The organism is Flavobacterium endoglycinae (assembly GCF_017352115.1).
GTDB classification, from domain to species: domain Bacteria; phylum Bacteroidota; class Bacteroidia; order Flavobacteriales; family Flavobacteriaceae; genus Flavobacterium; species Flavobacterium endoglycinae.
Genome location: NZ_CP071448.1, coordinates 1095757 through 1153427 on the forward strand (window position 1 = coordinate 1095757; position 57671 = coordinate 1153427).

General features: G+C 36.7%; 41 protein-coding genes (2 of these 41 only partly in view). 10 read left to right on the forward strand and 31 right to left on the reverse strand.

Annotated features, from left to right (window positions below; translation table 11 throughout):
* Window positions 1-43 carry the final stretch of a hypothetical protein gene (locus tag J0383_RS04820; RefSeq protein WP_207297309.1) on the forward strand. The gene continues 248 nt to the left of window position 1, outside the view, so only the last 43 of its 291 coding nucleotides appear in the window; its start codon lies beyond the left edge, outside the window; the stop codon is at window positions 41-43.
* Between the two features lie 202 nt (window positions 44-245).
* Here the strand turns inward: J0383_RS04820 and J0383_RS04825 are convergent, their stop codons facing one another.
* The 4 genes from J0383_RS04825 to J0383_RS04840 form a co-directional block, all read right to left on the reverse strand.
* Window positions 246-2036: an OmpA family protein gene (locus J0383_RS04825; RefSeq protein WP_317196725.1), complete on the reverse strand. Its 1791-nt coding sequence runs from the start codon at window positions 2034-2036 to the stop codon at window positions 246-248.
* Between the two features lie 173 nt (window positions 2037-2209).
* Complete coding sequence (locus tag J0383_RS04830) at window positions 2210-3121, reverse strand: PorP/SprF family type IX secretion system membrane protein (RefSeq protein ID WP_207297311.1); 912 nt, start codon at window positions 3119-3121, stop codon at window positions 2210-2212.
* A 62-nt stretch (window positions 3122-3183) separates the two neighbouring features.
* Complete coding sequence (locus tag J0383_RS04835; RefSeq protein WP_207297312.1) at window positions 3184-11934, reverse strand: Ig-like domain-containing protein; 8751 nt, start codon at window positions 11932-11934, stop codon at window positions 3184-3186.
* Between the two features lie 13 nt (window positions 11935-11947).
* Window positions 11948-12640 (reverse strand): hypothetical protein, encoded by a 693-nt coding sequence (locus J0383_RS04840; protein ID WP_207297313.1) that lies wholly within the window; start codon window positions 12638-12640, stop codon window positions 11948-11950.
* A 488-nt stretch (window positions 12641-13128) separates the two neighbouring features.
* Here J0383_RS04840 and J0383_RS04845 point away from each other — a divergent pair, with 488 nt between their 5' ends.
* Entirely contained in the window at window positions 13129-14661 is a 1533-nt protein-coding gene (locus J0383_RS04845; RefSeq protein ID WP_207297314.1) for a helix-turn-helix domain-containing protein, read from the forward strand.
* Window positions 14662-14776: 115 nt separating this feature from the next.
* On the opposite strand, the gene J0383_RS04850 is transcribed toward J0383_RS04845, so the two are convergent.
* The 3 genes from J0383_RS04850 to J0383_RS04860 all read right to left on the reverse strand — a co-directional run bounded on the left by J0383_RS04850 (window position 14777) and on the right by J0383_RS04860 (window position 18680).
* Window positions 14777-16570 carry a S41 family peptidase gene (locus J0383_RS04850; protein WP_207297315.1) on the reverse strand — a complete coding sequence of 598 codons (1794 nt, stop codon included), beginning with the start codon at window positions 16568-16570 and terminating at the stop codon, window positions 14777-14779.
* A gap of 78 nt (window positions 16571-16648) precedes the next feature.
* Complete coding sequence (locus J0383_RS04855; protein WP_239023240.1) at window positions 16649-17419, reverse strand: helix-turn-helix domain-containing protein; 771 nt, start codon at window positions 17417-17419, stop codon at window positions 16649-16651.
* Between the two features lie 340 nt (window positions 17420-17759).
* Window positions 17760-18680, reverse strand: coding sequence for a hypothetical protein (locus J0383_RS04860; RefSeq protein WP_207297317.1), 921 nt, complete (start codon window positions 18678-18680; stop codon window positions 17760-17762).
* 213 nt (window positions 18681-18893) lie between these two features.
* Between J0383_RS04860 and J0383_RS04865 the strand changes: the two genes are divergently transcribed.
* Genes J0383_RS04865 through J0383_RS04885 form a run of 5 tightly spaced genes read left to right on the forward strand, consistent with a single transcriptional unit; the run spans window position 18894 to window position 21604 of the window.
* A complete protein-coding gene (locus J0383_RS04865; RefSeq protein WP_207297318.1) occupies window positions 18894-19685 on the forward strand; it encodes an SDR family oxidoreductase in 792 nt (263 codons plus the stop codon).
* Between the two features lies 1 nt (window position 19686).
* Window positions 19687-20115 carry a DUF2147 domain-containing protein gene (locus tag J0383_RS04870; protein ID WP_207297319.1) on the forward strand — a complete coding sequence of 143 codons (429 nt, stop codon included), beginning with the start codon at window positions 19687-19689 and terminating at the stop codon, window positions 20113-20115.
* Window positions 20116-20120: 5 nt separating this feature from the next.
* Window positions 20121-20321, forward strand: a complete 201-nt coding sequence (locus J0383_RS04875; protein ID WP_207297320.1) for a hypothetical protein — start codon at window positions 20121-20123, stop codon at window positions 20319-20321.
* 7 nt (window positions 20322-20328) lie between these two features.
* Window positions 20329-20682 carry a hypothetical protein gene (locus tag J0383_RS04880; protein WP_207297321.1) on the forward strand — a complete coding sequence of 118 codons (354 nt, stop codon included), beginning with the start codon at window positions 20329-20331 and terminating at the stop codon, window positions 20680-20682.
* 13 nt (window positions 20683-20695) lie between these two features.
* Window positions 20696-21604, forward strand: a complete 909-nt coding sequence (locus J0383_RS04885; protein WP_207297322.1) for a helix-turn-helix domain-containing protein — start codon at window positions 20696-20698, stop codon at window positions 21602-21604.
* A gap of 40 nt (window positions 21605-21644) precedes the next feature.
* On the opposite strand, the gene J0383_RS04890 is transcribed toward J0383_RS04885, so the two are convergent.
* On the reverse strand, window positions 21645-22010 hold the full coding sequence (locus J0383_RS04890; RefSeq protein WP_207297323.1) for a winged helix-turn-helix transcriptional regulator: 366 nt from the start codon (window positions 22008-22010) through the stop codon (window positions 21645-21647).
* 134 nt (window positions 22011-22144) lie between these two features.
* Between J0383_RS04890 and J0383_RS04895 the strand changes: the two genes are divergently transcribed.
* Both J0383_RS04895 and J0383_RS04900 read left to right on the forward strand, forming a co-directional pair.
* Complete coding sequence (locus J0383_RS04895) at window positions 22145-22927, forward strand: SDR family oxidoreductase (RefSeq protein ID WP_207297324.1); 783 nt, start codon at window positions 22145-22147, stop codon at window positions 22925-22927.
* Window positions 22928-22947: 20 nt separating this feature from the next.
* Complete coding sequence (locus tag J0383_RS04900; protein WP_207297325.1) at window positions 22948-23271, forward strand: nuclear transport factor 2 family protein; 324 nt, start codon at window positions 22948-22950, stop codon at window positions 23269-23271.
* 268 nt (window positions 23272-23539) lie between these two features.
* Here J0383_RS04900 and J0383_RS04905 read toward each other — a convergent pair whose 3' ends face one another.
* The 8 genes from J0383_RS04905 to J0383_RS04940 all read right to left on the reverse strand — a co-directional run bounded on the left by J0383_RS04905 (window position 23540) and on the right by J0383_RS04940 (window position 39388).
* Complete coding sequence (locus J0383_RS04905; RefSeq protein WP_449536197.1) at window positions 23540-25033, reverse strand: aminotransferase class V-fold PLP-dependent enzyme; 1494 nt, start codon at window positions 25031-25033, stop codon at window positions 23540-23542.
* 23 nt (window positions 25034-25056) lie between these two features.
* Window positions 25057-27060, reverse strand: coding sequence for a protein-disulfide reductase DsbD family protein (locus J0383_RS04910; protein WP_207297327.1), 2004 nt, complete (start codon window positions 27058-27060; stop codon window positions 25057-25059).
* 391 nt (window positions 27061-27451) lie between these two features.
* The gene (locus tag J0383_RS04915; RefSeq protein WP_207297328.1) at window positions 27452-30223 is read right to left on the reverse strand and encodes a M16 family metallopeptidase; all 2772 of its coding nucleotides are present in this window, start codon (window positions 30221-30223) and stop codon (window positions 27452-27454) included.
* A gap of 83 nt (window positions 30224-30306) precedes the next feature.
* Window positions 30307-31440: a TlpA disulfide reductase family protein gene (locus J0383_RS04920; RefSeq protein ID WP_207297329.1), complete on the reverse strand. Its 1134-nt coding sequence runs from the start codon at window positions 31438-31440 to the stop codon at window positions 30307-30309.
* 257 nt (window positions 31441-31697) lie between these two features.
* Window positions 31698-32900, reverse strand: coding sequence for a TlpA disulfide reductase family protein (locus J0383_RS04925; protein WP_207297330.1), 1203 nt, complete (start codon window positions 32898-32900; stop codon window positions 31698-31700).
* A 65-nt stretch (window positions 32901-32965) separates the two neighbouring features.
* Window positions 32966-34372 (reverse strand): RagB/SusD family nutrient uptake outer membrane protein, encoded by a 1407-nt coding sequence (locus tag J0383_RS04930; RefSeq protein ID WP_207297331.1) that lies wholly within the window; start codon window positions 34370-34372, stop codon window positions 32966-32968.
* A gap of 17 nt (window positions 34373-34389) precedes the next feature.
* Window positions 34390-37959, reverse strand: a complete 3570-nt coding sequence (locus tag J0383_RS04935) for a SusC/RagA family TonB-linked outer membrane protein (RefSeq protein ID WP_207297332.1) — start codon at window positions 37957-37959, stop codon at window positions 34390-34392.
* Window positions 37960-38236: 277 nt separating this feature from the next.
* The gene (locus J0383_RS04940) at window positions 38237-39388 is read right to left on the reverse strand and encodes a FecR family protein (RefSeq protein ID WP_207297333.1); all 1152 of its coding nucleotides are present in this window, start codon (window positions 39386-39388) and stop codon (window positions 38237-38239) included.
* Window positions 39389-39667: 279 nt separating this feature from the next.
* Between J0383_RS04940 and J0383_RS04945 the strand changes: the two genes are divergently transcribed.
* Window positions 39668-40321 (forward strand): RNA polymerase sigma factor, encoded by a 654-nt coding sequence (locus J0383_RS04945; protein WP_239023242.1) that lies wholly within the window; start codon window positions 39668-39670, stop codon window positions 40319-40321.
* A gap of 64 nt (window positions 40322-40385) precedes the next feature.
* Here J0383_RS04945 and J0383_RS04950 read toward each other — a convergent pair whose 3' ends face one another.
* The 15 genes from J0383_RS04950 to J0383_RS05020 all read right to left on the reverse strand — a co-directional run.
* Complete coding sequence (locus tag J0383_RS04950; protein WP_207297334.1) at window positions 40386-41024, reverse strand: hypothetical protein; 639 nt, start codon at window positions 41022-41024, stop codon at window positions 40386-40388.
* A 1-nt stretch (window position 41025) separates the two neighbouring features.
* Window positions 41026-42060 carry an ATP-grasp domain-containing protein gene (locus J0383_RS04955; protein WP_207297335.1) on the reverse strand — a complete coding sequence of 345 codons (1035 nt, stop codon included), beginning with the start codon at window positions 42058-42060 and terminating at the stop codon, window positions 41026-41028.
* Window positions 42061-42070: 10 nt separating this feature from the next.
* On the reverse strand, window positions 42071-42781 hold the full coding sequence (locus J0383_RS04960) for an NRDE family protein (RefSeq protein WP_207297336.1): 711 nt from the start codon (window positions 42779-42781) through the stop codon (window positions 42071-42073).
* A complete protein-coding gene (locus J0383_RS04965; RefSeq protein WP_207297337.1) occupies window positions 42769-43257 on the reverse strand; it encodes a DinB family protein in 489 nt (162 codons plus the stop codon). Before J0383_RS04965 ends, J0383_RS04960 begins: the two co-directional genes overlap by 13 nt.
* 5 nt (window positions 43258-43262) lie before the next feature.
* Window positions 43263-43643, reverse strand: a complete 381-nt coding sequence (locus tag J0383_RS04970) for a DoxX family protein (protein WP_207297338.1) — start codon at window positions 43641-43643, stop codon at window positions 43263-43265.
* Window positions 43640-44110 (reverse strand): YHS domain-containing (seleno)protein, encoded by a 471-nt coding sequence (locus tag J0383_RS04975; RefSeq protein WP_207297339.1) that lies wholly within the window; start codon window positions 44108-44110, stop codon window positions 43640-43642. The genes J0383_RS04970 and J0383_RS04975 overlap by 4 nt, the downstream gene beginning before the upstream one ends.
* Window positions 44111-44117: 7 nt before the next feature.
* Window positions 44118-44714 carry a peroxiredoxin-like family protein gene (locus J0383_RS04980; protein ID WP_207297340.1) on the reverse strand — a complete coding sequence of 199 codons (597 nt, stop codon included), beginning with the start codon at window positions 44712-44714 and terminating at the stop codon, window positions 44118-44120.
* Window positions 44715-44806: 92 nt separating this feature from the next.
* Window positions 44807-45484 (reverse strand): Crp/Fnr family transcriptional regulator, encoded by a 678-nt coding sequence (locus J0383_RS04985; RefSeq protein ID WP_207297341.1) that lies wholly within the window; start codon window positions 45482-45484, stop codon window positions 44807-44809.
* Window positions 45485-45600: 116 nt separating this feature from the next.
* Entirely contained in the window at window positions 45601-46770 is a 1170-nt protein-coding gene (locus tag J0383_RS04990; protein WP_207297342.1) for an alpha/beta hydrolase-fold protein, read from the reverse strand.
* Between the two features lie 39 nt (window positions 46771-46809).
* Window positions 46810-47922, reverse strand: a complete 1113-nt coding sequence (locus J0383_RS04995; protein WP_207297343.1) for an alpha/beta hydrolase-fold protein — start codon at window positions 47920-47922, stop codon at window positions 46810-46812.
* A gap of 17 nt (window positions 47923-47939) precedes the next feature.
* Window positions 47940-49238: a glycosyl hydrolase family 8 gene (locus J0383_RS05000; protein ID WP_207297344.1), complete on the reverse strand. Its 1299-nt coding sequence runs from the start codon at window positions 49236-49238 to the stop codon at window positions 47940-47942.
* Between the two features lie 178 nt (window positions 49239-49416).
* Complete coding sequence (locus tag J0383_RS05005) at window positions 49417-50910, reverse strand: RagB/SusD family nutrient uptake outer membrane protein (protein ID WP_207297345.1); 1494 nt, start codon at window positions 50908-50910, stop codon at window positions 49417-49419.
* Between the two features lie 12 nt (window positions 50911-50922).
* Window positions 50923-53931, reverse strand: a complete 3009-nt coding sequence (locus J0383_RS05010; RefSeq protein ID WP_207297346.1) for a SusC/RagA family TonB-linked outer membrane protein — start codon at window positions 53929-53931, stop codon at window positions 50923-50925.
* A 688-nt stretch (window positions 53932-54619) separates the two neighbouring features.
* On the reverse strand, window positions 54620-56563 hold the full coding sequence (locus J0383_RS05015) for a glycoside hydrolase family 97 protein (protein ID WP_207297347.1): 1944 nt from the start codon (window positions 56561-56563) through the stop codon (window positions 54620-54622).
* 61 nt (window positions 56564-56624) lie between these two features.
* A protein-coding gene (locus tag J0383_RS05020) for a glycoside hydrolase family 43 protein (protein WP_207297348.1) crosses the window boundary here: on the reverse strand, window positions 56625-57671 show its 3' portion. 312 nt of this gene lie beyond the right edge of the window; only the last 1047 of its 1359 coding nucleotides appear in the window; its start codon lies off the right edge, out of view; its stop codon occupies window positions 56625-56627.

Consider the following 57671-nt stretch of genomic DNA (forward strand, 5'->3'; position numbering starts at 1 on the left):
TCCCGAAATCTATGATCCGTATCTAGAGTCCACTTATTATTAATTTGACTCACCAATACAATTAAGATAATACAAAACAGCTTTGCAATTTGTACAGCTCATTATACGCTACTTTATGGTATCTTATAGAAAATAAAAAGCAGAAACTATGTTCCTGCTTTTAAATTTTTGCTTGTTTTCAAGATTTAGATATGAATGTTGTTTAACTCAACTTATTGAAAGAGTTTTACAAAACATCAAGCCTTTTACATTGAAGAAATTACAAACTCACTTCGTCTGTTTTTTAAATGTTCTTCTTCTGAACATTTTACACCGTCTTTGCATCGGTTAAGAAGCTTGCTTTCTCCATAGCCTTTTCCTTTCAAACGGTCCGCATCAATACCTTTGGAAGTAAGCCAGGAAACGATGGATTTTGCTCTTTTATCCGATAGAATCATATTAGACTGTGCAGAAGAACGGCTGTCAGTATGGGAACGGATATCAATTTTCATGCTTGGATATTCCTCCATTACCGCTAAGATTTTATTTAGTTCTGCTGCGGCCTTATCTGTAATATTCCATTTGCCAAGATCAAAATAAATCATGGAAATGTTCAGGGTTTTAGCCAAATCAGTTCCTACCTTAACGCCTTTGATTTCTGGATTTTCTAGTAATGCAATAACTGGTTTCTCCAACTTTAGATCCAGCTTATTTTCTGCCGCTATAGCAATAACAACTGTATTTTCTTTTGGTGGATACTGCTTTTTCTCTGCACGCACGGTATATTTTTTATTACAGCTACATGTAAAACTATAAGATCCATCATCGGCTGTCTGTACTTTTGCGACTTCTCGATTATCTTCGTCTACAAGTGTAAGCACTGCTCCCGCAATCACAGCACCTGTCTTATTATCCGTAACTGTGCCCGTTAAAGTTCTCTCGCATACCAGTTGTCTGGTTTCTGTAAACCCATAAATATCATCGCTGCCCGCTCCTCCTTTACGGTTAGAAGAGAAATAGCCTTTTCGGGTCACGCTGTTTATAATAAAGGCAAAATCATCCGATCTGGTGTTTACAGGTTCGCCTACATTTTGTACTTGACCATAAGTGCCGTCCTGCATCATTTCAGCAACTACAATATCAAGGCCTCCAAGTCCTGGGCGTCCGTCAGTTGCAAAATAAAGTTGATTATCCGCAGAGATAAATGGAAAAGTCTCTCTTCCTTCGGTATTGATCTGAGCACCGAGGTTCTCCGGCCTGCCATATGATCCATCAGGGTTGATCAGTACGCTGAATAGATCTGACTGGCCGAATGTTCCCGGCATATCTGACGCGAAATACAGTTTCTTTTCATCCACACTTAGAGCTGGATGGGCTGTACTGTATTCATCGCTGTTAAAAGGAAGCTCTGTTATATTAGTCCAATTCCCGTCAATAAAACTTGCTTTATATAATTTCAGTAATGTGATATTTTGCCCGTCCTTACCGCGTTTTCCATCCAAATAATTATTTCTGGTGAAATACATTGTTTTCCCGTCTTTGGTAAATACAGGAGTCGACTCGTTAAACTTGGAATTAATTTCCTTGTTTAACAGAAGCGGACTTCCTGTACTACCGTCAGCATTGATTGGGGCAATGTATAGATTGGTAAAACTTTTGTTGGTCCATTTAAAGGTTTTGCCTTCCTTGTTTTCTATCTGTCTTGCAGAGCTGAATACGAGACTGTTTCCTAAAAATGCGCTTCCAAAATCCGAGCTCTCTGAATTCACACCTGCAGGATAAATAGCAAATCGCCCTGAATTACCTTTAATCTGCTCAAGATAATTCCTGTTGCCAGCAAAGAGAATCCCACGGGTGTCCGCACTGCTCTTTTTGTTGAATTCTTCAAGCATTTTATCTGCCTTCACATAATCACCTGCAGCTTTCAACGACTGAGCGTAACGGTATAAGTATTCGGGCTCCTGCTGTGCAGAAATAGCAAAAAGTCGATCGTACCAAATTGAAGCCTTTGCCAGATCTGCATTAAAATAATATGCATTTCCGAGCCTCTGGAACATCTTCTGATCCTCAAATCCTTTGGCAACCAGCTTTTCGTAAATAGCAATAGCATCTGCGTAAGCATAGTTATTATATTCCTTCTCTGCTTGATCCAGTAGAGCCTGCTGCGCCGATGCGTTGAAAAACAGCAGGGACAGCCCGATAGTATATAGTATTTTCTTAAAGTCCATAATTAGAAAAATCTAGGTGATGTAATTCGGTTATAGCCTTTCATAAACTCAAATCGCAGGAAAATCTCATGCGAACCCGAGTTGTAATTATTCAGCTTGGTGGTTTCACGGTCATAAGCATACCCGATGTACATGCTCTTACTGATCTGAAATCCTGCCATCGCACTCAGCGCAGCACTCCATCGGTACGATACTCCTGCAGCAAACTTATCATTGAAAAGGAAATTGGCTGAAACATCTACTTGAAGCGGCGAACCCTCCACCATCTTGGCAAGGGCCGCAGGTTTGAACTTAATCATCTCATATCTGTCTAGATTAAACACATAACCTGCAATAAGATAATAATTGATTTTTTCCTTATAAATCGCATAATCATTATCATCGTAACGGTTAGTTTGGATAAAATTTGGAACAGAGAGCCCGACATATCCTTTATCAGAATGATAATACACTCCGGCACCTACATTGGGCGTAAACTTATTTTTAAAATTCGAAAACTTTGGATCTCCCTGATGCTCCATCGTCAGCTTATTAGGGTCTAGATTAAATATATTGGCCGATCCCTTAATACCAAAAGAAAGTTTGGCCTCAGCTGAAGTCTGGATGGAATACGAAATATCCGCTGAGAAATTATTCTCTGAAGTGGGCCCGATTTTATCATTTACAAGAGAGAATCCAAGTCCCAAGCTGCTGCCGCTGATAGGCGTGTTAAGGGATAAAGTGCTTGCTTCAGGCGCGCCATCCAGACCTACCCACTGAGTACGGTACAGTCCAAAAATACTCATCACTCCTCTTGAACCCGCATAAGCCGGGTTTATATTGATGGTGTTATGCATATATTGCGTATACTGCGCATCCTGCTGCGCAAAACCTGCTGCGGAACAAAACAATAATAGTAAAGCTAATTTTTTCATTTATCTATTTTTAATAATGGCTTAACCGATATGGCTAAGCCATTTTTATTTTTATGGAAATATTATTTGGTCAGATATAAATAGCCTGCTTCCTGTTTAGTCTTGGCAGTATCACTCTTATATCTCAGGATATAATAGTAAGTTCCTTCAGGCAGTCCTTCTGATCCTTTCACTGTTGTTCTTCCTTCTGAGTATCCTTTAAAAACAATATCATTGTTGTTGTAATGTTCTCTTTCAAATACCAGAACTCCCCAGCGGTTGAAAATCTGAACTGTATTGTCAGGATAACACTCAATACCTCTGATATAAAATCTCTCATTCATACCGTCTCCGTTTAACGAAACCGCATTATAAATTTTAATACTGCATCCATCCAGTTCTATCACAGTTGGATTATTTCCGTTTAGTTCTTTCGAATCCGATGTATCTGATGTAGTGACACCAAGTGGGCTGAGTCCTGAAACGGAAGCTTGATTGGTTACTGAACCAGCATTAATATCTGCTTGTGTAAGTGTATAGGTTCCTGTAAAAGTTGACGTATCGCTCTGTCCTACAGCTAGTGTTATCGGTCCGCCTGTAATTATAACTCCAGGCAGCAGATCTGAAATCTGGATATTGCTCAACGGCACATTTCCAGTATTTTTAACGACAAAGGTGTAAGTTAGCGTTTCACCTGCCTCCACATTGCCGTTTCCGTTCTCGTCATTTACTTTTACTTCCATAATAAGCGCCACAGCTGGTACTTCAACAAACAAGTGAACCGTTGCACTGCTGCAGTTATTAGGATTCGCTTTTTCACAAATTTGGTAGGTTAGATTGTGATCCCCTCCGGCAGTTCCTGGAGCTACGTCAATTGTTCCGTCAGGATTAAGTGTTATACCCTGCGGGAAATTCTGAGCTGTTAGAATCACATCTTGGGCATTTACTGGAAAACCGTTTAAGGTATCGTTGTCTAAAACATTGATTACCTCCAAAGAGCCATTGATTCCGTCAGCAGCAACCGTATCGTCTTCATTAACCGCCTCTATTCCAAAGACAGGTGAAGCATTACAACCTGCTGAAGCCAAAGGATAATTTACAGTAACTGACTGAGTCGGATTAAGAGTAAACTGCATGGTAACAGATGGTCTGGTCAATTCAAATCCGTCATTGCCCTGCTGCCATTGTCCATTCTGGAATATCCATCCAGGCCAGTCTGTTGGTTTATTCCCTGCATCCACTACAGCACCAGGCCATAAAACCGTTCCGTTTAAAGGCATGTCATTCTGTGTGGCTACAACACGATTCGCGCTGTCAATCCATCTGATGGTCAACAGTCCTGAAGGGGCAAAATTCTCCGCTTTCACGCTGTATCTCACATATGGAGTATTATCTGAACAATAACTCTCTGCTTCTATACTCATTACCGGAGCAACAACTGTAACGGTAACTGTAGCTGTAGCACAGTTTGCAGCATTCGTTTTTTCGCAGATCTCATAAGTCAATGTATACGTTCCCGCTGGAGCATTCGGAATTAATACCGCTGTTCCGTCAGGCTGTAATGTCAGCACATTGGATGGATCAGGAGTAATTATAGTAAGATTCACCTCATTCGGAGTTAATGGATTGTTGTCCACAGTATCATTGTCAAAAACATTGATCAGTTCCAACTGTTCATTAATACCTACGACTGTTCCAATCTCGTCCCTTACAGCTGTAAGGTTTCTCTTTTCAATTGGAATTATGACTACTGCCGGTGTTGTGTCTACAGCACCGTTGTTATCTGTTGCCGTAAATGTAAAGGAATCATTTCCTGAAAAAGTGCCACTAGGATCATACGTAAGCTGTCCTGCCTCCAAAGGCGACAATACCTGCCCTGCAATAACTGCTATTCCGTTTAATGCCAAAGTTCCATGTACAGGCAAAGTAACAATTGTAAAGGAAACAATAGTTCCATCTGTATCGGTAGCTGTTAAAGCGTTAACAGCCGTCGGACCTGCGCTTGCCAGAACTGGCAAGTTTGTATCATTATTAGCCACAGGCGCATTGTTCTCCACAGGGATTGTTATAACTGCCGTATTGGATACCGCATTTAAATTATCAAGAGCCGTAAAGGTAAAAGTATCATCTCCCGTAAAATCACCCGCAGGGTCATACGTAAGCTGCGATGCCTCTAAAGGCGAAAGCACCTGACCTGCAGAAACGGGTGTTCCGTTTAAAGCTAATGTTCCATGTAACGGCAAAGCAGTAATTGTAAACGAAGCAATTGTCCCGTCCGTATCAGAAGCCGTAAGGGCATTTACTGATGAAGCTCCAGCTGATGAAGCGATAGGGGCATTTACTGCCGAATCCGCTGAAGGCGCATTGTTCCCCACAGGGATTGTTATAACTGCCGTATTGGATACCGCATTTAAATTATCAAGAGCCGTAAAGGTAAAGGTATCATCTCCCGTAAAATCACCCGCAGGATCATACGTAAGCTGCGATGCCTCCAAAGGCGACAATACCTGCCCTGCAGAAACCGGTGTTCCGTTTAAAGCTAATGTTCCATGTAACGGCAAAGCAGTAATTGTAAACGAAGCAATTGTCCCGTCCGTATCAGAAGCCGTAAGAGCATTTACTGATGAAGCTCCAGCTGATGAAGCGATAGGGGCATTTACTGCCGAATCCGCTGAAGGCGCATTGTTCCCCACAGGGATTGTTATAACTGCCGTATTGGATACCGCGTTTAAATTATCAAGTGCCGTAAAGGTGAAAGTATCATCTCCTGTAAAATCACCGGCAGGATCATACGTAAGCTGCGACGCCTCCAAAGGCGAAAGCACCTGACCCGCAGAAACCGGTGTTCCGTTCAGTGCCAGAATTCCATGTACCGGCAACGCAGTAATTGTAAAGGAAACAATCGTACCGTCTGTATCAGAAGCCGTAAGGGCATTTACTGCTGAAGCTCCTGCTGATGAAGCGATGGGAGCATTCACTGCCGAATCCGCTGAAGGCGCATTGTTCCCCACAGGGATTGTTATAACCGCCGTATTGGATACCGCATTTAAATTGTCAAGTGCCGTGAAGGTGAAACTGTCATCTCCTGTAAAATTCCCCGCAGGATCATACGTAAGCTGCGATGCCTCTAAAGTTGACAGCACCTGCCCCGCAGAAACGGGTGTTCCGTTTAAAGCTAATGTTCCATGCAACGGTAAAGAAACAATTGTAAAGGAAACAATCGTGCCATCCGTATCAGAAGCCGTAAGGGCATTTACTGCTGAAGCCCCTGCTGATGAAGCGATAGGGGCATTCACTGCCGAATCCGCTGAAGGAGCATTGTTCCCCACAGGGATTGTTACAACTGCCGTATTGGATACTGCATTTAAATTGTCAAGTGCCGTGAAGGTGAAAGTATCATCTCCCGTAAAATTCCCCGCAGGATCATACGTAAGCTGCGACGCCTCCAAAGGTGACAATACCTGCCCTGCAGAAACCGGTGTTCCGTTCAGTGCCAGAATTCCGTGCAGAGGAAGAGAAACCACCGTATAAGAAACAATTGTACCGTCCGTATCAAAAGCCGTAAGGGCATTTACTGCTGAAGCTCCTGCTGATGAAGCGATGGAAGCATTCACTGCCGAATCCGCTGAAGGCGCATTGTTCCCCACAGGAATTGTTACAACTGCCGTATTGGATACCGCATTTAAATTATCAAGTGCCGTGAAGGTGAAACTGTCATCTCCTGTAAAATTCCCCGCAGGATCATACGTAAGCTGCGATGCCTCTAAAGTTGACAGCACCTGCCCCGCAGAAACGGGTGTTCCGTTTAAAGCTAATGTTCCATGCAACGGTAAAGAAACAATTGTAAACGAAGCAATTGTCCCGTCCGTATCAGAAGCCGTAAGGGCATTTACTGCTGAAGCTCCTGCTGATGAAGCGATGGAAGCATTCACTGCCGAATCCGCTGAAGGCGCATTGTTCCCCACAGGAATTGTTACAACTGCCGTATTGGATACCGCATTTAAATTATCAAGTGCCGTGAAGGTGAAACTGTCATCTCCCGTAAAATCACCCGCAGGATCATACGTAAGCTGCGACGCCTCCAAAGGCGACAATACCTGACCCGCAGAAACCGGTGTTCCGTTTAAAGCTAAAGTTCCATGCAACGGTAAAGAAACAATTGTAAACGAAGCAATAGTTCCGTCTGTATCAGAAGCCGTAAGGGCATTTACTGCTGAAGCTCCTGCTGATGAAGCGATAGGGGCATTCACTGCCGAATCTGCTGAAGGCGCATTGTTCCCCACAGGGATTGTTACAACTGCCGTATTGGATACTGCATTTAAATTATCAAGAGCCGTAAAGGTAAATGTATCATCTCCCGTAAAATTCCCCGCAGGATCATACGTAAGCTGCGACGCCTCCAAAGGCGACAATACCTGACCCGCAGAAACCGGTGTTCCGTTTAAAGCTAAAGTTCCATGCAACGGTAAAGAAACAATTGTAAACGAAGCAATTGTCCCGTCCGTATCAGAAGCCGTAAGGGCATTTACTGCTGAAGCTCCTGCTGATGAAGCGATGGAAGCATTCACTGCCGAATCCGCTGAAGGCGCATTGTTCCCCACAGGAATTGTTACAACTGCCGTATTGGATACCGCATTTAAATTATCAAGTGCCGTGAAGGTGAAACTGTCATCTCCTGTAAAATTCCCCGCAGGATCATACGTAAGCTGCGACGCCTCCAAAGGCGACAATACCTGACCCGCAGAAACCGGTGTTCCGTTTAAAGCTAAAGTTCCATGCAACGGTAAAGAAACAATTGTAAACGAAGCAATAGTTCCGTCTGTATCAGAAGCCGTAAGGGCATTTACTGCTGAAGCTCCTGCTGATGAAGCGATGGAAGCATTCACTGCCGAATCCGCTGAAGGCGCATTGTTCCCCACAGGAATTGTTACAACTGCCGTATTGGATACCGCATTTAAATTATCAAGTGCCGTGAAGGTGAAACTGTCATCTCCTGTAAAATTCCCCGCAGGATCATACGTAAGCTGCGACGCCTCCAAAGGCGACAATACCTGACCCGCAGAAACCGGTGTTCCTTTTAAAGCTAAAGTTCCATGCAACGGTAAAGAAACAATTGTAAACGAAGCAATTGTCCCGTCCGTATCAGAAGCCGTAAGGGCATTTACTGCTGAAGCTCCTGCTGATGAAGCGATGGAAGCATTCACTGCCGAATCCGCTGAAGGCGCATTGTTCCCCACAGGAATTGTTACAACTGCCGTATTGGATACCGCATTTAAATTATCAAGAGCCGTAAAGGTAAATGTATCATCTCCCGTAAAATCACCCGCAGGATCATACGTAAGCTGCGATGCCTCCAAAGGCGACAATACCTGCCCTGCAGAAACCGGTGTTCCGTTTAAAGCTAAAGTTCCATGTAACGGCAGGGCAGTAATTGTAAAGGAAACAATCGTACCGTCTGTATCAGAAGCCGTAAGGGCATTTACTGCTGAAGCTCCTGCTGATGAAGCGATAGGGGCATTCACTGCCGAATCTGCTGAAGGCGCATTGTTCCCCACAGGGATTGTTACAACTGCCGTATTGGATACTGCATTTAAATTATCAAGTGCCGTGAAGGTAAATGTATCATCTCCCGTAAAATTCCCCGCAGGATCATACGTAAGCTGCGACGCCTCCAAAGGCGACAATACCTGACCCGCAGAAACCGGTGTTCCGTTTAAAGCTAAAGTTCCATGCAACGGTAAAGAAACAATTGTAAACGAAGCAATAGTTCCGTCTGTATCAGAAGCCGTAAGGGCATTTACTGCTGAAGCTCCTGCTGATGAAGCGATGGAAGCATTCACTGCCGAATCCGCTGAAGGCGCATTGTTCCCCACAGGAATTGTTACAACTGCCGTATTGGATACCGCGTTTAAATTATCAAGTGCCGTGAAGGTGAAACTGTCATCTCCTGTAAAATTCCCCGCAGGATCATACGTAAGCTGCGATGCTTCCAAAGGCGACAGCACCTGACCTGCAATAACTGCTATTCCGTTTAAAGCCAGAATTCCATGTACCGGCAACGCAGTAATTGTAAAGGAAGCAATCGTCCCGTCCGTGTCAGAAGCCGTAAGGGCATTTAATGCTGAAGCTCCTGCTGATGAAGCAATAGGGGCATTCACTGCCGAATCTGCTGAAGGCGCATTATTCCCCACAGGGATTGTTATAACCGCCGTATTGGATACCGCATTTAAATTGTCAAGTGCCGTGAAAGTAAAAGTATCATCACCCGTAAAATCACCCGCAGGATCATACGTAAGCTGCGATGCCTCCAAAGGCGAAAGCACCTGCCCCGCAGAAACCGGTGTTCCGTTCAGTGCCAGAATTCCGTGCAGAGGAAGAGAAACCACCGTATAAGAAACAATCGTGCCGTCTGTATCAGAAGCTGTAAGAGTATTTACTGAGGAAGCTCCTGCTGATGAAGCGATAGGGGAATTCACTGCCGAATCCGCTGAAGGCGGCTGATTAATAACTGGTGTTACTGTACCTGCGTTATTTCCTTGAGTTGGGTCGTCTTGCTCTCCGGAAATCGATGCCGTATTTACATAAGACCCTGTCGCATTTATTATGGCTTCCATTGTAAGGGTTGTGCTGGCTCCGATAGCCAGATTGCCAATGGTCCATTCTGTTCCAGCCCATGTTCCTGTCGAAGGCGTTGCGCTTACAAAAGTATAACCTGAAGGAAGCACATCGGTTACTTTAACTCCTGTAGCGGCGCTTGGTCCAGCATTTGAAGCTGTAATGGTAAAAGTAACCATACTCCCAACATTTGGAGTAGTATTACTAATATTTTTAGTTACCGAAAGATTAGTCTGAATTAAAGGTGTCGCGGTAGCCGAATCGTTACCTGTTGTATTATCAGGATTATTTCCTGAAATAGTCGCAGTATTAGCATATGAACCTGTAGGATTAACTGTTGCTGTCACTGCCAATGTACTGCTTGCTCCGTTAGCAAGAGAACCAACTGTCCAATCAGGCGCAGACCATGTACCTGATGAAGGTACTGCGCTCACAAGAGTATATCCTGAAGGAAGTACATCCGTTACTGTAATACCAGTCGCCTTGTAAGGACCATTATTTTTAGCTGTCACTGTAAATATAACATCGCTTCCTACACTTGGCGTAGCATTATTTACTGTTTTTGTAACTTCTAGATCCGCGGGACATACGGCACCTTCAAAATTTCTGGTGGTTACAATTGTTCCGCCGCATGAAGTGGTTACTGAATACTGTACTGAAACAATTCCTGCTCCCGTAAAAGTAAGCGTATTGCCTGATAAGGTTCCAGGACCGCTCACAAAGGTTAACGTACCTCCTGCAGGTGTTGGATTTAAAAGGACTGGATCATCTATACAATATTTTGAATCGGGACCTCCTCCTGTTGAAATTGGCTGGATCACCGGATTGGACTCTGCACCGCAGATCTGTACATCGGCAGTAGCGAAAGTATAAGTTGCTTCTTGGGTCGTATCATTTGTTCCATCTCCCATACTTCCTCTGATTCGATGCCCTGCATAACCAAATTTGGTCTCACAGCTTTTCACTATCATAGAGGTATGCCCTCCTGTTTCAACAGCTAAAATACGGTCTGAAGCAGAAATACCACTCGGCATAATAGGGTTCGCAGGATTAGCACTGGTTCCAAGTAAATTATAATCATTTTGTCCAAAAGCATATAAATTGTAATTACTGTTAATCACATTTACAGCGCCATACTCAGTATCATGCTCTTGCACACTGATCCATTTTATATTATTCATCTCTGTGCCATTAGCAGATGTATATTTGGGCTGTACCCAAGACAGTCTGTCCGCTGTTGCCCAATTTCCTAGCTGTCTCCCACTGTTTTCTCCCAAAGCATACAAATTTCCATCAGTTGCCAGAACATAGTAAGATCTCTCGGTTAGGTTACCTGTAGAACCAATCATTTTAGGGGTTATAGATGCAGGCAAGGTCATTTGTACCGCTCTGTTCTGACTAGCTATGATTGCTGTATTATTTCCTAGAAGAACATTATTTCCCCAAACGTAAACGGTACCATCTGACTTTAAAGCCATAAGACCGTTGTAATTACCCCTGCAGGCAACAACACCTGTCAGATCAGGATTTCCTGTATCGGCAGTTGTCACTTTGTACCAGTTCAAAGCATCACCGGCACTACCATTACCTCTAACACTTGCAGTCTGGGAAATTACCCATACATCACCGCTACAGGTAGTAATTGCTAGTGTTCCATAAGTTGCAAACATCATCTTAACATCACCAGGAACAACTCCGCTTGGAAGACCATTGGTATTACCTCCTATGGTTATCTTTTGAAAGGAGGTACTTGAAGTGATGTCCGCATGAAGAACTGCTCCTTCTGTTGACCACGCATATAATCCATCTGTCGCCAGCAGTATTCCCTGAGTATTATTCGCAGAACTGCTCCCCAAGGCCGCTTTCAAAGGCGTAGCACTTGCACTTAAAGCCGGATAATTGGTTCTGTTTATGACACGTGGTGACAATACATTAGAAGTTCCATTATTTGCCATTCTCTCCCCCCATACTTGAAGAGAGCCGTCTGAAGTTCTTACAATGGTACTGTGAAAACTCGATACAAAATTATCGTATTCAATAGATGAGGCATCATTATTTGAATCGGCTCCAAAATTAGATAAATTGGTACCCGAACAGCCTGTTATGGGAATTGCGCACTGCGCATTTAAGAACTGGCTGCATGCAAAAAACACAAAAAACAAAGCAATTGCTTTTTGTAAATTTGATCCGCTGTATAAATTAAAGTAGTTTTTTATCATACTTGTTGCTTGGTTATTTAATTAACTGAGGAAGATTGTAGGTCTGCACTTGATTATTAAAATCATAAAAATCAAACATCAGGTAGGTTTCCTGATTGACAACTCCCGATACTCTGTATTTCAATATCTGAGTTTCACTGCCCATAACTATCTGCTTATCTAGAGGCTCGGCAGTGAGCGAAACTCCTAATCCAGCAATTGTTAGTTCAGGAGACGGTATCAGTTTTATAGAATTGTCTTTCGAGCTTATCTTTACAGGAACTGAAATGATTAGATCAGAATAATTTCTGCCACGCAAAATCTTTTCTGAAAAATTTATTTTTGAGAAATTAAAAGACATTTTAACAGGCGTAACCTTTACTTTAAATCTTTCTTGAAAAGACGGATGATGACAGCTTTCATCATGTTTTTTATTTTCTTGAAAGTTAATATCATAGTCTCCTGTCTGTTCAAAAGTGTAATTATTAATCTCTTTTCCGCGTAATGTTGCATAAATATTATTTTGGGAATTGCTTACTGTCCAGGTTACGGATTCATCAATGTTTCCAAAATCAATTTTTTCTCCAAAAGAAATTGTCTTGTAAAATTGCCGTAGTAAATCAGGACTGTTACTCTGAGCTACCGATCGGTAAGAATGAAGTAAACTGTATAGAAGCAGGTAAAATAACAGTTGTTCTTTTCTAAAAGATGTTGGATATTTAATCATGGTCGTTAAAAAAATTAATTAATTGAGCTGTTTGCTAATCGACAGCGAAAATACCCCATACATAGCGCGTCAGAAACGTTTATACTTTCACTATAGCGCAAAAATGAAAGCTTTTTTTTCTCACAAAAGACATAAGAGAATGAAAAACAACACTTTAAAAAAAGACGTAGAAAAAGCTTACCAGAAATACGACATATTTTAAAACTGCTTTTAAATGAATTTACACCAACCTGCAAAGGCATTCAGGTAAAATCTAATCTGTTTTTTCAATATTACTTCCTAAAAAAGATCCTCAAAACATTCACAATATTCCTACATTATTTATAACGCAGGCACTTAATCTTGTTACTAAATGCAACATCGCAGCACTTTTCAAGAATTTAATTATTTTAGCCCGCCATTTTATTTTGTAATATTGCGCCTGAAAGCTTCAACAAGCTTTATCTCTATTCGCAGTTATCCTAATCCATTACCATTAATTTATCTATATGCACCTAAGATCTATTCTTTTATCTGTCCTCCTATTTATATTCTGCCGGTACAGCTACGCACAAAACTCTAAATATGATAAGCTTTTTGCTGAAACTGCACAGGTTCTGTTAAGCTCTAATCCTAAAAAAGCACTCAGCAATACAGATTATTTATATAAAATCTCACTGAATAACACTGAACGGATGAAAGCCAGTATGCTTAAAGCCACCCTTCTGCGACAATATGGACTGCGCAATGAAGCTGTATTGGTTCTCAAAAAAGCAGATAGTCTTGCAGCAGCCGATCGTAATTATTTCCAACAGGCGAGAATCAATGGTTTTCTGTCAACCCTGCACAGAGAAAATGAAATCTTCAGCATAGGAAAGATTTATCTCAACAAAGCTGTACAGGCCAGCAAGAAAATAAAGGATGCAGGTGAGCGGTATAAATTTCAAGGCAACCTGTCACAGGAGATTGCCTATTATGAAATGGAAAAATTTAATTATTCCAAAGCCATAGCACAGCTTAAAGATGGAAACCTGCTGTTTAAAAAAGCTGGTGCCGCTATTGATGTAAACTTCCAGACAGCGGTAAATGATGAGCTGATCGGAAAAAATTTTCTGGCTCTGAAAAGTGCCGATTCTGCGTTGTTCTATTATGAAAGAGGACGCAAAAGTCTCGCAGCATCCCAATCTGCAGAAAGCCCTCTGAAAGGATTCATCTTAAATGGACTGGGGAATGTTTACTTTAAAAAAGGAGATCGCAATCAAGCGTTGTCGTATTACATACAAGCGGAAAAAATTGCTGACCAGTCGAATTTTTTCACCCTTAAACAGGAAGTGTACAGCGCCCTGATGGACTTTTATAAAGAAACTGACAACAGGAAATACATCACCTATAATGAGATGAATCTCAAACTGCACAAGGACGAGGAAAAGAGCAGGAAAGTAATTGCCGATGACCTTATTAAAACCCTACGAAAAGATCATATCAAAACGCAGTCGCAGTATAAAAAGAGTGCTATTATTATGGCGTCGGTTTTTGTTGCTATAGTGGTGCTGACCATTGCTTTTTTCACATATAGAAGAAGACAAGATCATAAAAACTTCAAAAGCCTTATCATGAGCAAGGCTAATGCAAAAAAAGATGCGGCGTTAAAAAGGGAATACTCAAAAGAGTATATGTCAGAGGCTACAGAGAATAGTATTCTAAACAGCTTGAGAGAATCCGAAAAAGCGCAATTTTACCTAAACAGCGAAGTATCTTTAACGACTCTTGCGGCAGAACTTGGCATCAATCACAGATATCTTTCTTATGTCATCAACAAAAATACCGAGAAAGATTTTGCTGGTTACATTAGTGAACTTAGAATCAATTATATCGTAGAGAGACTGCGCAACGATCCAAGCTTTCTAAAATATAAAATAAGTTACTTGGCTGATCTATGCGGGTTCTCCTCCCACAGTAGATTTACAACAACGTTTAAAAAAATAACAGGGACATCTCCTGTAGATTTCATTAAAGATCTCGAACAGAAACATAATGCCTGAGTATTAGATTACAAACATCTTAAAAAGCCGGCTCATCATTAGTAATAAAACTAATAAAGATTAAAGAAAATTGTGGCAGAATCGCAGCTAATTCAGATGCAATTAGCTGCGAGATTCACTTCCTCGCGGAAATTAATTCTTTTGCAAACTCCATTTGCTTGTCATAACCCGACAGGTATTCGCTGATGGAAGGCTGTATTTCGTAATCTGGCAGTACTCCTCGGCCGAAAGGAATTGTATCTGCTTTAGGTTCTATTACAAATTTGCATAAGGGAATACGGCCTGTTATAGCTGAATTAGGAAGCGTAAAATTTAGAAAACTTCCGCTTGAATTTCCATAATAGCCTCCCCCAGTCTCCTCACCAATAAATTTTGCATTGGTATAATTTTTTGCAAGTGCTGCAAATTCTGATCCTCCAGAAAAAGTGAGACCTGAAATCAAGATATAGATATCTCCTTTAAAATTTTTTATATTCGGTTTTTCACCCACATAATGCCCTTCTTTGTTTAAATATCTGCCATCTGTTGCCAAATAAAAATCTGCTTTTAATTCTTCTTTCAAAATTTCTTTTTGATCTGCGTAATTTGTGTGTTGTAAAAAAGAATAGGTAAATCCCGGAATTTCAACATATTTATATTTTTTATACTCTTCATTGATTAGATAAGATAAAAAATGGTCTTCCATTCCCTGCTCGCCTCCTTCATTTTTTCTGACATCAATAATCAGGTGTTTAATTTTATAAGAAGAAATACTATCAAATGCTTTTTTAAGAAATGTCTGAAACCCTTGTCGTTTAAGACTATAGCTTCCTAAACTAAACGTGTTGACGGTTATAACAGCCGTTGATGTTGTTGGATCAATTGAGAAATCAGATGGCTTATTGAAGGTATAATTGGGAATCTGTTTTTTAATTTCCTCATACAGTTCTGTAAACTCCTTAAAACTGCAGGAAGGTACATTTTCATAAACCACTTTTTCGTTGGTATCTGGATTTACAAGTTCCAGTTTAACAAATTTTGAAGCAGGGAAATATCTTGCATAATATTTAGAAAATGCTCCTTCTACCCAGCGGTATTTACTGGTCATGTTGAATCCGTCAGCCGGTTCTATGTCAAGCATTTTTTTCATGATGCTTTCTATAGTTTCATCATTTATTTTGTAAAGAAGCAGTCCTTTGAATTTGAAATTTTTGTAATCATTAATAACAAATACTTTTTTATCTAAAACTTTAATTCCAAACGGCAGATAGGTTCCATTTTGTTTTAAAAAAGCGGTAGTTTCATCTGAAACTTTGATGTTACAATGACCTTCTTTGGTAAAAGAAACCACCGGTGCCAGAATTCTGTAAAACTCCAAAGCGTCCATAGGTCGTTTTATTTTATTTTTCTGAAGATCACAGATACTGTCAAATTGTGTCCTTGAATTGTACCAAAGTCCGACTCTGGTTTCATAATAGGCATTCTGCAGTAAATTAAAATCGGAAAGAAGGTTTTTAACTGGGATCTTTTCCAGCATATTGGGAACTTCTTTCACCTTAATGCTATATTTTCCAGATTGAGAATTTGATTGTTCATCAAGCGGTCTAATTTTAATTTCAAATTCATCAGTTTTGTCGGGACAAAACAAAATTTTCTCAGGCCCGTTCTTCCCATTTGGCGAATCTACTTCGGCCATTAATTTTCCTTCTTTGTTACTAATCGAAACTACAAGATCTATTCCCTGCTGCTGTACATTTATTGTATAATACCTGTCGGCTTTAAGTTTGATTTTAAAGGACTGTTCTTGGCTTCTTTCAATATCAAGATTATCAATAAGATTGTTTAATTTAATAGTCTCATTTTTCTTCTGGGCAGTAAGAGACGTACACATGCATAGTGCCAAAAATATTGGAAAAAATCTTTTTTTCATTTCAATTCAGAATTAGGATATCCAAAAATACAATGTTGAAGTGAAACTCTATTGTACGATATTGCAGCATTCTAATGCTTATGAAATTTTATAATGAAGCGGGGTTACACCTGTAAATTCCTTGAATTTCCTACAGAAATGAGCTGTGTCGTAAAATCCGCTTTCAATCGCGGTATCTGCTAACTCAAGTCCTTCTGTAAGTAGGATTTTAGATTTTTCAATTCGTTTTAAAATTAAATAATTATTGGGAGTAAGACCAGTTTCGTGTTTGAACAGCCTAAGAAACTTATATTTATCAAGTCCAAAGCTTTTTGCGGTCTCTTCCAGTGAAAATTTCTCCGTTACCCGATCTTCCATGAATCGTGAAAAAAGACTGATTTCTGAATTTTTAAAGTTATGGTTCTTGCCATAAAGCCGGATCAGTTTTTCCAACAGAGCCAGCAAGGCTTTTTCGGCATTAATCCCAATGCTGCTGAAATTTTGGGAAAGGAAGTAAAAATCATGAAAAAGCTCTTGGTCGTACACAATTTTTTCCTCGAAGAAAACCTCATGATTATGGTTTATCATTTTTAGGACGTCCGGCGAAACGTAAAATGTAAAAAATGAGTTGCCGGTTTTTCCGTCGCATGGTGTTGCATGTACCTCAAAAGGATTGGTAATAGACAAGGTTCCAGCCGGTGCGTGAAGGTGTTTATCTGTCAGTTTAGTATCAAAAGTATGCTTTAAGATTAAGGCAATATTAAAAGTATCATGCGTATGGTACGGAAAACTAACGGTATTGTTTTGCGCATTGAGCAGTTCAAGACCATCCAAAATAGGAAGTTTATGATAGGTATTGCTATTTTTCACCACTTGCACAGATTATTTGTCTACAATTGATATGCTGATCTGCTAAAATAATCAAAAATATAAAGCACGGCACATCAATATCCTACAAACCAAATCTTTACTGCATTTTCAAAGACCAAAATCAAAAACAAAATCTAAGCAGCATTAAATAATCTGACTAACCTAAATGAATCAATTGCAGATGTGGTTGTGATTATTAAAGAAAAAAATCAAAAATATCTTTTGTGAATTCTGTGGATGACCATGAACAAAGAATATTAATTGATTAAATCAGAACAAGAATATGATAATAAAACAGAATCACATCTGATTTTTAATTTATAATAACGTACTCATTGAATTAAGCGTAAAAAAGAGCGCATAATTTTATTCTTCTTTTTACCAATCTGCTTTTCATGGGTTCAAACTTAGACTGAATTTCACCATTCTCTTTAATGTAAACCACGAAAGGCTGGTTTAATGTATGGGTAAGGTGATAAATAGTCACTAATTCTGCTATATCCTCATGCCATGATGCCATTCCATACAACGATACAAATGGTGTTTTCTTAAGTGAATCGTAGATATTCTTTGCTGATGTAATTGGCTGAACTTTCCCACCTCTGAAACGTGTTTTTTCCAATTCCGGTTTTGTATATCTCACTTCAGGAACATTATATAGACGCCATATATTTCTAGTATAGGCAGTATGATTAATCACAGAGTCTGTTTCTTCAGCATGCGGAGTCAATTTTAGTACTGCATCTACAACATGAGTAGCTTCATGCAACAATACGTACACAAAAGCATCAAAATTTCCTGCATCGATTTGTAACTCAAGCGATGGTCTGGCTGAAGTATCATATAGAGATTTTTCTTTTACGGTAGCCCATTCTGATATGGTTTCATTCAAAATCCCGGCTCGAAAAGTAATATTGAATTTTTTATTAGCCGCCGCTGCTTCTTGTTCAACTGGGGAAGTAAGAGCAGTATTAGGCATATTGTCCATAAAACTAATGCTTTGTAAATGCTCTTTAAGAATCTTCAGATGCAATGGAGGCAGTAATGAAAAAGCGTTTGCCACTTTTCGCTGTTCTGTTTCTGTCAAAACATGATTGGCAGGTGACATTCCAGTTTCAATAAACTTGGCAAAAATACTTTCTGGTGCTACAGCTATCCGATCGCGATAGAAAGAATAATCTGCATTAGTATTTGTCTGAGCAGAAAGTTTACTAATAAGAATGATATTAAAAAAAATAATGATGAGTTTATTGTACGTCATTAATTTGAATTTAAGTGTTACATCAAGACAACAATTTCGTTTTGTTGCCTGAATATTGCAAAATTAATACATATCCAAATCTGTGCAATAGGAGAATAACTTATCCCTATATAAAATCATTTAACAGGCGAACTACGACTACAATATTATCCGTTTGGGCTACATCTATCTATACGTAACCAGTGAACTTTGTAATATCAAAATATTAGTACTATGGATTTAAAAAACAGCACCATCCTGATTACAGGAGGAACCAGCGGCATAGGTTTGGAATTTGTAAAACAACTTACCGAACAAGGGTCGACAATAATCGTTACAGGCCGCAAACAAGAAGCTTTAAATGACACTAAAAGGCGTTTTCCAAAAATACACGTTTTTCAGAGTGATGTCAGCAGTCCGGAAGCTATAAGACAGTTATACAAATCTGTTACCCAGCAATTTCCTGATCTGAATATTATAATCAATAATGCCGGCGAAATGCGATTGATTGATATGCAGGACACTTCAAAAAGTCTTGAAAACCTTACCCGCGAAATCGACATCAATCTCTCGGGTAGTATCCAGATGACATATCAGTTTTTGCCACATCTTATAAAAAAGCAATCCGCTGCGATTGTTAATGTTTCTTCTGCTATTGCCTTTATGGCTTACTCTTCAGCACCTGTCTACAGCGCATCGAAAGCTGGTCTCCACGCTTTTACAATGGCATTACGCATGCAATTAAAAAAAACGAGTGTAAAAGTGCTCGAATTTATTCCACCGGGAGTAAATACTAATCTGCAAAATGACTGGGTTTTGCAGCCCAATCCACGCCAGATGATGGATGCAGACAAAGTAGTGCAGACCGCAATTAGAGGTCTGCAAAAAAATACTCCTGAAATAATGCCGATGCTGGTAAAGGTCATCAAATTCTTAGGACGTATCATTCCTAAAGCACTGATGAATTTCGGACACAGAGAATTTGAAAGATTCAAACAACTTAATTATCAACAAAAAAAATCATAAAATGAAAAAATATGTTTTAGCAATACTAGTACTGGTGTCGGTAACATCCTCTGCCCAATTGCCTGCCGATAAAATTATAGGTATTTGGCAATGCGAAGATTATAAAATAGAAGTGTTTAAATCAGGAAACACCTATTCGGCAAAGCTTTTATGGTCAAAAGACATGTTTGAAGCCGATGGAAGAACGCCTAAGAGAGACAGTAAAAATCCTGATGCAAAATTGAAAACGCGTTCAGTGCAGGGAATTACCCATATTACCCAATTAGCGTTTGAAGACGGAGAATATGTCAATGGAAAGCTTTATAGCATACAAGATGGTAATACCTACAGCCTGAAAGGCAAGCTTAAATCCGCTGAAGAATTAGAAACCAGAGGCTATAAAGGTGTACCAATGCTTGGAAAAACTTTTAAATGGAAACGTGTAAAATAAATATAATGAATACAAACACTAACGACACCTTATCGAAGTTTTGGTTCATCGTTTCAAACGCTGTTCCTCCAATAGGCTTTTTTCTGTTTTTTAGACACCGAAGCCAATACCCAAACAAAGCACGCAGAGCATTAACAAGCGGCTTAATCGGAGTTCCGATTGCAATACTAATGGGTTACATAATAAACACTTATATTCTAAAATAATACAACTATGGCTAAAAATATAATTTCGTTGCTACTGCTGATCGTATCTGTAGTATTGAATACAAAACATTCTTGGGACACATTCAATTATAAAAACAATTCTGAGTCTCTGAAGGCAATGACCAACCTGGGAATTAGTGAATCCGCTATACCCTTCCTTGGAATCCTAATGCTCCTAATTACAGCGCTGTTATTGATTCCGCGTACATTTTTCATTGGCAACTTATTCAATGCCTTTGCAATTGTTCTCATTATGGCCTTGGCTTTAAAGTCTGGCAATTATAAAATGGCATTGATCGAAATACCGTTTCTGGTAATGCCATTAATTATGATTTGGCTTAATTATCCTTTCAAAAAATAACTTAACTTGCATTATGGCAAATTTCAAACCTTATAGAATAAACTCAATATCTGAGATACACCAGCTGATGGGGCTTCCAAAACCCCATCATCCGCTAATTAGCATCGTAGATCTAAAAGGTCTCCGAAATGATACTGGTATTGATGCCGTTATTTTCGACATGTATGTAATTTCGATGAAAAGAGGCTGCGACGGACTACATTATGGACAGCAGAAATATGACTTTGACGAGGGGCTTATGGCTTTTTTATCTCCGGGACAGGTTTTGCGTGGTGAAGAAAGCGGTGTTCCGCCTAATCTTGAAGGATGGATGCTTTTTGTACATCCCGATTTTTTATGGAATACCTCTCTAGCCAAAAAAATAAAAAAATATGAATACTTTGGTTATTCGACCAGCGAAGCATTGTTTCTTTCTGATAAAGAAGAAACGGTTATAAATGACATTGTAAAAAATATAAAAGAAGAATATCATTCTAACATCGACAAATTCAGTCAGGATATTATTATTTCAAACCTTGAAACTCTGTTGAATTATTCAGAACGTTTTTACGAAAGGCAGTTCATTACAAGAAAAGTCACAAATCATAAATTACTGGAAAGAGTTGAGGATTTACTGGAAAATTACTTTCTTAGCAATCAACAGGTATTAAACGGGATTCCATCTGTTGATTTTCTTGCTCAAAAACTTAATATTTCTCCCAAATATCTCAGCAGTATGCTCAAGCAGCTTACTGGACTTACTGCCCAGCAGCACATACAAATCAAGGTACTTGAGCAAGCTAAAGAAAAGCTTTCTACATCTGGACTTACCGTGAGCGAGATAGCATTTGATCTCGGATTTGAGCATTCGCAGTCGTTTAGCAAGTTTTTTAAAAGTAAAACAAACCTCTCTCCTTTAGAATTTAGAAAATCATTCAATTAAAGCTGTAGTCTTATTACAACCTACAACTCAAATTTAATGATCATGGATTTAAATCTAAACGTTTTAAAATCAGTGATCGTAAACGTTCTTCATGCTCATCACCCCAATTTCCTATGGCTGAAATTACAGGAATTAGTGTTTTGCCGAAATCTGTCAAGCTGTATTCGACTTTAGGAGGCACAACAGGGTAAATAATCTTTGAAACAAGTTCATGTTCCTCTAATTCCTTCAGCTGAATATTTAAAACCCTGCGGGAAGCATCTGGTATTTTACGCTGCAGTTCACTAGGTCTTTTATGTCCCTGATTAATAAACCAAAGCAAACGGATCTTCCATTTACCGTACAATACTTCACCTATTAAATCTAGACCGCAATTTAAGTTTGGAATTGTTTTTCTTTCATACATATTGCAAAATTAATATATATCCCAATTTGTGCAATAGGGGAATAATTTATCCCTATATGAATCGTAACTCCGTACTTGTGAGGAAGTAACGTACTTCCGAGATTTGTACAAAGAAATTTAAAATACGATATAAGATGGACTATCAAAATGAATTATCAGGCAGAATTGCCTTAGTAACAGGAGGTACAAAAGGAACTGGAAAAGCAATTGCAGAAAGACTGCTGCAAGCAGGTGCAACAGTAATTATTACTGCTAGAAATGCATCCGAAAAAGAAAACAGCAAATTACATTTCATTCCTTCCGATTTAAGTACAAAAGAAGGAGCAGAAAAAGTAATCAACGAAGTGCTATCGTCGTATGGAAGGCTCGATATTCTGGTAAACAATCTTGGTTCTTCAGCAACCCCTGCCGGCGGCTTCAGCACATTGACTGATGAAGACTGGGAATCAACTCTACAGGCTAATTTGCTCGCTCCTGTTCGACTAGACAGAGGATTCTTACCACAAATGATCGATAAAAAAAGTGGTGTTATTATCCACATAGCTTCAATTCAGGGAAAACTGCCCCTGTATGATTCTACATTGCCTTATGCTGCTGCAAAAGCAGGACTAATCAATTACAGTAAAAGTTTATCAAATGAAGTTACTCCAAAAGGTGTTCGCGTGCTGACAGTTTCACCGGGATGGATAAATACAACCGCATCCAAAGACTGGCTGGGAGAGATTGCAAGAAATGCAAACAGTACTATAGAAGAAGCCCAACAAAGTGTTATGAATGCATTGGGAGGAATACCTTACGGCAGACCTGCCGAACCTGAAGAAGTAGCTGAATTAGTTGGATTTCTTGTTTCACCAAGAGCCAGTTATTTAACAGGTACTGAATTTGTAATCGATGGCGGAACAGTACCAACCATTTAATAATCTTAAAAAATAATACCATGAACTTACCAAAAGTAATAACAGATTTAGTGAATGCACAGAATCGTTTTGACAGCATTGCCTACTCCAATTGTTTTTCTGAAACCGCTGTAGTTTTTGATGAAGGTAAAACACATAAAGGAAGATCAGATATCCAAAATTGGATTGAAGAATCCAACCAAAAATACAGGTCAGTGATGAAACCTCTTGAATATACTGAAAATGGCACAACGAGCGTATTATCTGCAGAGTGTTCCGGCACCTTTCCCGGAAGCCCAATTATATTAAAATTTCATTTTGATATTGTTGATGACCAAATTCAGCATCTAAAAGTGACTGAATAAAAAAACAAAGAGAGCGACTGAAAATCAGATATTCTCTTTGTTTTTTTTAAGCTTACAGTATAATATTACTGCACAGTCATAGAAATATTTACGTTTGAAGAAACAAAATATTGATAATTAAAATCTAGTAAAAATTAAACTCGCATCGATTTTCAAAACACATAATCTCTGCGCAAGCGATCGCAATCCAAGAAACGCATTCGCTTACGCAGAGAAATTATAAAGACTTTTATTTGCAGTTTTTAAATCCTACAGACTTTATAGTTATTTATATTGAAAACCAACCTTTTACATCATCTTCAATAGTTTCTCTTAATGTAAGATGATTAAATTCATTAGTTACAGGGTTGTATTGATAGTCTTCCTGCCACTCTTCAATGTTTACAATGATTTGTTCAACAGCTTTACAGATAAATAAAAGTTCTTCATTTTTCATTGTTGGATGAAGTGAAACTCTTACCCAGCCGGGTTTATCGGTTAAATTTTTCTCAAGGATTCCACTGGTGATTTCTTTTGATTTTTTTTCATCAATATGGAACAGATAATGAGCATATGTACTTGCACACGACCAACCGCCTCGCACCTGAATTCCGAAACGGTCATTTAATAATCTTACGATCAAATTATAGTGAATATTCTCTACGGTAAACGAAACACAGCCAATTCTTTCGGTTTTTAAATCGCCCAGAATTGTCAATCCTTTTATTTTTTGCAGTTCAGCAAAACAAAGATCCAACAGTTCTTTTTCTCTGTTTTTCATTTTTTGAACATTCATTTTATCTTTTAGTTCCAGACACAATGCAGTACGCATAACCTGCAGAAATCCCGGAGTTCCACCGTCTTCTTTAACCTCAATCGCATCACTGTAATGGTAGCCGCCCCACGGATTGGTACATTTTACATTTCCTCCGCCTGGATTATCCGGAAAATGAGACTTGTATAGTTTTTCATTGAAAACTAAAATCCCGCATGTTCCAGGTCCGCCCAGAAATTTATGAGGCGAAAAGAAAATCGCATCCAATTGTTCTTCGGGATTTTCTGGATGCATATCGATTGAAACATATGGTGCCGAAGCTGCAAAATCGACAAAACAATAACCGCCATTTTGATGCATTATTTTAGCCAATTCATAATACGGTGTAATAATTCCCGTAACATTCGAACAAGCTGTAAAGGAACCTATTTTAAGCGTTCTGTTCTCGTATTTTTTAATTTCCTGTACCAATATTTCTGGATCGACTAGATTGTCTTTTCCGCAGGGTAAAACCACAACATCAGCAATAGTTTCGTACCAAGGAACCTGATTAGAATGATGTTCCATGTGTGTAATAAAAACTACTGGTCTTTCATCATCAAAATTCAATTTTACATTGTAAATGTTGTCTTTGGAACGTAGTCCCATAATACGCTGTAATTTGTTTAAGGCAGCTGTCATTCCAGTTCCAGCTGCAACAAGACAGTCTGCTTCGGATGCATTTACATGTTTCTTAATCAATTCTCTAGCATATTGATATGCATACGTTGAAGCTTTTCCAGTCTGGCTGGAAAATGAATGCGTATTGGCAATCATAGGACCTATTTTTCGAAGCATAATATCCTCGATAGGAACATATAGTCTTCCGCTGGCAATCCAATCTGCATATAGAACTTTTTGTGGTCCGTAAATCGATTCGAAACTATGATTGAATCCAATTGTATTTTCTCTGAATTCAGAAAAGTAATTTTCGAGTTCGCTGGGTTTTGTTTTCAAAATAGTATCCATTTCATTCATTTGCTAAAGCATTTTTACTTTTTAAAATTTTTAATTCCACCCTGCAGCCAATTGTAATATTCTTCTATATCAGGATTATAGGCTGAAGTTTCTGTTAAAGAATTACTTTTATGATCTACAATTACATAAAATGGCTGTGCATTAGCTTTATACGTTTTAATTTGTAAATCGCTCCATTTGTTTCCAATGGTTTTGATTTTTTTGCCAGTCGTTTCAGAAACATATTGTTCGCTTTCAGGCAGTTCTTTTTTATCATCAACATACAATGAAATTAAAACGACATCATTATTCAAAACGCCTAGAACTTTTGGATCTGACCAAACTAATTCTTCCATTTTTCGGCAGTTTACGCAGGCATATCCCGTGAAATCTAATAGGACTGGTTTTCCAACTTTTTTCGCATATTCCATTCCTTTATCATAATCATGGAAAGTGATAATGTTCTGCGGACCGTGTTCTGCACCTTCTGGCAGCGAACCTGTAACTTTTAATTCAGAATTACCCGAAACCCCTAGTCCGTTTGGAGATTCGCTGTAGTGCATGGGCGGAGGAAATCCGCTGATTAATTTAAGAGGTGCACCCCAAAGACCTGGAATTAAATAAATAGTAAAAGTTAAAACGATCAGTCCGAAACTTAATCTTCCTACTGAAATATGGTTTAAAGGCGAATCATGCGGAAGCGTAATTTTCCCGAATAAATAAAAAGCCAGCATTCCGAAGACGGCAATCCAAATAGCAAGGAAAATTTCTCTTTCCAGCCAATGCAATTGCAGAACTAAATCGGCATTTGATAAAAATTTGAAAGCGAGAGCCAATTCTAAAAACCCTAAAACTACTTTTACGGTATTCAGCCATCCGCCTGATTTTGGCAACGCATTTAACCAGCCTGGAAAAGCTGCAAATAATGAAAATGGTAATGCAATAGCAATCGAAAATCCTAACATTCCAACAATTGGAGCGATTCCGCCCTTTGAAGCCGCTTCCACCAATAAAGTTCCTACGATTGGTCCTGTACAAGAAAATGATACAATGGCTAAAGCCAAAGCCATAAAGAAAATTCCAATCAATCCTCCTCTATCCGCTTGCGAATCGACTTTGTTGGCTAACGAACTTGGTAATACAATTTCGAAAGCTCCTAAAAACGAACAGGCAAAAACAACCAATAAAACAAAGAAAATCAAGTTGAACCAAACGTTGGTTGAAAGTGCATTGAGCGAGTCTGCACCAAAAACTGCCGTTACAATTGAGCCCAATAAAACATAAATAATTACGATAGAAATTCCGTAAATCATGGCGTTTCTAATTCCTGCCGCTTTGGTTTTACTCTGTTTTGTAAAATAACTTACCGTCATCGGAATCATTGGAAAAACGCAAGGCGTTAACAATGCTGCAAATCCAGATAAAAATGCTACAATAAAAATCGTCAGTAATCCTCTCGATTCGGTTTTCTTTGGTAAATGAGACGCTGTTTCTGAAGTTTTCTCGTCAGGTTGAACAACCGTTTTTTCTGGTGTTACAGAATCTGTTTTTACAATTGGGGTTTCTTCCGCAGCAGCCGCTTTTTTCTCATTCGGAATTTTAAAAATCAATTCTTCTGTAGATGGCGGCAAACAATTACTGTCGTCGCAAACCATAAAATCTACTGCTGCAGAAATGTTCGCAATCTCGTTTGACGTAAATTTGATTTTTTGGGTAAAAAGTGCTTTATCTTCAAAATATTTGATTTTCATATCGAAGATTTTATCGACTGTTTCGTGTCCTTTGTCTTCGGTTATTTTTCCAATTAATTCGAATTTTTTCGGCTGATTATTGAACGAAAAAGCTGTTGGCGAAGGTCCGCCTTCTTCAATATATTGTCCGTACAAATGCCAGCCCGATTGTATTTTCGCCTTAGCTTTTAAAATATATTCTCTTTCTGAAATTTTCTCTACAGTGGTTGACCATTTTACCGGATTATACATTTGTCCGAACATGGAAACTGAGATCAATAACAGGAATGCAATTATGGTATTTCTCATTGTTTTTTGATTAGATTTTTGGAAAAAAAGAGCTGTCGGCAAAAACAGCTCTTTTGGTCTTTCACAGAAAATGGCTTACTAATTCAGATTCTAAAATGAAATAATGAAAGACGACTATTAAAATTGAGTTTTCAGTTACAGTTTTCAGTCACAGTCACTGTTTGCAGTCTATACCGCTGATTTTTTTAACACATAGAATCATAGTTTTTCTTTATCTATAAAAAGGCATTTCATTTGTTTAAATAAACATAGCTGGCTATGTGTGAGAAATGAATTTCTCTTTTCGATCTTTTTATTATTTTTTGGAAATTAAAATCTATGTTTCTATGTGTTTAATTTTTGAATTTAAAGTTGAATTTTCAAATCTGAAAACTGCGACTGCGACTGCAAACTATTTATCAAGCGAACCTGCTTTAATGATGATCATTTTATCCAATTGAATGTATTTCTTAATCGCATCGTTTACCTGCTGTAAAGTTGCTTTTTCGATATCTTTCGGGTACTGGTCGATATAACTTGGCTCTAAACCTCTTTCGATAAAACTTAAAATCGTTCTTGCCATTCCGTTTGTGGTTGACATTCCTACTTTAAAACTTCCGATTAAGTTGGTTTTCTTGTTTTCTAATTCCTCAGCTGTGATTCCGTTTTTTACCCATTTATCCACCTGAACCATTGTGGCATCCAGACCTTTTTGGAATAAATTTGGGTTGAAAGAAGCATTTACAAACCAATATCCTCCGGTTTCGATATTTCCTCCTAAACCAGAAGAAATACTATAGGTTAAACCATCATTATCGCGGACAGTCTGCATTAAACGTCCAGCGAAACCTGCTCCTAAAGTGTAATTACCAATATAAAACGGAATGTAATCGGCGTCAGCTCTTTTTAAGCCGGTAAACTGCCCAATGTACAATTCTGCGCTTGGTTTTTCTGGAATCGTTATTACTTCTGTTTTTGCTGCTGCTTTTGAGGCTTCTTCAAATTTTAATTTTTCTGTAACACCGCCATTCCAATTTTTGAATGATTTTTTTAGAGAAGCATTTAAATCAGCTCCATCAGTGTCGCCCACAATTACCAAACGCATAGATGCTGTTCCAAAATATTTTTTGTGGAAAGCTTTTACTTCCTCTAAAGCTGCATTTTTGATATTCGCAATATTGTCTTCTACGCTCAAACTGTAATTTGGGTTTCCTTTCGGATAAATCGCCTGAGACAATGCAATGCTTCCTCTTTCGCCCGGATCGTTCAAATCCTGCTGTGTATTTCCAATAAACTGTTGTTTTAAGTTTTCAAATTCTTTGGCATCAAACAACGGATTTCTCAATTCTTCTGCCAATAAAGTAATTACCTGATCTAAGTCTTTTTTCAAACATTTAAATCCGATATTGATTTTAAAGGTTGAGGCATTTACGTTTATGTTTACACCTAATTTTTGCAGTTTTTCTGAAAATTTGAATTTATCATTTAATGTTGTTCCTTTTGACAGCATTGCTGCCGTTAACGCCGGAATAATGTCATTTTTAGTTTCGCTTGCATAATTTCCCAGCGAAATGCTTGCTGCAACGGTTACGAAATCTTTTGCTGAAGTTTTTACCGAAACCACATCAATTCCCACTACTTTTTCTCTTTTAAAAGCCGAAGCCGATTTACCGCTTAAAGTTTCTGGAGAAATTACTTCTGTGGCTGCGTCTTTTACTAAAGATGAAGCAGATGGTGCTTCTTCGTGAATTTGTGCTTCATCTGAATGTCTGTAATAAAACGGACCATTTTCTGGTCTATAATTATTCGCTTTCGCTGAATCATTATTTTGAGAACCAGTTTGTTTCGGAATAAAATATCCTGTTGTGCTCTGGTCTTCAACCAGATATTTATTTGCTACGCGCAAGACATCTGCTGGAGTAACTTTTTTCAATCGGTCAACTCCTGTAATGTAATCTGTCCAGTCGCCGGCCGCAATCGATTCATTTAATGCCGATGCAATTACGCCAGAACCATCACGTGCTAAAATAGTCTGCGCACTGATTTTGGCCACAACTCTATTTACTTCATCTTGAGTTACACCTTCTTTCTGAATTTTAGCTACAACTTCGCTGATTTTAGCATCTATATCTTCGTGTTTTGAAGCTGTTGGAAAACCAACGCCAATTGTAAAAAGCCCGACTTCTTTAAAGTTTGTTGCACTGGCATACGAATAAATTCCTAAACGGGTGTCTACGAAAGTTTTATTTAAAATTGCTGAAGGGCCAACACCAATAATCTGAGCCAAAATGTTCAATGCTGGAAGGTCTTCATGTAAAGCACCTGGAATTTTATAGGCTTTGCTTACAACACCCAGTTCTCCTGGTTTTTTCACGATAATTTTACGTGCGCCATATTGCTGGGGCTCTTCTGTATAAGGCTGAGGCATAACGTTTGGCGCTTTTGTAATCTTCCCGAAATACTTTTCTATTAATTCAAAAACATTGTCTTTTTTGAAATCGCCAATTATGGTTAAAGTCGCATTATCCGGCCAGTAATAAGTATTGTAAAAATTCTTTAAAACTTCAATGGGCGCGTTTTCAATATCCGATTTCCAGCCTATTGTAGAATGATGATACGGATGCGCAATATAAGCCGAAGCCCAGATTTCTTTATCTAATAAACTGTTCGGGTTGTTTTCGCCTCGTTCAAATTCGTTGCGAACCACCGTCATTTCAGCTTCTTTATCTTCTTTTAGTAATAAAGAATTACGCATTCTATCGGCTTCGATTTGAAGTGCCAGTTCGATTTTATCACTTGGCAGTGTTTCAAAATAATTTGTACGATCGTACCAAGTTGTGGCATTTAACTGCGCTCCTGTATTTTGTAAAACATCAGTGATGGTGTTTCCATTTTTCTTGTTGAAAGTGGGAGTTCCTTTAAACATTAAATGTTCCAAAAGGTGTGTTGATCCTGTGTTTCCTAACACTTCATGTTTAGAACCTACACGATATACAATTTGTACGGTTGCCACCGGCGAAGCGTTGTCCTGCAGCAGCAAAACATTCATGCCGTTTGGCTGATACAAATATTCCTCGATTCCGCCTAATTCCTTTATTTTCTTAAAGTTAACTGATTTTTCTTGCGCTGACATTAAGGCACAGAAAGCTAATGAGCAATAGCCCAGAAAGATGTATTTTTTCATTTTTTGAAAGATTTTTTTTAGTCGCAGTCGCAGTTTTCAGTCTCAGTTTAACTGGAAACTGCGACTGTGACCGAATACTAGATTTATGATTTGCTGAAAATTTCTTTTAATTTAGATTGCAATTCCGCTTCTCTAAGGTTTTTAGCTAAGATTTTTCCATCAGGTCCAATTAAGTAGTTGGTTGGAACCATTTTTACACCGTATAAAAGAGCTGCTTCATTCTGCCATCCTTTTAAATCAGAAACATGTGTCCAGGTTAAACCATCTTTTTCGATTGCTTTTTCCCAAAGTTTCTTTTTGTCGTCTAGAGAAACTCCTAAAACATCAAATCCTTTGTCATGATACGTTTTATAAGCCACGACTACGTTTGGATTTTCTTTTCGGCATGGACCGCACCAGCTTGCCCAGAAATCCACCAAAACATATTTTCCTTTATAATCGGATAGTTTTACTACTTTTCCGTTTATGTCAGTTTGAGAAAATTCAGGCGCTGCAACGCCAATTGCTGTTTTTTCGTTCAGATCGATTGAGGCTTTTAATTTTTTTCCGTAAAATGATTTCTGAATTTCGGGAGATAAAATTCCGTAATATTCTTTTACTTTTTCTGGAGTTCCGTAAGACACAATTCGGTCTTCAATTACTAATGCTCCTCCTAAATTGTCTTTGTTTTTTCTGATGAATTTATCTGTTAGATCATCCGCGAAAGCGCCAAGATCTTTCCATTTTTTATCCATCATGGTTTGCTGTTCTGGAGTTAATTTTACTTTTCCTGATTGTGTCAGCGAATCAGATAATTTGTAAATCGGGCCCGCGATGGCTTGTATTTTTTTGAATTCGTTATCGTAATATGATTTGTAGAATCCGTTTTGAGTAGCTCCAGTTACTTTCGCTTTAAAAACAGAATCTTTTTTTGCTTCGATTGTAATGTCTTCATTGTCTAAAAGGAAATATGCTCCATATTCCTGCCCCTTAATTTTTAGCGTATGGAATAAAGGTTCGCCCGTTTTTCCGTTAAGAGTAAAGGTTCCTTCTTTTACCTCGGCTGAATCAATAATTTTTTTATCGCCTTTTTCGTCTGCATATTCTAGATAAACGATTCCTTTATCTAATCCTGCAATTTTTCCGTTGATAGTATATCCTTCTTTCTTTTCACACGAAGTAAATGCCGCCGCAATTGTTAATGCGAATAGGCTGGATTTTAAAATGGTACTTTTCATGTTATATTTTTTTTGTTGTTAGATTGCGATGTTTTTTTAAACACATAGAATCATAGATTACGCAAGCTTTAAAAAAGGCGTTTCACTTATTTTAAAAAACATAGCTTTTCTATGTGTGAGAAATAAATTTCTCTCTTTAGCTCTTTTTTATTTCCACCACATAAAAAAGTATGTTTCTATGTGTTTAAAATTTTAAAGTCAAGTTTGATTTAATATTGTCACTGAACACTCAAAAACTGAGCACTGACCACTAAAATCTAAGATTTCATAAGTTCTTTCAGTTTCGCTTCCAATTCTGCACCTCTTAAATTATCGCTGATAATTACACCATTATTATCAACTAAATAGGTTGCTGGAATTGCTTTTACATTAAACGCTTTACTTACTTTATCATCGTCTAAAAGGTTATGCCACTGCATGTTTTCTTGTCCTAATGCTTTCTGCCACGCTTTTTCGTCTTTATCAATTGAAATACTTAAAATTTCAAATCCTTTTTCTGAATAAGCTGAGTATGCTGTTTTAAGATTTGGAATTTCTTTTCGACATGGACCGCACCAAGAAGCCCAGAAATCAACCAAAATATATTTTTTTCCAGCTGTAATGTCTTTTGCGGCATATGATTTTCCGTCTTTGTCTTTTAAAGTAAAATTGGCGATGCTTGTTCCGATTAGGGATTTCGGATTCAAATCTTTATCTAAAATTTGTCCGTAGTAACTTTTCTTTGCCGTTTCAGAAAACTGATCGTACAATGGTTTTTGATCCGGGGTAAAATAGGTGAAGTTGGTCATCATAAAAAATGGTCCCCACCATGTTTCTTTATGTTTTGCAATAAGAGCCAATGTTGTTTTTTCTACTTTAGTAAAAAATGCTTTTTCTTTTGCTTCAAATACTTTCCATTGTTCTGTATTGTAAATTGAGTCTAAGGTTTTTTTATTTCCTTCTTTTCTGGCTTTGCCTACTTTGCTGCTCAATTCATCTATTCCAACATGATAGTCTTTGTAATCTTTGTCTAAATCTTCTTTAAAAGCAGTTTCTTTTTTATAATAATCATGTGATTTTGAACCTGTAATTGTTACGTTTTTAAATGTTATTCGTTCACTTTCCTGATCTGAAACTGTACCAGCCGCTATTATTTTTATTTTTGAATTTTCGACCATTACAGAAATATTTCCTTTGCTTTTACCAAAGACAACATAAAAAAAACGAGGTTCATTTAATTTTCCCGAGAAAGAAAATTTACCCTCTTTTAATGTCGTTTCAGCAACTGGCAGTTCAGAAGAATGTGTTGCTCCTGGAATTAGTTTTACAGTTGTTCCGTCAGCTAAACCAGTGATGTTTCCTTCAATTGTATATGAAGAAGCCGCTGTTGAAGCGCTTTTTTTCTTTTGTGCCTGAACGTTTATAGAAACCATAAACAAACAAAGGCAAAATCCTACTATTTTATTTTGAATGAAGTTCATTTCTTGATTGATATTTTTAGAAAAGCTTCCCTTTCGGAGTTTCTAATCAGGAAGCTTTTTAGTTATTATTTGGCTACATTTTGTGTGATTGTTCCGTTTCCTGGGTTCTTTATTGCCCCTTGTGGAAATGGCATTGTCCATAAATGAGAATCTGATTTTAATGTGTAAGCAGTTCCATTTACCGTTTTGGTAAAACTTACTTTATAAATGCCTTCTGCATTTAAACGACGTGCATCTGCAAAAGGAATCAGCGTGTTAATAAGTTCATTCCTTTTTGTTCTGTAAATAGCGTTTAAAGCAGTTGTTTTATCTGTAGTTGCAATGTCTTGATAATATGAAGGAAGAATACGAGTTTTGCGAACTGTATTTAAAACAGCTAATGCCTCGCTAATTTGTCCTGCTCGAGCCAGACATTCGGCTTTAATTAGATAAACCTCAACAGTTGTGATTCCACCAAAGTTGAAAGCTCCCGATAGGGTTCTTCTGTAATAGGTTTCTGCTCCAACAGTATATATTTTCCAACGAGAAATAAAACGGGCATCTCCAGCTTCAAAACGTTGTGCACGCTCTATCGGAATACTGTTTTCTGTTGTTAAACTATTAAAAGTACCATGACGATACGTGTAGTTTTCTACATAATTGTAGCCCATTGGCGATGTTGTGGTCGTATACGAATTTGGTACATCAATTATGGCTTTATTGGTATTGTAATATCCAATCCAGTCGTACAATTTATTGTTTTCTGCCAAGGCTAAATCGGCATATTTTAAAGCTTCTGTGTAGTTATTCATTTGAAGAGAAACTCTTGAATAAAATGCGTAACCTGCACCTAAATTTGGGTGTAAAGGAGTTTGTGAAACTTTCAACAAATAAGGTAAAGCTTCTTTAACATCATTTAGTATAAAATCATACATTTCCTGAATTGTGACCTGCTTACTTGGTGCATTAATATTGGCACTTGTAATTAAAGGAACTGATAGTTTTGTTGAAGCTGTTGAAGCCACATACGTATCGGCATAAAAATTAACAAGATTAAAATAGTTCATGGCGCGCAATATTTTTGCTTCTGCCCAAACTACTCTTTTTTCTGCTTCAGTCGCTTTAGTGGTATTTAATGCATTTTCTATAATTAAATTAAAAGTCGAAATCCCGGCGTAACCTGAATAGTACGTTGTTTCATCTGAGACTTTCAATGCAATTCGGTCTGCATTTTCATCCCACAAATAAAGCGCATTGTATAATCTATTACTTGATAAAGTGGCAATAGTTACATATTGGTCGTTTAATAGTTGCGAAGCTCCTGTAATGTCAACTCTATGATTGGTGTATTCGTCACGCAAAAACGCTTCATAATCTGCTAATGTCGTAGGTGATTTAAATCCTTTAGGGACATCGTCTAAATAATTTTCGCAAGAAGCAAAAGTTAATCCTAAAGCTAATAAACACGCTATTTTTTTATATATATTTTTCATCGTCTAGTTATTATAAATTAGAAATTAACATTTACACCAAAAACAAAGCTTGGAGATATAAAACCGCCCAGCATGTATTTGGCATCTCTACTTTTTGCAAATGTGTAGACATTTTCGGCGTTGAGATTGAAACGTACTCCGTCTAATTTTACTTTCTTAATAATTGAACTTGGCATTTGATACGCTAGCGAAATGTTACTTAATCTCACATTTGAAGCATCCAAAATATTAACATCGGCATACGAATAAATGGTACGGGAATCTGAATTAAATTCTGGTTCATATTCATAAACCGCTCTTGGCACATTTGTAAAGGCTTCGTCTCCAGGTTTCATCCATCTATCGGCAATATGATTGTTTACTACTGTAATATCTGTAACATAACCTCCCATTGCACCGTTGTAATTATTATTTAACATAGGCAGAAAGGTATTTCTAACTTTATGTCCTAACTCGTAAATGAAAAGTGCTGAAAGCGAAAAGTTTTTATAATTGGCAGAAGTATGGAAAGAACCGCTATGCATTGGAACTGTAGAACCAAAATCTTTAATAGCATTTATTTGCCCTGGATTGTATTTTACTGCTGTTCCTGATGCATCATAAACTTGAGGAACTCCTGTATTACTTAGTCCTGCCCATTTGTAACCATAAATGGTGTTATAACTTTTTCCTATTCTAGGAAACGCTTGCGAATAATCCAGCTGCAGGTAATAAGCAGGTGCTTCTACGTTTACATAATCTACTTCGTTTTTGTTGTAAGCATACAAAACTGAGGCATCCCAAGAGAATGAAGGTGTTTTGACAATAGTTCCTCTTAAACTCACTTCGACACCTTTGTTGGTCATTTCACCATTGTTTATGGTGTAAGTAGAATATCCCCAGCCTTCTGTTGGAATTCCTTGTGTGTTTGCTAATAAATCTTCTCCTTTTTTATTATACAAATCGACAGTTCCGCTTAATCTGCTTTTGAAGAATGAAAAATCTAAACCAATGTCTGTAGTAGTTGTTTTTTCCCAAGATAATTCTGGATTTGGTCTTTTACTTACCGTTCCTTGGTTACCTCCTACATTTGAATTAGAATTGTAATACGCTGTTAAATACGGCGCAGAATCTTTGGCTATATTTCCGCCAATACCATAAGAAGCACGAAGTTTAATACCATCTACCCAAGCAACATCAAAAAATGATTCTTTATCGATGTTCCATCCTGCTCCTGCAGACCAAGTTGGTTTATTTTGGTATTTGCTGTCGGTTCCCCAAAGGTTTGAACGATCCCAGCGAACACTTCCAGAAAGAGAATATCTTCTGTCATAAGTATAACCTCCGGTACCATAAACTGAAACATAACGGTTTTGCAATTCTTTTTCTAATGAAAATTCATTTTGTGACATGTAGCCGCTAAAAATTGTTCCATATACTTTTAGTAAATCGGCTTGATTTATTGGAGCAAAACCTAAAGTCTGTGCATCATAACCATACCGGGTGTTATCGTTATATTCTTGTTTAGAATGACGAATTTCCATACCTGCAATCGCAGAAAAGTCATGTTTCTCTGCAAAAGTCTGATTGAAATTTAACTGCTGACGGAAATTATAAGCGTTAGAATACTGATTCGTTTCTTTAATGATATCTCCATAAGGCAAATTGTAAACAGCTTTATTATTAGCAATTGTGACCATACCATTTACTTTGCTTCTTACATAATACGAGTCTCTATCAAATAATTGACTAGCACGATCTGAACCAAATTCGTACTGAAACATGGCATTATAAGTAAAGGCGTTACTAAATTTAACATTAAACTTGGCGAAGGTTCTATTTAGGAAGTTCTTGCTTTCAATAAGATTTCTTTTAAATTCATCCATTGGCGTGATATCCATGCTATAAAGACCATAAGTCTGCATAGAATTAAGCGTGAAATTATTGTAGCGAGATGCCGCTGTAGAAACAAAGTTGGTTCCGTCGTTATTTACAAGCTGATTGTATGGTTGATATTTAAACATAGGAGTATTAGCAAAATAACTCTGCGTATCTCCTTTTCCAAAATTGGTATAAGTTCCTAAATCCAGAGACAGCCAGCTGTTAATTTGTGTTGAGTTTTTCAAATTAATTCCTACCGACTGATTTTCAGAATATCTGTCTTCAAGCTGATTGTCTTTGTAAGTAATCGATGCATTAAAAGCATTAGTTCCAGTTGCTTTACCTAAACTAAGATTGTGCTGCATAAAATACTGGTCGCGTTTTGCATATTTAGCCACATCATCGTAGTATTTATAACCTTGAGAACCCAGTTGATTCAAGCGGGTATTCATTTCTGCCATTGAAGTTTTTCCTGCATAACCATTTAAAATAGTCTGCATTCCTAAACTTGTAAATACTGCATTATTTAATAAAGATTGTGCATAAGTTGAGGCATTAGCCGTTTTCAAATTCGGATTTCCTTCTGCCCATCCTCTTTCTAAACCAATAATATCAGCCGAATCCGTAAGATTTCCGGTGTAATTTCGATACGGCGTTATCGTTAAATTGCTTGAAAAAGAAATATTTGTTTTTCCTGCTTTTGCTTTTTTGGTTGTAATGACTACCACTCCATTTGCAGCGCGGGCACCATAAATAGACGAAGCCGCGGCATCTTTTAAAACCGTAATTGTTTCAATATCTTCTAAGTTAAGATTAGGAAGATTTTCTTCGATAGTATTGTACGGAGTTAATCTTGTATTTTCAACAGGAAAACCATCAATAACATACAAAGGTGCTGTTACGCCATTCATAGAGGTGGTTCCACGAATTCTTCCATCTTGATATCCAACAATACGTCCTTCTAAAATTTTATCTAAACTATTTAAACGCTGTTCTTGAAAATCTTTTGCTTTTAAACTAGAAAAAGATCCTGTTGCTTTTTCTTCTGTAATATCCTGATAACCTGTTTTCAAGACTAAGCCTTCCAATTCCTGCACGTCTTCTTTTAAAACAACATTAATAACGCTTCTTCCTTCTACCTTTATTTCTTGTCTTACATATCCTAGATAAGAAAACGCTAAAGTAGTTTCGCTGCTTACTGCAATAATTTGATATTCACCGTTAAAATCGGTATTTACACCTCTTCCAGAACCGTTGTCAGCAACTGCTGCTCCTACCAAAGGCATTCCTTTTTCATCTGTTACTCTACCTTTTACGATAAAATCTGCCACAGGTTTTTTCTCTTCGGGTTTTTCTGCAGAGATTTTTCTTGGCGTCAGAATAATATGGTTTCCAGATACTTTAAAATCAGTACTGGTATCATTAAAAATTTTGCTTAAAATAACTTCGATTGAAGTTTCGTATGCATTTACGTCGATTATTCGGTTCAAATCAACAGATCTTACGTTGTAAACAAATCGGTAATCCGTAGTATATTCAAGTCTTTCAATCGCTTTGCCAACGGTCATATTGCTGGCATTAAAAGAAATCTTATTTTTTTGAGAATAAGTGGTTCCAGCATGCATTACAGTCAATGCAGTTAACAGAAATAATGTAGTCAATTTCATTTTCAAATCAAATTTCAAAAAAGGCTTATCAAACCTGATTCTGTTCAAGAGTTTTTTCATACTTTTAAAATGTTTTTTAATGTTGGTTGGTTAATTAACTGACCGCATATACTCTACCGGGAAATGTTGGCGCATTTTCCGGTTTTTTTATAACGATCCTTTTCATTTTTGGATTTTTGCTACATAGGCGGAGGTATTTTTTGATTTTAGATTTCTGATTTTAGATTTTAGATTTGTGTATGTGTGTTTAGATTTTAGATTTGGTACACTCGACATCAGCCGATATTCTTAATTCTTAATTTTTAATTTTTAATTATTCATCGTGTCAATTCACCATCTACTTAATAGTGATTTTATCTCGGTCAATATTGTAATCAATGGCATAACTGTCGCTGAAATATTTTAAGACTACTTCGATAGGTTCGTTGTCAAAACGGGCATTGAAAATCTCTCTTCCAAGTGTTTTATTTTTATTGATGAAAGTTACATTATAGCGGCGTTCCAGTTTTTTAATGATATCGTCAAACGATGCATTTTTGAACACTAAACTTCCTTTAACCCAATCAGTATAGTAATCCGTATTGACTTGTTCGGTTTTAATTTCGCTCTGGCCTTTCTGGGTCGAACCTTTCAAACCTGGTGTTAAATAAATCTGATTTTGATTTATTTTTTGCCCTTTATAAAGCGAAACTTTACCTTCCACCAGCACCACGTCTGTACTGCTATTATTGCTATAGGAATCTACATTGAATTTAGTTCCTAAAACCTCAACATTCATTTCCTGCGTGTTTACAGTAAATGGATGAGCTTTGTCTTTGCTGACATCAAAATACGCCTCGCCTGTAAGATATACTTCTCTGTTTTTGTTTTTGACAAATTGAACGGGATATCGCAATGCGGTTCCAGCATTTAAATGCACCACTGTTCCATCTGATAATTGTACTTCAAATCTTTTACCATACGGAATTTTTAAGGTGTTGTATACCAATTCTCCTTTGGCAAAAGCCGTATTATAAACCAGCCTGTTTTTTTCCTGTTTGCCAATGATATTCCCATCTTTATCTGTAATATTTTTTTCTTCAGAAATATCAATCGTTTCCGATGTACCGTTACCTAATTGTAAAACAATTTCATCAACTCTTGGAACAATAACATTTTTCTTTACCTGATCTGATGAAGCATTTTTATAGAAATAAAATCCGCCCAAAGCCACAATCAAAATCGCTGCATATTTATAATAAGATGAAAATCTTCTTTTATAAAAAACATTATTTTCCTTTGCAATTCTCTCAGAAAGCTGTTTTCTAACTTCAGTTGAATCAAAAGTGTTCAAAGCTGTATCAATTGCATAATTGGTTTTTACAAAATCATTAAATACAATTTGATTTTCTTCTTCTTTTAACCACATGGTTAACTGCTCAATTTCTTCTTGAGAAGCTTGATTTGTGATAAATTTAACAATTAGTCTCTCTGACTTTTTTACTGTCATTTTAGTTATTTTTAATATTATTACGAAGCCAAAAAACAAAACCCTAACAATTTGATAAAGTTTTTTTCATTTTAGTGATTTTTTTATTTTTCACAAGTCTTTTCTTTCAATAAAACTCGACCAATTTAGTAGAAATTATAAATCAAAAGATTTATATTTGCATTTTCTCATTTTTTATTTGTAATAATTTTCAAATAGAAATACAAAAAAGAGGTTCGTTTTGGGCAAATTCGGTTCAGTTTTCGACCTCAAAAACTATTAATTTATATATTTGTTTTTATGAAAATGGATGATTACAGCGATAATATTATTCTAATTGAGTCTCTACGAAATGGAGATGAAAGCGCTTACACGTATCTTATCGACACGTATCATCATAAACTTTGTGTGTATGCTAACAGCTTGGTTAAGAATGTTTACAGCGCCGAAGATATTGTGCAGAATGTTTTTATCAAAGTTTGGGAACATCGCACCAGATTAAAAGAAAATCATTCTTTAAAAAGTTTTCTTTACAAACTCGTTTACAACGAATTTATTGATTTGTATCGTAAAAATCAGTCTTTGTTTTCTCTTGAAAAATCGTATTATGATGCTTTAAACGGAATTGTTCAGGAAGAAGATTCTGAAGCATTTCAAAGAGTTTTGAATGCGGTGAATAAAGAAATTCAAAACCTGCCTCCAAAATGCAAAGAGGTTTTTATTTTAAGCAAAAAAGAAGGTTTAACCAATATCGAAATCGCAGAACATCTAGATGTTTCGATAAAAACAGTCGAAGCACAGATTACAAAAGCTTTTTCTATTTTGCGTACGACTTTGGAAGAAAAAATAAGAAGTGTTTTATTTCTTTTATTTTCAAATAAGAAGTTTAATTTCACCGATATGAATTTACGAACAAAAAGCAGAGAAAAAGTGAAACAGCATTTTTGTCATTGAGCTATACACCTTTTCTACTGCAAATAAAATCCATGCATTAGATATCTCATGAATTATTAAGCCTCTAACAGGTAAAATATTTTTTATGTATTTTGTACATTTGGAAGACTCCTAAGCCCATAAAAACGAGTGAAATAAAACCCGAAGTTACAGGCTTTGAAAATAAATCTGTAGTATGAAATACTGCTTTTAAAAGAACAATCAAAGTAAACATTCCCGAAAAAACACCTGTAAAGGTTCCAAGAATATAATAATATTTCAACTTTCTTTCTATGGTAATGTACTTTCCATTAAGCAAATATAAATTCCATCCTGCCCAGAAAGGGAGCTGCAAAAAATTAAAACAGTTTAAAACGATACCAATTATAAAAGGCGGATACATCAAATAGTCATGAAAGGTATCTGAACCTGTTTTTGCATTGAAATTGAAATGAAAAGTAAAAGCGAGAATAAACATAAATCCAGCTCCAAAAAAATCAATCAGCTTCATTATTTTTTTGTTATTTAAAAGCTCTCGTGCAAAAATAAGGGTAAAAAAAATGACAAAAATTTCTACAAAAATAACTCCGAACAAAAAGAAGACTAAATCTTGAAGACCTGATTTGGTGTAAATTTCCAATCCAAATAGATTTAAATATCCTAATGGAATTGATCCTAGAAAACTTACTATAAATCCAACACCGATATTTTTTAAGCTTTTCATTTTAAAAATTCATGATTTTATTGTTTTGTGCCAAATGTAATTTGTATTCACGCAGGCCTTCTTTGTAATTTAAATAAGGAACTCCCATTTTATGATTCTCAGCACTTATTTCATACATATAGGTAATGTGCCGCGCGAGTTCCTTCCATGCAAACCATACAGAATGCTTAGGATCGTAAATATGTGTAGGCTCGCTTGCCGCACCGTTAAGTTCTACAATTTGAAAATTTTCTCCTCGTTCTAATTCTTCAAAAGTATTGTACATGATATCAAAGCGTCCAAAATAAAACTCTGGAATTTCGGCTGCGATGTCATTGATTGTCTTTGTTAACTTTGGAGTGATCCAATCGCTGCCGTCAAGAAATTTTGCACCTCGGGCGTGATTTCCGTAAGGGACTAAATTTAATGTTTCGTCAGCTGGCAAAATGTGCTGGAGTTTTGGTCCATATTCTGCTTTTAAAGCATGAAGCTGAAGTTCGAATCTAGGATTCTTTTTTATTAAATCTTCAATAGTGGATTGACCATCTCCTTTTACAATCAAAAATTCTTTAGACACAATTCCTGTAATTTTTCCCTTTTTTTGCAGCGGATGTCGAATATAAAAAATACCAACTTCTTTTTCGAACGGAATAAAATCCTGCAATAAAAAATCAAAATTTGCTTTTCCAGCATAATCCACTAGTTCTGAAAGTGTTTTAATTTTTTTTACTCCCGAACCACGCAGTCCAATATCAGGTTTTGCAACTAACGGAAAATGAATTTGTTTTTCGGTTAAATGAGACACTATATCTTTTACATCTGAATTTTCGCGAATTAAAATTGTTTTCGGATATTTTTTTTGCGGCAGCAAATCATAAATTTGTTTTTTACTCTCCATAATAAAACCACCATTTTTAATTTTGGGATTAGAGGCATTAAAGAAAAAAATAGATCTTGCTTTTAGAGCATAATAAATCCAGAGAAAATAAATGGGGAAATACAAAACTTGAAAAGGCCAATATTCCCAATTGGTAAGTTTGTGAAAAAATAACTTCATCTTTCTGTTTTTAAATTCGGATAAAAGAAGCTGAAAAATCTTCTATTTTAACTAAATCATAATATTTCATTGCACCTTTGTTTTGCTCAGTAACAACCTGCGTAACACTTAATGTTTTCATTATATTTTCTCTATTAATAATTAAACCATTTTGAGTATCGCCGCTATGGGTGTTTTTATGAAAATCAAGCATATCAAGAGCTGCGATTTCATTTTTATTTTTCAAAAAATCAAAAAACCATTTTGATCTTTCTTTCCTTATCTCTTCTGGATACAAGGTGACTGATGACCAGATGTGATTTTGGTTTTCATCCAACTGTACTGTTCTTTTATGGCAGCCATCCCAGATCAATTCAAATAAACTTTTTTCCTGATATAAAACCAGCGTAAAGGGTTCTATATTGTCGAGATTAATCTGTTTCCAAAAATCCTTTGGCGAATCTTTTTCAATGATATCCAGTACAATTAATCCACGGCTTTTTCGGTATTCAGATGCAGGATTGTGTTTTATAATTCCACCATTTAATAATACTAAAACAGTTCCATTTTCATCCATTGCAAACCAGGTTCCACCAGCTTTTGAATCTTTTGGATACATGATTTTTTTTCCGTTGTGACTATAATTTCGGGGAGCTGCGGCAACGGGACGAATTGTTTTTTCGTCGCGGTTTGAGGTAATAATTGCAACTCCATTACTGTTTACAAAACTTACTGTACACATTGTTTTCTATATTCGATAGTTGATTGAGCCACTCCAAAATTTTCATCGACTGAAATATTTTCAAACTGCAATAAGGCTACTTTAATTAACGCCTGATGGTGTACGCAATGTTCAAGATTGTAAAGCAGTTCTCTGTAATAATTACTTTGGATTCTCGTCGTAAGACCATCAATATATTGTTCCAGAAACATGATTTTATTTTCACTCTGCAATCCTGCTTTTATGTCGATAATGCATTGTTTCGCAAATTCAGTTTCTGTTTGTATTTTATGATTTCTCTGACGTTTATCATAATTCAAAACACCTGAATCATAATCGCTTTGAAGGCACTGAAACATTTCCAAAATATGTCTGGTATGTTCTCCAATTGTGGCATTGCTTAACGCTTTACAGGATTTTGAATACTCAGTATCCGATAATTGATTTAATAAAACTGTTAACTCATCTAAACTTCGGCATATTGATTTTAATAACATAACTTTTAATTTAGAAGATTGAACAATTGTTTTTTATTTAAATAAAGTAATCCTAAACTGCAGAATAAAGTAATAACGGCCAATGCAAAAAGTAATCCTCCGTCATTTTGAATCTCGATGCCTAAGACAAATAAGTGTGACAAAATAGCTCCAAACATAATTCCGGCTGCAGCAAAAGCACCAATCCATGTTGCTCTGGGTATTACAATTAAAATGGCTGCGATGAGTTCTGCTATTCCAGAGCCAATTCTTCCATACGGTTCTATTCCCAAGCAGGAAAATATATATACGCTTTCTTCGGCACCGCTGAATTTAAAAAACAAGGTCTGAAGTAATATTACTGAGGCTGTTATTCTTAGAATCCACATTATAACTTCTCTTTTCATGGCTTCTGATTATTATATATTTTTTTCCAGTTATTATCAGCTTTGGTTTTTAAATTACTCTCGTCTTTATTCCAGCTTTTGAGTGTATTATTAAAATAAGCATTGTAGAATAAATACAATTTACCATCTGTAATTTTAAATGTTTCTGGATTTATTTCGACTTTTTCTCCAGAATCTCCCATGGCATACGCACACCAGCCGCCGTATTGAGGTTCGTATTTGGCTGGATTTTTTAAAAATGTATTTTTATTTTCTACTGATGAAAAATTATAAACCACTCCCTGATACGAAACTGAAATTTCTTTTTTGCCTTTAACCGCTTTTCCCAGATTAAAATATCCCAAAGGATCATATCCCTGAATACCTAATTTATTTTCTAAATTATACAGATTAATTCTCTTTGCTTCATTTTGGGCAAATGAAGTGCCTGAAACTAAAATCAATACGAATACTATTAGCTTTTTCATGTTCAATTTATTTTAAGTTTTTTAATACTGCAATTAATAATTCTGTAGATATACGTTGTTTAATATTGGGTGAGATATATTCAAAAAGTATATCGCCTTGCGTATTTACAACAAAAACCGAAGGAACAGGCAGTAAGCTGTTATTGATTCCGTTTGAATGTTTACGGATTATTTCTTTATAGTTTTCGGGTGCTTGATAAGAAATTCCTACTGCATTTATTAAAGTTCCTCCTGCATCGGAAATTAAAGTATATTTTACTTTGTCTTTTTCTTCTGTTACTTTTAAATTTTCAGGAGAATCTGGACTTACAGCAATAATTTGATATCCCAAATCGATAATTTGCTTTTCGGCTTCAGCCAATGCTTGTAAATGCATATTACAATAAGGACACCAGCCGCCACGATAAAAAACAAAAACTGTATTTTTCTTTTTAAGCAGTTCCGAAATGTCAGCATCTTTATTTTCAGATGTTTTTAAAATAACATTTGGAATTTTTTCTCCTATAAGTAAAGGAGCGATATCATTCGCAGATTTAGGAACTGCGATTTGTGCATAAACAGCCGAATTAAGGACTGTAAGGAAAATTAAAAGTAATTTTTTCATAATGAATTTGTTTTTGCATCTTTTTAATGATGTAAAATTATTGCACTATGAAAAAGCAAAATGTCGGCTAATTTACATTTAGCCTGAAATAATTATAATTTAGTGATATCAGAAATGATAATTTCTTTTCTGTTGTACCTTAAGAGCTGGCTGGCTTCCATTTCATTGAGTAATTGGGCAGCAGTTTGTCTTGAAGTGCAGATAATTTGAGCAATATCATTCTGCGTCAAATAGTTTTCAATTGCTACTAGATTTCCATTTCTAACGCCTTCTTTTTCTGCCCAGTCCTTAAGAAATTGATAGAGTCTGGTTTTGGCATCTTTAGAAATTAAATTGGCATAACTATTTTTTATACGCTTCATTTTTAAGCCAACAAATTTGGTATATGAAATGGCAAGCATTGGATTGCGCAGCAATAAGTCTTCAAAATCCGACATTAAAAAACTGCAGATTACCACATCGTCAGAAAGTACTTTGGCATATTCTTCGACTTTGCTATCTGTTTCCAATGTTAGTTCGCCAAATAAATCACCTTTTTGAATAATATCCTTTATGGTTTCGTTACCATCATCATCAATAGCAACAATTTTTATATTTCCTTTTTTCAGTAAAAAAATACGAGGCACATCTGAAGAAGAAAAATAAATAATTTCTCCTTTTGATGCTTTTTTAAAACCAGTTATAATACATAATTGCTTGATTTGGGAATAGCTCAGTGTTCTAAACAATTTATGATCCCGCAAGTACCAATATTTTAAATCTTCGTACATAATGTATATTTTCTCTGCGTAAATATAAGCATTTATCATACGATCGTATGCCTAAAATCTTTGTGTGTTAGGCAGTACAAATCTGGAAGTTTGTAAAGTGTGAAAAAATTAATTTTCTACTTAAATAACTTTCCAGCAAACTCATTTAAGCATCTTCTCCAGGTAAGCCATTCATGAGCTGTTTCTGGAGACTCATAATATTCATATTTGATGCCCTGCTGCTCGAGCATATTTCGAAATGCACCAACCGATTTAGGAAAAGGAGCAGGTTCTTTGGTTCCTAATCCGAGCCAGAAAAGTTTAATCTGCTTATTTAAGGCATTTCCATCTTTATATTTTCCATCTAAAAATGAAGAAACATCTATGGTATCTGAATTTGGATAATTTGCCGTACCGCTGAATCCGCCATAATATGAAAAAGTATCCAAATGATTCATCATAATTCTCATGGTTTGATTGGCTCCCATTGAAAGACCTGCAATAGCTCTATTTTCTCGTTTTGGAATGGTACGGAATTTAGCATCAATCATAGGAATTACTTCTTTAATAAGGACTTCTTCAAAAATGGATTCCCTCGGCTTATTTTTATCCGATGGCGTATTTTTTTGATCTTTATAAGCATACCCATTGTCCATTACAATAATCATGGGAACTGCTTTTTTTGAAGCTATCAGATTATCTAAAATAAGGTTTGCTTTTCCTTGCGATGACCAGCCTGTTTCGTCTTCAAAACTTCCATGCTGCAAATAAAGAACGGGATAACGTGTTTTCGTATTTTCATTATAACCGTCTGGAGTATATACGAAACAACGTCTAAAAGAATTGGTTAGTTTTGAGAAATAGATATTTTCGCTTACGAGACCATGAGGAACATTTTTTAAAGCGAAAAAATCCTGATCGGCAGAAGGAATTTCTATACCGCTCCCCCATCTTCCAGCACCATAAAAATAAAGACTTCCCGGATCTGGAACGGAAGCGCCATCGATATTTAACTGATAATAATGAAATCCTTCATCCTGCGGATTCGATTCTCCTGTCCAAACGCCTTTTTCATCTTTTTTCATATCGTATTTCACACCGCCAATATCCAGCTGTACTTTGCTTGCATTGGGTGCGGAAATGCTGGTGCGAACACGTCTTTGCGAATTGACCTGAGGAAATATTTTTTCGGGCTGATTTACCGATGAAGGCTTAAAATCTTCTGTAATAATTGGTTCTGACTGGGCATTTGCTGACTGAAAACACAAATTGACAATTGCAATAACAACGGTAATCGATAGTTTCATATTTTCCTTTTTAGTTAATCATCTGTATGTAAAATCAATTTATTGAAATAAAAGCGGAGCCAATTCTTTGAAGCTTCTGCGCCAAGTCAAAAATTCATGAGCTGTATTTTCAGAAACATAAGAAAAGGCATTAAATCCAGCATCTTTAAGCATTTTTACTGCGGATTTCACTGATTCTGGTCTTTCGCGGCTGCCGCAGCTTATAAAAATCAGTTTTACTTTTGACTTATCTTTAATTTCTTCAGGTTTATAGATGCCGCCGCTTAAGAGTGCATAATGCGAGAAAACATCTGGTTTGTTTAGCGTAATAGAATGTGTTTCCATTCCGCCCATTGATAAACCGGCCATAGCGCGATTTGCCTGATTGGAAATGGTACGGAAATTTGAATCGACATAAGGAATTAATTCGTCTACTAGAACCGTTTGAAATGGTTCTATTTTAAAACTTGCCAATCCGCCGTATTTAATTTCGTTAGTCATTCCGTACGTCATCACAATAATGAATGGGTTTATTTTACCTTCTGCAATTAAATTATCCATAATTAAGTTAACACGCCCTTGATTGCTCCAAGCCGTTTCATCTTCTCCCCAGCCGTGCTGCAAATACAAAACCGGATACTTTTTGTCTTTATCTTTATGATAAGAAGGCGGAGTATATACAAAAGCTCTGTGTGAGGTATTAGTGCTTTTTGAAGGAAAAAGAATCTGCTGCACATTTCCGTGCGGAACATCCTTCAAAGCGTAGAAATCTTGATCGTGTGCCGGAATTTCGATCCCACTTTCCCAGCGTGTCGATCCGTAAAAGTTAAGCGCACCCGGATCATTAAAAACTCCGCCGTCAATAGTTACATGATAATAATGAAAACCCTCGTCCATTGCGCCTTCTGTTGTGCCTTTCCAATAGCCGTCCTGATCTTTTGTAAGAACGGTTCCGCCTTTGGCTCCGCCCAATCCCAGACTTACTACAACAGATTTTGCTTCGGGAGCTGCAATTTGAAATCGTGCATATCCTTGAGAATTAACTTTAGGATATTCCTGCCCTGGCTGATTAAGCGCTGAAGGTTTAAAATCTTCAGCAATCGAAGCCGTGTTTTGAGCAAACCCCATGACTCCTGATAAAACTAATACGATAATAATGCTATACTGTTTCATGATTTTCTGTTTAAAAGTTATTTTACTTCTGGAACAATAATTTGGTATTTTCCGCTAAGATGCATTAGACTAAAAAGATACATCAGTCCGTCATAATAGGGATCAAAGTAACCGTCTTCATAAGGCTCGAGTTTTGCATTCCAAACGGCGTGAACAAAATCTATGCTCTCTTTATCGGGATTGACTAATGATGCAGTGGCAGAAGTGGCTACTAATCCAATGGAATGTCTGAGTTTTTTAACAGGGCCTGCTTGAAGAATAAAATCTGGCGTCGAACCATCTAGATTAAACTGATCTTCAAATTGATTCAATCCTTTAGATCGGAGAAAATTTTGAAATCGTTTTGCATATTCTTCCTGCCATTTTTTATCTTTTCCGTACCAAGTGTAATCCATGGCCACATTCATAGGAACACGCCACGAATCGTAACGAAATCCGGCCGGCATCCAAGGTGTTGGGTGCGGTTCACCTGTAAATTCGGTATAATCTGAATTGAGACCTGTTACAGGATGACAGGCTTTATGCAAAAAATTACGCGAAACTTCTGCGCATTTTTTATAAAATTGTTCGTGGCCATCTTTAGCATACAATGCCCATATTTCATAGAATGCAGGAACGTGATAAGAAGGATCTGTCCAATTGTAGCCCCCGCCTTCCGGCACAAATGAAATCTGTTTGTGTTCGGTATTTATAATATTATGCACATTTCCAGTTCCGTCTTTTTTCCACATCGCATCCAGTATTTTTCTGGCTTCTTTGTAGTAGTCTATTCCTGTCGCGTTTCCCCATTTGTTGGAAGCAAAAAGAAGGCTGGTTACATAGTACAATTCGCCATCTGAAGCAGATCCTGGAGAGTTTTGCTTTTTAGTTAACGGATTCACACTCCAAGCAAAATACCCTTCTCTTGGTCCATCTTGATGCTGCATGTATTTCACAGACCATCGCCAAAGACGATCGAAAACTTCTTTTTTATTGAGCTGAACGGCAACCATCATTCCATACGACATTCCTTCGGTACGGGCATCTTTATTTTTAACATCTGAAACATAGCCGAGAGCATCTCCTTCTTCAAAATATACTTTGTTTGGCCCTTCAAAAATATCATAATAGGCTTTGGCCACTTTTTTGTCTATTTCATCTTGGCTGTAACCTGCTTCTTTAAAAAGATTTCGGTATTGGGGTCTTTCGGCTTCTGTTTTTGCTGTTTTCTTTTGCTTCTGTCCCATAATCGAAATTGGTGCAGCGAGTGTGAAAATTATGGTCAAAGCAGAAATTACAATCAAATATCGGTTTGATTTTTTTTTATGTAGAATCATATTTATCTGTTTAAATATTAATTATTCATCACAAAAAATAAATGAGTTTTTGTTTTGGGATTTAAGTCTACTGTAATGCATAAAGTGTTCAATCGCATTAATGCAAATAATAAACAGCGCATTCCTGCGCTGTTTATAAAAAACTAACTTAACTTAAACTAACCAAATTTTAATGTTTTTAATACCCAGGATTATTATCGCTTGGTTTTATTTTAGGATTAGATGATGTTTCTCTATTAGGTATTGGCCATAGCTCACTTTTACCAGGAGTAAAACCTGTTCCCTGCAATACGGTGCTTGCTATACCCCATCGTATAATATCATCAAAACGAGATTGTTCTCCTGCAAATTCTACTTGACGCTCGTGTACAATTGCAGCAAAAACTGCTTCTTTTGTTGCCGTGATATTAGTGGTAAGGTTTGCTCTATCGCGAACTTGTTTGATGTATGCTATTGCTGCTGTCTGCGATCCGCCATCTCTTTGGTTTTCGCACTCTGCTTTCATAAGCAGTACATCTGCATAACGCATTACTTTAAAGTTAATGCTTGATCGCGTTGCTTCATCTTCTCTTGTGTAATAGTTTTGATATTTTTTCCAGCCTGCTCTTCTAATTCCTGCAGAGGTAGTAAAATTACTTGCGACCATTACTTTGGTTCCTTTTAAATATGAAGAACCCGGCACATAAAAAGTGTCTCCGAAACGGTTATCACCAGCCTCATACGAATCTAAAAGATCATCTGATGGGTAAACATTGTACCAGCTAAGATTTCCGTATTCCTGACCTCTAAGTGTTGACTCATCAAAACCAGTTCCACCGCTATCACCAACAGCTCCCCATTGATCCCCGGTTCCGTTTTTTTCGTCAAACTCGATTTCAAAAATCGATTCTTTGCCATGTTCTGTTTCTTCCATAAAGTTGTTGTAAAAATTACCTTTGTCTTCAAGGCTGTAACTTGTTACGTTATTTAAAGCAGCCAAAGCTTCATTGTATTTCTTTTGATATAACAGCACTTTACCCAATTGTGCATACGCGGCTTCTTTATTGGCTCTTCCTGCCGATTCTGAAGCTTTTGATAAAAGATTTTGTGATGCAAATACAAGGTCTTCTTCAATTAAAGCATACACCTCAGCTTTAGGGCTTCTTGGATTTCCAACAATAGTTCCTGATTTATAAATTGGTATATCTCCAAAACGTCTCACTAATAGAAAATAATAGTACGCTCTTAAAAAATGAGCTTCGCCTAAATATTTATTCTTTTTTTCCTGAGATAAAACAGAATTAGGAAGAGCATTTATTTTGGATTCGTTATCCAGCACAAAATTGGCTCTGGATATTCCTATATAACAAGATTCCCAATAGTATTGAATAATATCGTTTCCTCCATTAAAAGAAAAATCTTGAAAAGGTTTCTTATTACCTTCTAACTGTGGATTTCCTAAAGCATCGTGCCCCATAAGATCCATTGCGAAGAAAAGATTTCGGCCGTAGAGTCCTCTTGTTTGAAGATTTGCATACGAAGCATTTACAGCAGACTGCACTTGTGCTTCGGTTTTAAAGAAAGTTTCAGGCGATAAGGTATTAGGATTTGTCAATTCTAATTCGCCAGTGTCACATGAAGTCATGGTTAAAACTCCAGACAGTACTATAAGTATATATTTAATTTTTTTCATCGTCTTTAAATATTAAAATGTAACATCAATTCCAAAAATTACTGATTTTGGCTGTGGGTATCTTCCTAAATCAATACCTGCTGAATTTGCATTAGCATCTGCACGTGCAATTTCAGGATCTAAACCAGAGTATTTTGTAATTGTGATCAGGTTCTGTCCGCTTATGTAGAATCTTGCTTTTGAGAAATAACTTTTAAACGCATCTCCAGTTAATGTATATCCCAAAGCGATGTTTTTTAATCTTGTAAAAGAACCGTCTTCAATATAGCGCTGGTTTGCAGAAGACCAGTTGATATCTGCTCCTTGTGCTCTTGGTAAAGTAGCTGAAGGATTTGTTACAACACCATTTACAACATTTGCTCTGTCTAAAACATCTGTGCTGGCGTTAAACAAGCGGTTCATCCCTTTTAAATCGAAAGTGTTTGCATTATAAATATCGTTACCTGCCACTCCAGTTATAAAACAGTTAAAATCAAAATTCTTGTATGCGGCATTTAGGTTTAAACCGTAAGTAAAATCAGGATATGGATTTCCTATGTTTGTTTTATCATCTGAATTGATCACTTTATTGCCGTCGCGATCCACAATTTTAATATCACCTGGTTTTATAGTAGTCTGGCCTGGTCCAAATACGGCATCTACTTCTGCTTGATTTTGGTAAATTCCGTTGGTTTGATATCCATAAAAATAGAATAACGGCTGTCCTACTTCTAATCTAGAGAAATTTTCCAGACCTGCTCTTGCTGATGGACCGCCTAAAACACTGGTTACTCCTGGTGCTAAACTCACTACTTCATTTTTGCTTGTGCCTAAATTTGCTACAGCAGACCATGTAAAATCTCCTTTTCTGTCGTTGTACCCAAGTGAAATTTCAAAACCACTTACTTTTACATCGGCAATATTTTGAATCTGTGTTCCACCACCCGCAGACCCAACAGAAGCTGCAAGAGGAACCGCAAAAAGAATATCACTGCTCTTATTGTTGAAATATTCAAATGAACCTGTAAATTGATCATCAAATAAGCCAAAATCCAAACCTATATTTCTATCTAGTTTTGATTCCCATTTCAAATCTGGATTAGCAGCAACACCTAAAGAAACACCTGGTGCATTTGCTCCTCCAATTGGATAATTATAATTAGCCAGCAAAGTAGCACTGTATTGATAATTGTCGATCCTGTCGTTTCCTGTTGTTCCTGTACTAGCTCTAAGTTTTAATGTGCTGAAAATAGAATTCTGCATAAAATTTTCTTTCGCTATATTCCAACCTACAGCAACAGAATAGAAATTACCCCATCGATGATTCGCTCCAAAACGAGAAGATGCATCTCTACGTCCTGAAACAGCTAGAATATATTTATCCTCATAATCATAGTTGATACGGGCAATGTATCCAATGTTTTTTTCCTCATAATTAGCAGATCCTAAACTCCCTTCATTGTAACGAAGCTGATCGATTTCGTTTGAAATATAATAACGGCTTCCAGCAGCTAGACTTTGAGATTTTCCATCAATTTTAGTAATAACTCCCAAAACTTCAAGATTGTGTTTGTTTGCGATTGTAGTTTTATAGGTTAAACTGTTATCAAAAACAATTGTCTGGCCTTGAGAATTGGTTTCGTTTGTTGAAGAAAATGCCTGTTTATGGTAAGAGCCATCTTGAAAACTTGGGATAAATGTATGGTCTTTACTTGTATAATAATCTAAAGAAACTTGTGATCTGAATTTCAATCCTTTGTAAATTTCTAATTCTGCGAAAATGTTTCCAATGATCGATAAATTATTAATTTTTTGATATCCTAAATTAGCGACACGTACTGGATTTTCAGCATCATTTCCGTCGATAGCGCTTGGCCCTTGATATCCTCCTATACTGTTTTCATTGTAAATTGGAAAATAAGGTGCCATTTTAATAGCATGTTCTAATAATGTTCTTCCGCCTGAACTACGCTCTGGATTGATCGTACTGAAAGAAACACCAATATTACTTCCTACTTTTAGTCTGCCAATATCCTGTGTATTGTTGGCTCTAAAAGAATAACGCTCAAAACCTGTATTAATAATTGCGCCATCTTGTTTTAAGTATTCTGCAGAATAACGCCCTGTCGAAGTTTCAGTACCATTTGAGAAACTCAAATTGTAATCCTGCATTACTCCAGTCTGAAAAATCTGATCCTGCCAGTTGGTATTAATGTTTCCAAACTCTGCGGCTCTAGCTGTTAAATCGCTTCCTAAATCTTTAGCGTATTGAAGGTATTGCTGCGTATTTAAAACACTGTATCGTTTTGTTACCTCCTGTCCGCCAACATACGTACTGAAGGTTAATTGTCCCGGACCTTTTTTCCCTTTTTTAGTAGTAACTACAATAACCCCGTTAAAGGCTTTAGAACCATATAAAGCTGTCGTCGAAGCATCTTTTAAAACAGAAATGCTCTCTATGTCATTAGGGCTTAAACCTGAAAGATTTCCAGTTAAAACACCATCAATTACATATAAGGGAGCACTATTTCCCATAGTAGCCAGACCTCGAATACTAACCGTAGGATTAGATCCTGGGGCACCATTTACAACCGTAACCCCAGCTGCACGTCCTTGTAAAGCAGATTCTGCATTGGTAATGGGTACTGCGGCAATATCTTTTGAACTTACCGTCGAAACTGCTCCTGTAACTTTAGTTCTCTTTTGAGTACCATAGGCTACTACAACTTCATTTAAATTTTGTGTGGATTGAACAAGAGTAACATTAATTGAATTTCTTTCACCTACAGTAATCGTCTGTGAAATTAAGCCAACATAAGAATAAGTAATTTTATCGGTAGGATTTACACCGTTTAAAGAATATTTACCGTCAAAATCTGTTGATGCGCTGTTTTTTGTACCTTCTACAATAACACTGGCACCAGGCAGAGGAAATCCTGAAGGATCAGTAATTACGCCATGAATGGTCTTTGATTGAGCCATTATACTATGACTGCTTATCAGCAGCAGCCCAATTAGTGCAATTTTAAGTTTTAACTTCATAATGGTTTTTGTTTGGTTTAAATAGTTAATGTGGTTTTGTTTTCTAATTTTTAATATTCATAAGTGGTATTTTATTTGTTACTAGTTGAAAATCTATCATTATTAAAAAAGATATTTTAATGTAAATCAGATCGATGCTATAGGTGACAAATATAAAAAAAGAACTTATAAAACAATCGGTTGTTTTACATTTTATTTAAAAGAACCTCAAAAAATACGGGAAATAAAAACATTTAAAATATTTTTACATTCAATATTTTAAAAATAATTCATTTTGAAAATAATTTTAAAATAAAAAATAGCAATTCTACAGCCAATTGCTAAATTTCCCACAAAAAATGCAATATTAAAAAGTGACCTAAAATTCTTAAAAACAGGTCTATTTAGAAAGTTTAATCTTATTAAATAGAAATATATCTATCTAAATTTAAAATTTTGCTAAACATTGAAGCAAAAAAAAAGGTCGAAAAAGCACAAAAAAAGCAATCGGTTGCTAAAAAACTGTTTTTAGGATAATACAGTTATAAAGAATTACTTAGTGTAGAGAATTTAAATTAATCCTGTTGATATTTATCTTTACAAGTAATAGTATAAAATTTAAATTTTGAAGTATTCTTGTAAGAAGAAGATTCTCAAACAAAAAAGCCAGCTTACAATAAGCTGGCTTTTTAAGGGATATAAAAATGGTTTAATTTGTTATCAATATTCCTCCATTATGAGGTATATTGATTTCCACTTCTTTGTTTTTATTTATTTTAAAAGTGGTTACTCTCCCGTTTAGCTGATTGTCGTCTGTATAACAATTTACTGCTGTATTAGAATCCAGCATTCCTAATTTTAATTTTGTTTTCAATACTTTATTTTCAGCATTAATTCCCGCAATGTACCATTTGGAACCTTTTCTTCTCGCTAGTATTACATATTTGCCCGGATAGCCTTCTAAAAATCGAACCTCATCCCATATTGTTGGTACCTCTTTCATAAATTTTACAGCCCAATCAGGAGCATCTGATAGATTGTTTGGTGCTAAGGCAAAATGCTGTACGCCGCTTTGAAAAAGAACTGAAGCCGCTATTGCGAATACATCAGAAGTCATTCTTTTTGAACCTTTATTTGGAATATTATCGCTGTTGTAGAATTTATTTAAAGCACTTCCTCCAAAATCCATGCTTCCTACCGTGTTTCTAATAAAAGTGTGAGTTGCCGCATTTACCGCTTCGTTATCACAGCTTTGCTGTCCAAAATGTAAATTTTCGCTTGCTAGAACTGCTTCACTAGATGCAAAGTTTGGATACATACGTTCCCAGCCACGAGGCAGCGTGCAGCCGTGAAAAATAACCATTATTCCGAAATCATTGGCATCGGTTAAAATATCTTCATACAATTTCATGGTAACCTGCTTGTCTCCACCAAAAAAATCAACTTTAATACCTTTTATTCCAATGCTTTTCATCCATGCCATTTCTTTGCGTCGCATGCCTGCATTATCCATTAATCCTTTTGGTCCCTGCGGAGCGTCATTCCAATATCCATTTGAATTGTACCATAAATAAAGTCCAACACCTTTCTGCGTACCATATGCGGCTAATTCGGCTATTTTATCACGACCTATCTGCGTATCCCAAAGTGCATCAATTAAAATGGTTTCATATCCCATTAAAGCACTAAAATCAATATACTGCTTTTGTACTGGGAAAGTGGTATTGCTATCCATTTTCATAATCCAGCTCCAAGTGCCTTTTGTGTATTGATATTCTTTTGAAGCTTGGTATTTTGGCTTAACTAAATCAAATGGAATAGTAGTTTCCACTATTGGCGCTAATGTTTCTCCAACGGTAATTGTCCTCCATGGAGTTTCTCCTGGAAGCGGAATTCCAGGTGAAGTTGTTCCGTTTCCGTTGTTTTCTCCCGCCATTGGAAATCCAATGGTATACAATCCGTTTTCATGGCCTATTAATCGGCTGGCACAATATCCGCTGTCTACGCCTGTTTCAGAAATTAAAACCCATCCGCTGTTATTTACTTTAAACAAACATGGAAATGTATAGCCATTTCCCCATCCGTTTTTTCCAACTGCATCATCAAGAGTGTATGAGGTTTCGTAACTAGGAGCTGTTCGGGCATATCCTGTCATTGGATTACTCTGCGGACACAAAAATGTAGTAGTTCCTTTAGGCAGCAAAAAACTTGAAACTTCTTCCTGAACCACACAAGAAAGGGTTTCTTTCTGCGGATATACTTTATATTTAAATCCCAGATTATTATTGCTTACTCTAAATATGACATCAAAAGCAGATTTGCCATCTTTGGTAAACGAAAAAATGGCTTCATTTGCGGTATACTGACCGTTACTTTTTTTTATGTTGCGCAGCTGATAGGATTCCTTGATTGTATTCTGGCCGACATTTTTTTCTAACGTCAATCCAGAACTAAAATCTCCTGCGCTTGTTTTTAAACCAAGAGGAGATTTCTCGATGAAAGTTTTTTGATTATAAATGACAGTATATTCAGCTTTTCCGTCATTTACTGAAACCGATACGGCAAGTTTCCCGTCGGGGCTTTTTACTACGGATTGGGCGTTTAGCTGAAAGAAACTGACTAAACATAAAAAAATTAAACTTTTAAAATTCATAAAATTTATTTTTGGTTAATGGCTAGAACTTTTTTTTGGAAAAAATACTGTTTTTAAATCATTATTTCGAAAACATCCAATAATCAAAATACATAATATTTTCAGCAGCTTTTCCTTTGTATATAAAAAAGAGATCATGCACTCCTGAAGTTTTTTTGACATTGGTTGTAACCAGAGCCCATCTGTCGTTTCCTCCTGTCATAGGAACTTCTACAGTTCCAATTAATTCACCATCAAGGCTGTCCAATCGTATTTCCATAGATACATTCCCGTTATGTGTAGTACCTACACGGGCAGTAAATTTTGAAGCACCCGATTCGCGAAAATCAACATCTCGTACTTTTGTATAGGCATTATTTTTCATGGCAGTAATGAATACACCAACTTCTTTATTCTGCATTGACTTTACGTCTTTTGACCAAGCTATAGTTTCTGCTTCTGACTTCACATACGGATTAAAAGCAGCGATTCCTTTTTTGATTCCCTCAGTCATATTGATTTCCTTGACTTTTCCATCCGAATTAAACTGGAGTTCTTCTACAGCTACAGATCTTGTAAAACCACTTCCGCCGGGCAATGCGCCATTATGGTAAAAGAAATAGGTTTTCCCTTTAAAATCTACTACACCAGGATGATTCGTAAAACTCTCTCCTTGAGTTGGCATTACAACGCCCTGATATTTCCATGGACCCAGCGGACTTTTACTTGTCGAATAGCCAATATGTTCCGAAATAGGACCTGCCGCAAAAAACAGGTAATACCATTTATTCCTTTTATAGAGCCATGGCCCTTCTTCGTAAGTAGTGGGTCTGCGTGGATCTTCTTTTCCTACGCGTTTTCCAAATGCTTCTACTGTGTTGGGAAATATCTGAATTTCATCACTATAAGAAATCATGTCTTCATTTAATTTCACATAATGGCAAACGGGATTACCCCATAATAAATAGGCTTGATTATCGTCATCAATAAAAACTGTTGGGTCAATATCGGCGCTGCTGTTTTGCACTAATGGTTTTCCTAACGGATCTATAAAAGGGCCGTAAGGACTGTCGGATACTGCTACGCCAATGCCGTTTTTACCTTGATTATCGGTAATTGGTGCGTACAA

Excerpts from the sequence above, each read along its gene's own strand:
- J0383_RS04825 (WP_317196725.1), bottom strand. The coding sequence starts at position 2,036 with ATGTTCCAGAGGCTCGGAAATGCATATTATTTTAATGCAGATCTGGCA.
- J0383_RS04830 (WP_207297311.1), bottom strand. The coding sequence starts at position 3,121 with ATGAAAAAATTAGCTTTACTATTATTGTTTTGTTCCGCAGCAGGTTTT.
- J0383_RS04835 (WP_207297312.1), bottom strand. The coding sequence starts at position 11,934 with ATGATAAAAAACTACTTTAATTTATACAGCGGATCAAATTTACAAAAA.
- J0383_RS04840 (WP_207297313.1), bottom strand. The coding sequence starts at position 12,640 with ATGATTAAATATCCAACATCTTTTAGAAAAGAACAACTGTTATTTTAC.
- J0383_RS04845 (WP_207297314.1), top strand. The coding sequence starts at position 13,129 with ATGCACCTAAGATCTATTCTTTTATCTGTCCTCCTATTTATATTCTGC.
- J0383_RS04850 (WP_207297315.1), bottom strand. The coding sequence starts at position 16,570 with ATGAAAAAAAGATTTTTTCCAATATTTTTGGCACTATGCATGTGTACG.
- J0383_RS04860 (WP_207297317.1), bottom strand. The coding sequence starts at position 18,680 with ATGACGTACAATAAACTCATCATTATTTTTTTTAATATCATTCTTATT.
- J0383_RS04865 (WP_207297318.1), top strand. The coding sequence starts at position 18,894 with ATGGATTTAAAAAACAGCACCATCCTGATTACAGGAGGAACCAGCGGC.
- J0383_RS04870 (WP_207297319.1), top strand. The coding sequence starts at position 19,687 with ATGAAAAAATATGTTTTAGCAATACTAGTACTGGTGTCGGTAACATCC.
- J0383_RS04875 (WP_207297320.1), top strand. The coding sequence starts at position 20,121 with ATGAATACAAACACTAACGACACCTTATCGAAGTTTTGGTTCATCGTT.
- J0383_RS04880 (WP_207297321.1), top strand. The coding sequence starts at position 20,329 with ATGGCTAAAAATATAATTTCGTTGCTACTGCTGATCGTATCTGTAGTA.
- J0383_RS04885 (WP_207297322.1), top strand. The coding sequence starts at position 20,696 with ATGGCAAATTTCAAACCTTATAGAATAAACTCAATATCTGAGATACAC.
- J0383_RS04890 (WP_207297323.1), bottom strand. The coding sequence starts at position 22,010 with ATGTATGAAAGAAAAACAATTCCAAACTTAAATTGCGGTCTAGATTTA.
- J0383_RS04895 (WP_207297324.1), top strand. The coding sequence starts at position 22,145 with ATGGACTATCAAAATGAATTATCAGGCAGAATTGCCTTAGTAACAGGA.
- J0383_RS04900 (WP_207297325.1), top strand. The coding sequence starts at position 22,948 with ATGAACTTACCAAAAGTAATAACAGATTTAGTGAATGCACAGAATCGT.
- J0383_RS04905 (WP_449536197.1), bottom strand. The coding sequence starts at position 25,033 with ATGGATACTATTTTGAAAACAAAACCCAGCGAACTCGAAAATTACTTT.
- J0383_RS04910 (WP_207297327.1), bottom strand. The coding sequence starts at position 27,060 with ATGAGAAATACCATAATTGCATTCCTGTTATTGATCTCAGTTTCCATG.
- J0383_RS04915 (WP_207297328.1), bottom strand. The coding sequence starts at position 30,223 with ATGAAAAAATACATCTTTCTGGGCTATTGCTCATTAGCTTTCTGTGCC.
- J0383_RS04920 (WP_207297329.1), bottom strand. The coding sequence starts at position 31,440 with ATGAAAAGTACCATTTTAAAATCCAGCCTATTCGCATTAACAATTGCG.
- J0383_RS04925 (WP_207297330.1), bottom strand. The coding sequence starts at position 32,900 with ATGAACTTCATTCAAAATAAAATAGTAGGATTTTGCCTTTGTTTGTTT.
- J0383_RS04930 (WP_207297331.1), bottom strand. The coding sequence starts at position 34,372 with ATGAAAAATATATATAAAAAAATAGCGTGTTTATTAGCTTTAGGATTA.
- J0383_RS04935 (WP_207297332.1), bottom strand. The coding sequence starts at position 37,959 with ATGAAAAAACTCTTGAACAGAATCAGGTTTGATAAGCCTTTTTTGAAA.
- J0383_RS04940 (WP_207297333.1), bottom strand. The coding sequence starts at position 39,388 with ATGACAGTAAAAAAGTCAGAGAGACTAATTGTTAAATTTATCACAAAT.
- J0383_RS04945 (WP_239023242.1), top strand. The coding sequence starts at position 39,668 with ATGAAAATGGATGATTACAGCGATAATATTATTCTAATTGAGTCTCTA.
- J0383_RS04950 (WP_207297334.1), bottom strand. The coding sequence starts at position 41,024 with ATGAAAAGCTTAAAAAATATCGGTGTTGGATTTATAGTAAGTTTTCTA.
- J0383_RS04955 (WP_207297335.1), bottom strand. The coding sequence starts at position 42,060 with ATGAAGTTATTTTTTCACAAACTTACCAATTGGGAATATTGGCCTTTT.
- J0383_RS04960 (WP_207297336.1), bottom strand. The coding sequence starts at position 42,781 with ATGTGTACAGTAAGTTTTGTAAACAGTAATGGAGTTGCAATTATTACC.
- J0383_RS04965 (WP_207297337.1), bottom strand. The coding sequence starts at position 43,257 with ATGTTATTAAAATCAATATGCCGAAGTTTAGATGAGTTAACAGTTTTA.
- J0383_RS04970 (WP_207297338.1), bottom strand. The coding sequence starts at position 43,643 with ATGAAAAGAGAAGTTATAATGTGGATTCTAAGAATAACAGCCTCAGTA.
- J0383_RS04975 (WP_207297339.1), bottom strand. The coding sequence starts at position 44,110 with ATGAAAAAGCTAATAGTATTCGTATTGATTTTAGTTTCAGGCACTTCA.
- J0383_RS04980 (WP_207297340.1), bottom strand. The coding sequence starts at position 44,714 with ATGAAAAAATTACTTTTAATTTTCCTTACAGTCCTTAATTCGGCTGTT.
- J0383_RS04985 (WP_207297341.1), bottom strand. The coding sequence starts at position 45,484 with ATGTACGAAGATTTAAAATATTGGTACTTGCGGGATCATAAATTGTTT.
- J0383_RS04990 (WP_207297342.1), bottom strand. The coding sequence starts at position 46,770 with ATGAAACTATCGATTACCGTTGTTATTGCAATTGTCAATTTGTGTTTT.
- J0383_RS04995 (WP_207297343.1), bottom strand. The coding sequence starts at position 47,922 with ATGAAACAGTATAGCATTATTATCGTATTAGTTTTATCAGGAGTCATG.
- J0383_RS05000 (WP_207297344.1), bottom strand. The coding sequence starts at position 49,238 with ATGATTCTACATAAAAAAAAATCAAACCGATATTTGATTGTAATTTCT.
- J0383_RS05005 (WP_207297345.1), bottom strand. The coding sequence starts at position 50,910 with ATGAAAAAAATTAAATATATACTTATAGTACTGTCTGGAGTTTTAACC.
- J0383_RS05010 (WP_207297346.1), bottom strand. The coding sequence starts at position 53,931 with ATGAAGTTAAAACTTAAAATTGCACTAATTGGGCTGCTGCTGATAAGC.
- J0383_RS05015 (WP_207297347.1), bottom strand. The coding sequence starts at position 56,563 with ATGAATTTTAAAAGTTTAATTTTTTTATGTTTAGTCAGTTTCTTTCAG.